Annotated in this window: 49 protein-coding genes, 3 tRNA genes and 3 pseudogenes (2 of these 55 cut by a window edge); 27 read left to right on the top strand and 28 right to left on the bottom strand. The window is 71.0% G+C overall.

All coding sequences use genetic code 11. The features are described 5' to 3' along the window. A protein-coding gene (gene bla, locus ACIP4X_RS03410; RefSeq protein ID WP_358729428.1) for a class A beta-lactamase crosses the window boundary here: on the bottom strand, nt 1-601 show its 5' portion. The gene continues 272 nt to the left of window position 1, outside the view; the window shows 601 of its 873 coding nt (coding positions 1-601); it begins with the start codon at nt 599-601; the stop codon falls past the left edge of the window. A gap of 201 nt (nt 602-802) precedes the next feature. Between bla and recO the strand changes: the two genes are divergently transcribed. After that, nucleotides 803-1,549 (top strand): DNA repair protein RecO, encoded by a 747-nt coding sequence (gene recO, locus ACIP4X_RS03405; RefSeq protein WP_358729429.1) that lies wholly within the window; start codon nt 803-805, stop codon nt 1,547-1,549. Between the two features lie 26 nt (nt 1,550-1,575). After that, complete coding sequence (locus tag ACIP4X_RS03400; RefSeq protein WP_358729430.1) at nt 1,576-2,409, top strand: isoprenyl transferase; 834 nt, start codon at nt 1,576-1,578, stop codon at nt 2,407-2,409. A gap of 134 nt (nt 2,410-2,543) precedes the next feature. Here the strand turns inward: ACIP4X_RS03400 and ACIP4X_RS03395 are convergent, their stop codons facing one another. From ACIP4X_RS03395 to ACIP4X_RS03380, 4 genes are read right to left on the bottom strand one after another with little or no spacing between them, the layout of a single operon-like run. Continuing rightward, the gene (locus ACIP4X_RS03395) at nt 2,544-2,954 is read right to left on the bottom strand and encodes a transcriptional repressor (RefSeq protein ID WP_358729431.1); all 411 of its coding nucleotides are present in this window, start codon (nt 2,952-2,954) and stop codon (nt 2,544-2,546) included. Between the two features lie 58 nt (nt 2,955-3,012). Next, nucleotides 3,013-3,915: a metal ABC transporter permease gene (locus ACIP4X_RS03390; protein ID WP_358729432.1), complete on the bottom strand. Its 903-nt coding sequence runs from the start codon at nt 3,913-3,915 to the stop codon at nt 3,013-3,015. Beyond that, a complete protein-coding gene (locus tag ACIP4X_RS03385; RefSeq protein ID WP_391453122.1) occupies nt 3,915-4,700 on the bottom strand; it encodes an ATP-binding cassette domain-containing protein in 786 nt (261 codons plus the stop codon). Before ACIP4X_RS03385 ends, ACIP4X_RS03390 begins: the two co-directional genes overlap by 1 nt. A 17-nt stretch (nt 4,701-4,717) precedes the next feature. Then, nucleotides 4,718-5,677 carry a metal ABC transporter substrate-binding protein gene (locus ACIP4X_RS03380; RefSeq protein ID WP_358729434.1) on the bottom strand — a complete coding sequence of 320 codons (960 nt, stop codon included), beginning with the start codon at nt 5,675-5,677 and terminating at the stop codon, nt 4,718-4,720. A 173-nt stretch (nt 5,678-5,850) separates the two neighbouring features. On the opposite strand from ACIP4X_RS03380, the gene ACIP4X_RS03375 reads away from it, so the two are divergent. Continuing rightward, nucleotides 5,851-7,233: a glycine--tRNA ligase gene (locus ACIP4X_RS03375; RefSeq protein ID WP_358729435.1), complete on the top strand. Its 1,383-nt coding sequence runs from the start codon at nt 5,851-5,853 to the stop codon at nt 7,231-7,233. An 81-nt stretch (nt 7,234-7,314) separates the two neighbouring features. On the opposite strand, the gene ACIP4X_RS03370 is transcribed toward ACIP4X_RS03375, so the two are convergent. Then, on the bottom strand, nt 7,315-8,376 hold the full coding sequence (locus tag ACIP4X_RS03370) for a glycosyl hydrolase family 18 protein (RefSeq protein WP_391453125.1): 1,062 nt from the start codon (nt 8,374-8,376) through the stop codon (nt 7,315-7,317). Nucleotides 8,377-8,600: 224 nt separating this feature from the next. Between ACIP4X_RS03370 and ACIP4X_RS03365 the strand changes: the two genes are divergently transcribed. Beyond that, nucleotides 8,601-9,617: an aldo/keto reductase gene (locus ACIP4X_RS03365; protein ID WP_358729437.1), complete on the top strand. Its 1,017-nt coding sequence runs from the start codon at nt 8,601-8,603 to the stop codon at nt 9,615-9,617. Between the two features lie 26 nt (nt 9,618-9,643). Further along, nucleotides 9,644-10,273: a TetR family transcriptional regulator gene (locus ACIP4X_RS03360; RefSeq protein ID WP_358729438.1), complete on the top strand. Its 630-nt coding sequence runs from the start codon at nt 9,644-9,646 to the stop codon at nt 10,271-10,273. Here the strand turns inward: ACIP4X_RS03360 and ACIP4X_RS03355 are convergent. Continuing rightward, on the bottom strand, nt 10,254-10,679 hold the full coding sequence (locus ACIP4X_RS03355) for a hypothetical protein (protein ID WP_358729439.1): 426 nt from the start codon (nt 10,677-10,679) through the stop codon (nt 10,254-10,256). The two genes, ACIP4X_RS03360 and ACIP4X_RS03355, sit on opposite strands and share 20 nt — an antisense overlap. Before the next feature lie 268 nt (nt 10,680-10,947). Next, nucleotides 10,948-12,393: an MFS transporter gene (locus tag ACIP4X_RS03350; RefSeq protein WP_358729440.1), complete on the bottom strand. Its 1,446-nt coding sequence runs from the start codon at nt 12,391-12,393 to the stop codon at nt 10,948-10,950. A 95-nt stretch (nt 12,394-12,488) separates the two neighbouring features. Here ACIP4X_RS03350 and dusB point away from each other — a divergent pair, with 95 nt between their 5' ends. Further along, a complete protein-coding gene (gene dusB, locus ACIP4X_RS03345) occupies nt 12,489-13,631 on the top strand; it encodes a tRNA dihydrouridine synthase DusB (RefSeq protein WP_391453129.1) in 1,143 nt (380 codons plus the stop codon). A 73-nt stretch (nt 13,632-13,704) separates the two neighbouring features. On the opposite strand, the gene ACIP4X_RS03340 is transcribed toward dusB, so the two are convergent. After that, complete coding sequence (locus ACIP4X_RS03340; RefSeq protein WP_401346387.1) at nt 13,705-15,885, bottom strand: CDP-alcohol phosphatidyltransferase; 2,181 nt, start codon at nt 15,883-15,885, stop codon at nt 13,705-13,707. Between the two features lie 527 nt (nt 15,886-16,412). Between ACIP4X_RS03340 and ppdK the strand changes: the two genes are divergently transcribed. Together ppdK and ACIP4X_RS03330 are read left to right on the top strand one after the other, a co-directional pair. Next, nucleotides 16,413-19,160, top strand: coding sequence for a pyruvate, phosphate dikinase (gene ppdK, locus ACIP4X_RS03335; RefSeq protein WP_358729443.1), 2,748 nt, complete (start codon nt 16,413-16,415; stop codon nt 19,158-19,160). Between the two features lie 207 nt (nt 19,161-19,367). After that, complete coding sequence (locus tag ACIP4X_RS03330; RefSeq protein WP_401346385.1) at nt 19,368-20,150, top strand: sulfite exporter TauE/SafE family protein; 783 nt, start codon at nt 19,368-19,370, stop codon at nt 20,148-20,150. 25 nt (nt 20,151-20,175) lie between these two features. Here ACIP4X_RS03330 and ACIP4X_RS03325 read toward each other — a convergent pair whose 3' ends face one another. Next, a complete protein-coding gene (locus tag ACIP4X_RS03325; protein WP_391453132.1) occupies nt 20,176-20,796 on the bottom strand; it encodes a class F sortase in 621 nt (206 codons plus the stop codon). Nucleotides 20,797-20,968: 172 nt separating this feature from the next. Further along, entirely contained in the window at nt 20,969-21,514 is a 546-nt protein-coding gene (locus ACIP4X_RS03320) for a hypothetical protein (protein WP_358729446.1), read from the bottom strand. Between the two features lie 344 nt (nt 21,515-21,858). Here ACIP4X_RS03320 and ACIP4X_RS03315 point away from each other — a divergent pair, with 344 nt between their 5' ends. From ACIP4X_RS03315 to ACIP4X_RS03305, 3 genes are read left to right on the top strand one after another with little or no spacing between them, the layout of a single operon-like run. Then, entirely contained in the window at nt 21,859-22,128 is a 270-nt protein-coding gene (locus tag ACIP4X_RS03315; RefSeq protein WP_358729447.1) for a type II toxin-antitoxin system prevent-host-death family antitoxin, read from the top strand. Beyond that, on the top strand, nt 22,118-22,591 hold the full coding sequence (locus tag ACIP4X_RS03310) for a PIN domain-containing protein (RefSeq protein ID WP_391453134.1): 474 nt from the start codon (nt 22,118-22,120) through the stop codon (nt 22,589-22,591). The genes ACIP4X_RS03315 and ACIP4X_RS03310 overlap by 11 nt, the downstream gene beginning before the upstream one ends. A gap of 28 nt (nt 22,592-22,619) precedes the next feature. Beyond that, the gene (locus ACIP4X_RS03305; RefSeq protein ID WP_401346380.1) at nt 22,620-23,153 is read left to right on the top strand and encodes a GNAT family N-acetyltransferase; all 534 of its coding nucleotides are present in this window, start codon (nt 22,620-22,622) and stop codon (nt 23,151-23,153) included. Nucleotides 23,154-23,180: 27 nt separating this feature from the next. On the opposite strand, the gene ACIP4X_RS03300 is transcribed toward ACIP4X_RS03305, so the two are convergent. The 3 genes from ACIP4X_RS03300 to ACIP4X_RS03290 all read right to left on the bottom strand — a co-directional run bounded on the left by ACIP4X_RS03300 (nt 23,181) and on the right by ACIP4X_RS03290 (nt 24,527). Further along, the gene (locus ACIP4X_RS03300) at nt 23,181-23,354 is read right to left on the bottom strand and encodes a hypothetical protein (protein WP_401346377.1); all 174 of its coding nucleotides are present in this window, start codon (nt 23,352-23,354) and stop codon (nt 23,181-23,183) included. 155 nt (nt 23,355-23,509) lie between these two features. Beyond that, a complete protein-coding gene (locus ACIP4X_RS03295) occupies nt 23,510-24,268 on the bottom strand; it encodes an SDR family oxidoreductase (protein ID WP_358729451.1) in 759 nt (252 codons plus the stop codon). A 25-nt stretch (nt 24,269-24,293) separates the two neighbouring features. Further along, nucleotides 24,294-24,527, bottom strand: a complete 234-nt coding sequence (locus ACIP4X_RS03290; RefSeq protein ID WP_391453140.1) for a hypothetical protein — start codon at nt 24,525-24,527, stop codon at nt 24,294-24,296. Nucleotides 24,528-24,747: 220 nt separating this feature from the next. Here ACIP4X_RS03290 and ACIP4X_RS03285 point away from each other — a divergent pair, with 220 nt between their 5' ends. Next, on the top strand, nt 24,748-25,164 hold the full coding sequence (locus ACIP4X_RS03285) for a hypothetical protein (protein ID WP_391453142.1): 417 nt from the start codon (nt 24,748-24,750) through the stop codon (nt 25,162-25,164). 84 nt (nt 25,165-25,248) lie between these two features. On the opposite strand, the gene ACIP4X_RS03280 is transcribed toward ACIP4X_RS03285, so the two are convergent. Next, entirely contained in the window at nt 25,249-25,452 is a 204-nt protein-coding gene (locus ACIP4X_RS03280) for a DUF397 domain-containing protein (protein WP_358729453.1), read from the bottom strand. A gap of 2 nt (nt 25,453-25,454) precedes the next feature. Continuing rightward, complete coding sequence (locus ACIP4X_RS03275; RefSeq protein ID WP_358729454.1) at nt 25,455-26,333, bottom strand: helix-turn-helix transcriptional regulator; 879 nt, start codon at nt 26,331-26,333, stop codon at nt 25,455-25,457. Between the two features lie 186 nt (nt 26,334-26,519). Between ACIP4X_RS03275 and ACIP4X_RS03270 the strand changes: the two genes are divergently transcribed. Both ACIP4X_RS03270 and ACIP4X_RS03265 read left to right on the top strand, forming a co-directional pair. After that, nucleotides 26,520-26,996: an ATP-binding protein gene (locus ACIP4X_RS03270; protein ID WP_391453145.1), complete on the top strand. Its 477-nt coding sequence runs from the start codon at nt 26,520-26,522 to the stop codon at nt 26,994-26,996. A gap of 171 nt (nt 26,997-27,167) precedes the next feature. Continuing rightward, nucleotides 27,168-27,389, top strand: coding sequence for a type II toxin-antitoxin system VapB family antitoxin (locus ACIP4X_RS03265; RefSeq protein WP_391453147.1), 222 nt, complete (start codon nt 27,168-27,170; stop codon nt 27,387-27,389). Nucleotides 27,390-27,467: 78 nt separating this feature from the next. Here ACIP4X_RS03265 and ACIP4X_RS03260 read toward each other — a convergent pair whose 3' ends face one another. After that, nucleotides 27,468-31,616, bottom strand: coding sequence for a trypsin-like peptidase domain-containing protein (locus tag ACIP4X_RS03260; protein WP_401346372.1), 4,149 nt, complete (start codon nt 31,614-31,616; stop codon nt 27,468-27,470). A gap of 71 nt (nt 31,617-31,687) precedes the next feature. Then, nucleotides 31,688-32,017 (bottom strand): CU044_2847 family protein, encoded by a 330-nt coding sequence (locus ACIP4X_RS03255; protein WP_358729458.1) that lies wholly within the window; start codon nt 32,015-32,017, stop codon nt 31,688-31,690. Between the two features lie 181 nt (nt 32,018-32,198). Between ACIP4X_RS03255 and ACIP4X_RS03250 the strand changes: the two are divergent. The 3 genes and pseudogenes from ACIP4X_RS03250 to ACIP4X_RS03240 form a co-directional block, all read left to right on the top strand. Next, nucleotides 32,199-32,321, top strand: a pseudogene (locus ACIP4X_RS03250) (VapC toxin family PIN domain ribonuclease); the annotation flags it as partial. A gap of 11 nt (nt 32,322-32,332) precedes the next feature. Next, nucleotides 32,333-33,277, top strand: coding sequence for an RNA polymerase sigma factor SigJ (sigJ, locus tag ACIP4X_RS03245; RefSeq protein WP_391453151.1), 945 nt, complete (start codon nt 32,333-32,335; stop codon nt 33,275-33,277). A 91-nt stretch (nt 33,278-33,368) separates the two neighbouring features. Further along, the gene (locus ACIP4X_RS03240; protein ID WP_401346369.1) at nt 33,369-34,568 is read left to right on the top strand and encodes an NAD(P)/FAD-dependent oxidoreductase; all 1,200 of its coding nucleotides are present in this window, start codon (nt 33,369-33,371) and stop codon (nt 34,566-34,568) included. 63 nt (nt 34,569-34,631) lie between these two features. Here ACIP4X_RS03240 and ACIP4X_RS03235 read toward each other — a convergent pair whose 3' ends face one another. Continuing rightward, nucleotides 34,632-36,275, bottom strand: a complete 1,644-nt coding sequence (locus ACIP4X_RS03235) for a M4 family metallopeptidase (RefSeq protein ID WP_401346366.1) — start codon at nt 36,273-36,275, stop codon at nt 34,632-34,634. Between the two features lie 128 nt (nt 36,276-36,403). Between ACIP4X_RS03235 and ACIP4X_RS03230 the strand changes: the two genes are divergently transcribed. Further along, nucleotides 36,404-36,856, top strand: a complete 453-nt coding sequence (locus tag ACIP4X_RS03230; RefSeq protein WP_358729462.1) for a gamma-glutamylcyclotransferase family protein — start codon at nt 36,404-36,406, stop codon at nt 36,854-36,856. Between the two features lie 119 nt (nt 36,857-36,975). On the opposite strand, the gene ACIP4X_RS03225 is transcribed toward ACIP4X_RS03230, so the two are convergent. After that, a complete protein-coding gene (locus tag ACIP4X_RS03225; protein WP_358729463.1) occupies nt 36,976-37,719 on the bottom strand; it encodes an ElyC/SanA/YdcF family protein in 744 nt (247 codons plus the stop codon). Nucleotides 37,720-38,002: 283 nt separating this feature from the next. On the opposite strand from ACIP4X_RS03225, the gene ACIP4X_RS03220 reads away from it, so the two are divergent. From ACIP4X_RS03220 to ACIP4X_RS03205, 4 genes and pseudogenes are all read left to right on the top strand, one after another. Then, nucleotides 38,003-39,388 carry a deoxyguanosinetriphosphate triphosphohydrolase gene (locus ACIP4X_RS03220; protein ID WP_391453159.1) on the top strand — a complete coding sequence of 462 codons (1,386 nt, stop codon included), beginning with the start codon at nt 38,003-38,005 and terminating at the stop codon, nt 39,386-39,388. Between the two features lie 194 nt (nt 39,389-39,582). Continuing rightward, the gene (locus ACIP4X_RS03215; RefSeq protein ID WP_358729465.1) at nt 39,583-40,848 is read left to right on the top strand and encodes an FAD-dependent oxidoreductase; all 1,266 of its coding nucleotides are present in this window, start codon (nt 39,583-39,585) and stop codon (nt 40,846-40,848) included. Between the two features lie 116 nt (nt 40,849-40,964). Further along, nucleotides 40,965-42,875: a DNA primase gene (dnaG, locus tag ACIP4X_RS03210; protein ID WP_358729466.1), complete on the top strand. Its 1,911-nt coding sequence runs from the start codon at nt 40,965-40,967 to the stop codon at nt 42,873-42,875. Nucleotides 42,876-43,036: 161 nt separating this feature from the next. After that, nucleotides 43,037-44,193 (top strand): annotated as a pseudogene (locus ACIP4X_RS03205) (RNA polymerase sigma factor). A 236-nt stretch (nt 44,194-44,429) separates the two neighbouring features. Here ACIP4X_RS03205 and ACIP4X_RS03200 read toward each other — a convergent pair. The 4 genes from ACIP4X_RS03200 to ACIP4X_RS03185 all read right to left on the bottom strand — a co-directional run bounded on the left by ACIP4X_RS03200 (nt 44,430) and on the right by ACIP4X_RS03185 (nt 50,220). Beyond that, nucleotides 44,430-46,358 carry an ABC transporter ATP-binding protein gene (locus ACIP4X_RS03200; protein ID WP_358729467.1) on the bottom strand — a complete coding sequence of 643 codons (1,929 nt, stop codon included), beginning with the start codon at nt 46,356-46,358 and terminating at the stop codon, nt 44,430-44,432. Next, a complete protein-coding gene (locus tag ACIP4X_RS03195) occupies nt 46,358-48,091 on the bottom strand; it encodes an ABC transporter ATP-binding protein (protein ID WP_358729468.1) in 1,734 nt (577 codons plus the stop codon). Before ACIP4X_RS03195 ends, ACIP4X_RS03200 begins: the two co-directional genes overlap by 1 nt. Before the next feature lie 278 nt (nt 48,092-48,369). Then, on the bottom strand, nt 48,370-49,824 hold the full coding sequence (locus ACIP4X_RS03190) for an FGGY family carbohydrate kinase (RefSeq protein WP_358729469.1): 1,455 nt from the start codon (nt 49,822-49,824) through the stop codon (nt 48,370-48,372). Between the two features lie 93 nt (nt 49,825-49,917). Next, nucleotides 49,918-50,220, bottom strand: coding sequence for a YtxH domain-containing protein (locus ACIP4X_RS03185; protein ID WP_391453165.1), 303 nt, complete (start codon nt 50,218-50,220; stop codon nt 49,918-49,920). A 146-nt stretch (nt 50,221-50,366) separates the two neighbouring features. Between ACIP4X_RS03185 and ACIP4X_RS03180 the strand changes: the two genes are divergently transcribed. The 3 genes from ACIP4X_RS03180 (at nt 50,367) to ACIP4X_RS03170 (ending at nt 50,782) form a co-directional block, all read left to right on the top strand. Then, a tRNA-Asn gene (locus tag ACIP4X_RS03180) sits at nt 50,367-50,439 on the top strand. A gap of 5 nt (nt 50,440-50,444) precedes the next feature. Further along, nucleotides 50,445-50,517: transfer RNA gene (locus tag ACIP4X_RS03175), tRNA-Asn, on the top strand. Nucleotides 50,518-50,705: 188 nt separating this feature from the next. Next, nucleotides 50,706-50,782 (top strand) — tRNA-Ile (locus ACIP4X_RS03170). A gap of 160 nt (nt 50,783-50,942) precedes the next feature. On the opposite strand, the gene ACIP4X_RS03165 is transcribed toward ACIP4X_RS03170, so the two are convergent. Continuing rightward, nucleotides 50,943-51,104 carry a hypothetical protein gene (locus ACIP4X_RS03165; protein ID WP_199836493.1) on the bottom strand — a complete coding sequence of 54 codons (162 nt, stop codon included), beginning with the start codon at nt 51,102-51,104 and terminating at the stop codon, nt 50,943-50,945. 83 nt (nt 51,105-51,187) lie between these two features. Beyond that, on the bottom strand, nt 51,188-51,973 hold the full coding sequence (locus ACIP4X_RS03160; RefSeq protein ID WP_358729471.1) for an ANTAR domain-containing protein: 786 nt from the start codon (nt 51,971-51,973) through the stop codon (nt 51,188-51,190). Nucleotides 51,974-52,371: 398 nt separating this feature from the next. On the opposite strand from ACIP4X_RS03160, the gene ACIP4X_RS03155 reads away from it, so the two are divergent. Further along, entirely contained in the window at nt 52,372-53,304 is a 933-nt protein-coding gene (locus ACIP4X_RS03155) for an anti-sigma factor RsbA family regulatory protein (protein ID WP_358729472.1), read from the top strand. Between the two features lie 189 nt (nt 53,305-53,493). Here the strand turns inward: ACIP4X_RS03155 and ACIP4X_RS03150 are convergent, their stop codons facing one another. Together ACIP4X_RS03150 and ACIP4X_RS03145 are read right to left on the bottom strand one after the other, a co-directional pair. Beyond that, nucleotides 53,494-54,534, bottom strand: a complete 1,041-nt coding sequence (locus ACIP4X_RS03150) for a rod shape-determining protein (protein ID WP_358729473.1) — start codon at nt 54,532-54,534, stop codon at nt 53,494-53,496. Between the two features lie 235 nt (nt 54,535-54,769). Further along, a pseudogene (locus ACIP4X_RS03145) lies at nt 54,770-55,283 on the bottom strand (acyl-CoA synthetase); the annotation flags it as partial. Between the two features lie 173 nt (nt 55,284-55,456). Here ACIP4X_RS03145 and ACIP4X_RS03140 point away from each other — a divergent pair. Further along, nucleotides 55,457-55,926: the 5' portion of a hypothetical protein gene (locus ACIP4X_RS03140; protein WP_358729667.1), read on the top strand. The gene runs 403 nt beyond the window's last position; the window shows 470 of its 873 coding nt (coding positions 1-470); its start codon is at nt 55,457-55,459; its stop codon lies off the right edge, out of view.

Below are 55,926 nucleotides of genomic sequence, written 5' to 3'. Positions count from 1 at the left end.
TCAGCGCGTCCCCGAGGACGAGACGGGCGTAGGTGCGGCCGATCGCGCCCGGGCTCGTGGTGTCCGTGAGCCGCCCCGGCTCGGCGGTGTTCAGGTCCGGCTCCCAGCGGTCCAGGCGGGTCACCGGGTCGCCGAGCGTGCGGGCGAAACGCGTGACGGCCGTGGGGCCGCCGAGCTCCCGCAGAAGCAGGTTGCCCGCGGTGTTGTCGCTGAAGCGGATGGCGGCGTCGGCGAGTTCGGCGACGGTCATGCCCGTGGCCAGGTGCGCACGGGTCCGGTCGGAGCCCTCCGGCACCAGGTCGGCCTCGGTGTAGTGGACGCGCCGTGAGAGGACCTCGCCGTGGCGGTCCAGGTCCCGCAGGACCGCGGCCGCCGCCAGGGTCTTGAACACCGAGCACATCGGGAAGCGCTCCTCGGCCCGGTACCGGACGCTCCGGCCGGTGTCGGGGCGGTGGGCGAACACGCCCAGCCGGGCGCCGTGCTCCTGCTCCAGGGCGCGCAGACGCGCGGTGGTGCCGCCGTCCGGCAGGGCGTGCGCGGGCGCGGCCGTGGCGGCCGCCGTCGCCGCGGCGACGGCGGAGGCGGCGGCGGTGGTCAGCAAGGCACGTCGTGTCGGGTGGAACTCTCCCGGGGTTCGGATGGTGTTCTCCTCCGGTCGGCGCGGACGGACGGTCGGTGCGGGCAGAACGATCTCCACACTGACCGACGCCGCGGGGGAAACCGCGGTTGCGCCGCGCCGGGAGCCCGGACCGGGGAGCGGGCGCGGCCACGACCGCGTTCGCCGTGAGCGAGAATGGACCCCATGAGTCTGTTCCGCGACGACGGTGTCGTGCTGCGCACCCAGAAGCTGGGTGAGGCGGACCGCATCATCACGCTGCTCACCCGCGGACACGGGCGGGTCCGCGCCGTGGCGCGGGGGGTACGGCGGACGAAGTCGAAGTTCGGGGCCAGGCTGGAGCCGTTCTCGCACGTGGACGTGCAGTTCTTCGCCCGAGGCAGCGAACTGGTGGGCCGGGGGCTGCCGCTGTGCACGCAGAGCGAGACCATCGCCGCCTACGGCGGCGGGATCGTGACCGACTACGCCCGCTACACCGCCGGGACGGCCATGCTGGAGACCGCCGAGCGGTTCACCGACCACGAGGGCGAGCCGTCCGTCCAGCAGTACCTGCTGCTGGTGGGTGCCCTGCGCACCCTCGCCCGCGGCGAGCACGCCCCGCACCTCGTGCTGGACGCCTTCCTGCTGCGCTCGCTGGCCGTCAACGGCTACGCGCCCAGCTTCGGCGACTGCGCCCGGTGCGGGATGCCCGGTCCGAACCGGTTCTTCTCGGTGGCCTCCGGCGGCTCGGTCTGCGCCGACTGCCGGGTGCCCGGCAGCGTCGTACCCTCGCCCCGGACGCTCGCGCTGCTCGGCGCGCTGCTCACGGGGGACTGGGCGACCGCGGACGCGTGCGAGCCGCGGTACGTCAGGGAGGGCAGCGGGCTGGTCTCCGCCTACCTGCACTGGCATCTGGAGCGCGGGCTGCGCTCACTTCGGTACGTGGAAAAGTAGTCCGAGACAAGGGAGACGAGAAGCACATGGCCGTACGCGGGATCCTGGGGCGCCGGCGCCCGGAGTACAGGGCGCCCGAGCCGCATCCGTCCGGCGCCCGCGCGCCGAAGCTCCCCGGCGAGCTGGTCCCCGAGCATGTCGCGATCGTCATGGACGGGAACGGACGCTGGGCCAAGGAGCGCGGGCTGCCCCGCACCGAGGGCCACAAGGTCGGCGCCGAGCGGGTGCTGGACGTGTTGCAGGGCGGGATCGAGATCGGCGTCGGGAGCATCTCCCTCTACGCCTTCTCCACCGAGAACTGGAAGCGCTCGCCCGAAGAGGTGCGCTTCCTCATGAACTTCAACCGCGACTTCATCCGCAAGAGCCGCGACCAGCTCGACGAACTCGGCATCCGGGTCCGCTGGGTGGGCCGTATGCCCAAGCTGTGGAAGTCGGTCGCCCAGGAGCTCCAGATCGCCCAGGAGCAGACCAAGGACAACGACCGGCTCACGCTGTACTTCTGCATGAACTACGGCGGCCGGGCCGAACTCGCGGACGCGGCCAAGGCGCTCGCGGAGGACGTCAGGGCGGGCCGGCTCGACCCGGCCAAGGTCACCGAGAAGACCATCCAGAAGTACCTGTACTATCCGGACATGCCGGACGTCGACCTGTTCCTGCGCCCGAGCGGCGAGCAGCGCACGTCCAACTACCTGCTCTGGCAGAGCGCGTACGCGGAGATGGTCTTCCAGGACGTGCTGTGGCCCGACTTCGACCGCCGCGACCTGTGGCGGGCCTGCATCGAGTTCGCCTCCCGCGACCGCCGCTTCGGCGGCGCCATCCCGAACGAGGCCCTCCTCGCCATGCAGGGCGAGGGCGAGTAGATCAGCCTGTCTGGGGGTGCCCCCTGCTCGTAGAGCTCGGGGGAGCCTGAGGGCGAGGCCGTAAGGCCGAAAGCGGGGGTCTGGGGGCAGCGGCCCTCAGGACCGGTCACCCCAGACCACCCGCACACACGGGCTCACCCCGCGGAGCAGTCCGCGCAGGTGCCGAAGATCTCGACCGTGTGGGCGACGTTGACGTAGCCGTGCTCCGCGGCGATCGTCTCCGCCCACTTCTCCACCATCGGCCCCTCCACCTCGACCGCCTTGCCGCAGACGCGGCAGACGAGATGGTGGTGGTGCTCGCCGGTGGAGCAGCGGCGGTAGACCGACTCGCCGTCGGAGGTGCGCAGGACGTCGACCTCGCCCGCGTCGGCGAGGGACTGAAGGGTGCGGTAGACCGTCGTCAGGCCCACCGAGTCGCCCCTGTGCTTGAGCATGTCGTGGAGTTCCTGCGCGCTGCGGAACTCGTCGACCTCGTCGAGGGCCGCCGCGACAGCGGCACGCTGCCGGGTGGCGCGGCCCTTCACGGGCGGTCCAGCGGTGGTCACCGGTCGGCCTCCTCACGTCTCGCCTGCGGGCCATTGTGCCAGCCCGGACAGTGCGCGGTCAGGCACCGGCCCCGTCGCCGGCGGCCCGGGTGGCCGGAATCGCGCACTCCGCCGGGTCCCCGGCGGGCCGCGCCGCGGCGAGGGCCCGCGCGCGTCGCCGGGCCAGCGGCGTGGCCAGCGCGGTGAGCGCGATGAACACCGCGATGGTGAGCAGCACGATCGTCGCGCCGGGCGGCACGTCCTGGTAGTACGACGTGACCGTGCCGCCGATCGTCACGCTCACCCCGATGGCGACGGCGATCGCGAAGGTCGCGGCGAAGCTGCGGCTGAGCTGCTGGGCGGCGGCCACCGGGACCACCATCAGCGCGCTGACCAGAAGCAGCCCGACCACGCGCATCGCGACCGTCACGGTCACCGCCGCCGTGACCGCCGTGAGCAGGTTCAGGGCGCGCACCGGCAGCCCGGTCACCCGGGCGAACTCCTCGTCCTGGCTGACCGCGAACAACTGGCGGCGCAGGCCCAGGGTGACCAGTACGACGAAGGCGGCCAGCAGGCAGATCGCGGTGACGTCGGACTGCGAGACCGTGGAGAGCGAGCCGAACAGGTACGACATGAGGTTCGCGTTGGAGCCGCCGGGGGCGAGGTTGATGAACATGACGCCGCCCGCCATGCCGCCGTAGAAGAGCATCGCGAGGGCGATGTCGCCGCGGGTGCGGCCGTACCAGCGGATCAGTTCCATGAGGACCGCGCCCAGGACGGAGACGGCCGTGGCCATCCACACCGGGGAGGTGGACAGCAGGAAGCCCAGGCCGACGCCGGTCATGGCCACATGCCCGATGCCGTCGCCCATGAGGGCCTGGCGGCGCTGGACGAGGTAGATGCCGACGGCGGGCGCGGTGATGCCGACCAGGACGGCGGCGAGCAGGGCCCGCTGCATGAAGGCGTAGTTCAACAGGTCCATCAGCTCAGCAGTCCCGTGCGGATCGGATCGGCGCCCGAGGCGTCGTGGGGGTGTACGTGGTCGTGGCCGGGCAGGGCGTGCTGGCCGACCGCCTTCGGGGGCGGCCCGTCGTGCAGCACACAGCCGTCGCGCAGCACCACCGCCCGGTCGATCAGGGGCTCCAGGGGGCCCAGCTCGTGCAGGACGAGCAGCACCGTCACCCCGGCGGCCACCTGCTCGCGGAGCGTGCTCGCCAGCACCTCCTGGCTGGCCAGGTCGACGCCCGCCATCGGCTCGTCCATGATCAGCAGCTTGGGTTCGGCGGCGAGGGCGCGGGCGATCAGCACGCGCTGGTGCTGACCGCCGGAGAGGGCGTCCACCGAGTCCTTCGCGCGGTCCGCCATGCCGACCAGCTCCAGGGCCCGCCGTACGGCCGCGTGGTCGGCCTTGCGGAAGATCCCGAAGCGGGTGCGGGAGAGCCGGCCCGAGGAGACGACCTCGGTGACCGTCGCCGGGACGCCGCCCGCGGCGGTCGTGCGCTGCGGTACGTAGCCGACGCGCGCCCAGTCGCGGAAGCGGCGGTGCGGGGTGCCGAACAGCTCGATCTCACCGGCGCTCACCGGCACCTGGCCGATGACACTGCGCACGGCCGTCGACTTGCCGGAGCCGTTGGCGCCGAGCAGCGCGACGACCTCGCCGCGGCGCACGGCGAGGTCGATGCCCCGCAGGACGGGGCGCGAGCCCAGGTCGGCGCGGACTCCGCGCAGGGATATGACGGGTTCCGCGGTGTCGCTGCTGACGTCCATGACGCCCTCCGTCGTGCTCACTTGGCGCCCAGAGCCTGTCGCAGCGCCTTGAGGTTGGCTTCCATGACCTGGAAGTAGTCGGTGCCGCGGGACTTGTCGGTGATGCCCTCCAGCGGGTCGAGGACGTCCGTCCTCAGCTGCGCGTCCTTGGCGAGGGTCTTCGCCGTCTTGTCGCTGACCAGCGTCTCGTAGAAGACGGTCGTGACGCCGTCGGCCTTCGCCGTCTCCTGGAGGTCCTTCACCCGGGCCGCGCTGGGCTCGGACTCCGGGTCGAGGCCGTTGATGGCCTCCTGGGTCAGGCCGTAGCGCTCGGCGAGGTAGCCGAAGGCGGCGTGGGTGGTGATGAAGACCTTGTTCCTGGTGTCCTTCAGGCCGGTCTCGTACTTGGTGTTGAGCTCGCCGAGCTGTTCGACCAGGGCGGCGGTGTTCTTGCGGTAGTCGGCCGCGTGGTCCGGGTCGCCCTTCTCGAAGGCCTTGCCGACGCCCTCGGCGATCTGCGCGTAGCGCACCGGGTCGAGCCAGACGTGCGGGTCCTTGCCGCCGTGCTCCTCGTCGTGGTGGGCGTCGTGCTCGTCGGCGTGGCCGCCGACGTCGGTGCCGTGCTCCTCCAGCGTGGTCAGGGACGCGGCGTCGACCTTCGTCGCGATCCCGGACTGGGCGACGGCCTCGTCGACGTTGGGCTGGAGGCCCTTGAGGTAGAGCACCGCGTCGGACTTCTCGAGCTGCACGGTCTGCTGGGCGCTGATCTCCAGGTCGTGCGGTTCCTGGCCCGGCCGGGTGAGACTGGTGACGTGGACGTGGCTCCCGCCGATCCGCTCGGCGAGGAAGGCCATCGGGTAGAAGGACGCGACGACGTCGTACTTTCCGCTGCCGGTGCCGCTCGCGTCGGCGGAGGAACAGGCGGAGAGTCCTCCGAGGCCGAGCGCGGTGACCGTCAGGACCGTGGAGCCGGATATGAGGCGTCGTCGTACGTTCATGAGTGTCATTTTCAACTGAAATGGAAACGGTTGTCAACAAGCGTCGTGGCGGGCCCGAAAAGGGCCGTTACCCGGCACCGATTTGGTCGAGGGGGAGCCACCGCCGGTACCCTGAAGCATTCGCTCGTGAAGCGTCTCGCTTCGTCGCCCGTCGTCGTAATGAAGAGAGCACCGTGGCCGCCGACAAGATCGACACCATCGTCAGCCTGAGCAAGCGCCGTGGCTTTGTATTCCCCTGCAGTGAGATCTACGGCGGCCAGCGTGCCGCCTGGGACTACGGGCCCCTGGGTGTCGAGCTCAAGGAGAACCTCAAGCGCCAGTGGTGGCGCTACATGGTGACGTCCCGCGAGGACGTGGTCGGCATCGACTCGTCCGTGATCCTGGCGCCCGAGGTCTGGGTCGCCTCCGGTCACGTCGCCACCTTCACGGACCCGCTGACGGAGTGCACCTCCTGCCACAAGCGGTTCCGCGCCGACCACCTGGAAGAGGCCTACGAGGAGAAGAAGGGCCGCGCCCCGGAGAACGGCCTCGCGGACGTCAACTGCCCCAACTGCGGCAACAAGGGCCAGTTCACCGAGCCCAAGCAGTTCTCGGGCCTGCTCTCCACCCACCTCGGCCCCACCCAGGACTCCGGCTCCGTCGCCTACCTGCGCCCCGAGACCGCCCAGGGCATCTTCACCAACTTCGCCCAGGTGCAGACCACCTCGCGCCGCAAGCCGCCGTTCGGCATCGCCCAGATGGGCAAGTCGTTCCGCAACGAGATCACGCCGGGCAACTTCATCTTCCGCACCCGTGAGTTCGAGCAGATGGAGATGGAGTTCTTCGTCAAGCCGGGCGAGGACGAGACGTGGCAGGAATACTGGATGGAGCAGCGCTGGAACTGGTACACGGGCCTCGGCCTGCGTGAGGAGAACATGCGCTGGTACGAGCACCCGAAGGAGAAGCTCTCCCACTACTCCAAGCGCACCGCCGACATCGAGTACCGCTTCCAGTTCGGCGGCAGCGAGTGGGGCGAGCTGGAGGGTGTCGCCAACCGCACCGACTACGACCTCTCCTCCCACGCCAAGTCCTCCGGCCAGGACCTGTCGTACTTCGACCAGGAGGCCGGCGAGCGCTGGACGCCGTACGTCATCGAGCCGGCGGCCGGTGTCGGCCGGGCGATGCTCGCCTTCCTGCTCGACGCCTACGTCGAGGACGAGGCGCCCAACGCCAAGGGCAAGATGGAGAAGCGCACGGTGCTGCGTCTGGACCACCGTCTGGCCCCGGTGAAGGTCGCGGTGCTGCCCCTGTCGCGCAACCCGGAGCTGTCGCCCAAGGCCAAGGGCCTGGCCCAGGCCCTGCGGCAGAACTGGAACATCGAGTTCGACGACGCCGGCGCCATCGGCCGCCGCTACCGCCGCCAGGACGAGATCGGCACGCCGTACTGCGTCACCGTCGACTTCGACACCCTCGAGGACAACGCGGTGACCGTCCGCGAGCGCGACACCATGAAGCAGGAGCGCGTCTCCCTCGACCAGATCGAGGGCTACCTGGCCGGCCGCCTCGTCGGCTGCTGACCCGGTAACCCCCGGCAGTACCTCAGAGCGCCGGACGGCCGCCGAGATCTCTCTCGGCGGCCGTCCGGCGCTCGCCGTTCCTCAACGGCCTTGCAGGGCCTTCACGTTGTCGCCGAAGGTCCAGTTCTTCGACCCGTCCCAGTTGATCGACCAGGTCATCAGGCCCTTCAGACTCGTGCCGTAGTGGCGCCAGGCCTCGGAGACCAGCGAGGGTGCCATGTGACCGCCGCCCGCGCCGGGCTGGGCGGGCAGGCCCGGGACCTGCTTGTCATAGGGGACCTTGACCGTCGTGCCCTGGATCACCAGGCCCTTGGCGAGGCAGTCGGTCTGGGCGGTGAAGCCGGCCACGGTGCCCGCCTGGTAGGAGTCGCCGGAGCAGCCGTACATGCTGCCGTTGTAGTACTGCATGTTCAGCCACCACAGGCGGCCGTTGTCGGCGTACTTCTTGATGATCGGCAGGTACGCGCCCCAGATCGAGCCGTAGGCGACGCTGCCGCCGGTGACGTAGGCGGTCTCCGGGGCCATCGTCAGGCCGAAGTTCGACGGCATCTGCGCGAGCACTCCGTCGATGATCCGGACCAGGTTGGCCTGGGACGTGGAGAGCTGGTTGATGTTTCCGCTGCCCGTCAGGCCCGTCTCGATGTCGATGTCGATGCCGTCGAAGTTGTACTTCTTCAGGATGGGCACGATCGTCGCGACGAACCGGTCGGCCACGGTGGACGAGTTGAGGTCGACACCGGCCGTCGCGCCGCCGATGGACAGCAGGATCGTCTGCCCGGACGCCTTGGCCGCGCACATCTCCGCCGGCGTCGCCACCTTCACGCCCGTGTCCATGCCGTCCTGCCACAGGGCCGTTCCGTCGGAGCGGATGACCGGGAAGGCCGCGTTGATCACGTTGTAGCCGTGCGCGGGGATGCGCGAGTCGGTGATCGGCGTCCAGCCGAAGGGCGGATGGACGCCGTTGGCGGAGCCGTCCCAGTTCTCCCAGTAGCCCTGGAGCTCCTTGCCCGCGGGCCTGGACTTCACGGCGCAGGTGTCGGCGGTGGGGGCGGCCGAGGCGGTGGGGGCCAGGGCGACGGAGAGCTGGGTGAGGCAGGCGGCGGCGAGGGCGGCGGCGAGCAGACGCAGTCTGCGGCGGATCATACGGAGCCTCCCGGTGGGGGTGCGGTGAGGTGTCGTAGGCATGACAGTGCTCGTGGTCCAGACCTCTCGTCAATAGGTCTGGACCAAATTGCCAGGCCGGTGGCCGCGCGCCGCCCGAGGGGTTTGGCGTGACAGCTGACAGATATTGAAATCTGTCAGCTGTCATGCCAAGCTGATCGTGGGTACCCGTTCAATCCGCCCTCCGAGCACCTCAAGGAGCCCTCATGGACACCCGCCACCTCGGAACCACCGGCCCCCAGGTCTCCGCCCTCGGCCTCGGCTGTATGGGCATGTCCGCGCTGTACGGCGAGGCGGACCGGACCGAGTCCGTCGCCACCGTGCACGCCGCCCTCGAAGCGGGCGTGACCCTGCTCGACACCGGCGACTTCTACGCCATGGGCCACAACGAGATGCTGGTCGGCGAGGCCCTGCGCACCGCTCCCGCGGCCCGTCGCGAACAGGCCCTGCTCAGCGTGAAGTTCGGCGCCCTGCGCGACCCGGACGGCAACTGGTCCGGCTACGACGGCCGGCCCGCCGCCGTGAAGAACTTCGCCGCCTACTCCCTCCAGCGCCTCGGCGTCGACCACATCGACATCTACCGGATCGCCCGGGTCGACCCGGACGTGCCGATCGAGGAGACGGTCGGCGCCATCGCGGAACTCGTCGAGAAGGGACACGTCCGGCACATCGGCCTCAGCGAGGTCGGCGCCGACACGATCCGTCGGGCCGCCGCCACCGCGCCGATCTCGGACCTCCAGATCGAGTACTCGCTCGTCTCCCGCGGCATCGAGGACCGGATCCTGCCCACCACCCGCGAACTCGGCATCGCCGTCACGGCCTACGGGGTGCTCTCGCGCGGTCTGATCTCCGGGCACTTCGGCCGCGACCGCAAGCTCGCCGCGAACGACTTCCGGGCCCACTCGCCCCGCTTCCAGGGCGAGAACCTCCAGCACAACCTGGACCTCGTCGAGGCCCTGCGCAAGGTCGCCGAGGGCAAGGGCGTCACGGTCGCGCAGACCGCCATCGCCTGGGTGCTCTCGCGGGGCCCGCGGCACGGCACGGTCATCGTCCCGCTGATCGGCGCCCGCACCCGGGAGCGGCTGGCGGAGGCACTGGGCGCGACGGCCGTCACGCTGGACGAGGCCGACCTGGCGGCCATCGAGCAGGCCGTCCCGGCGGACGCCGTCGTGGGCGAGCGCTACCCCGAGGCGCAGATGGCCCACCTGGACAGCGAACGCTGACCCGGGCGACGGGTACGGTCTAGGGCATGCCACCCACCACCGAGACCCTGACCGCCGAGCGCATCCTGGAGGCCACCGAGGAGGTGCTGCGCCGCCACGGCCCGGCCAAGGCCACCGTGGTGGACGTGGCCCGCGCGCTCGGTGTCAGCCACGGCAGCGTCTACCGGCACTTCCGTACGAAGGCCGCGCTGCGCGAGGCGGTGACCAAGCGGTGGCTGGACCGCACGTCCGAGGCCCTCGCCGGCATCGCCGCCGACCAGCGGGACCCGGAGGACCGGCTGCGCGACTGGCTGCGGGAACTGTTCGCGGCCAAGCGCCGCAAGGCGGGCGACGACCCCGAGCTGTTCGCCACGTACTCGGTGCTCACCGGGGAGAACGGCGCGGCGGTCGGCGAGCACATCGACGACCTGACCGCCCAGCTCACCCGGATCGTCCGGGACGGCGTCACCGCCGGCGTCTTCACGGCCGCCGACCCGGCCGTCGCGGCCCGGGCCCTGTTCCATGCCACCGGCCGCTTCCACGACCCGGGTCATGCCCGGGAGTGGAAACGGCCGGCGATCGAGGAGGAGTTCGAGGCGGTGCTCGAACTGGTGCTGGGCGGACTACGAGCCCGTCAGCACCCTGTCACCTCCCGGGTCAGGTCACGTCCACGGTGACCGTCGCGGAGCGCGTGTTGCCGTGCACCACACGCAGTTGCTGCTTGCCCTTGGCCGCGAGCTTCGTGGACACCGTGTAGGTGTCGCCCTTCTTGACCACGGTGGTCGCGCGCAGCGTGGTCCACCTGCCGTTGCTCAGGTGCTGGACGGTCAGCCTGCTGCCGGCCGCCAGGTGCGCGGTGCGACCGGAGAGCGTGATGCTCTCCCCGGCCCTGACCGAGCGGTGGCTGGCCCTGACCGTGATCGACTCGGCCGCCCGGGTGGGCATGGCGGTGTGCGTCCGGGTGGGCATCGGGCTCGGACGGGGCGCTGCGAAGGCCCCGACGGAGCCGGCCGACACCAGCGCGGCGGACAGAGCGCCCACGGCGACTCCACGGACACAGCGGCTGCGCAGTGTGAGATGCATGGTGGTCTCCCGTTGATGGTTCCCCCCTGCGTCGCGCATGACCCGAAGGGCTCATCGCGCTCATCCAGATTTGCCGTGGATCGCCGGCGCGGCGACTCGGGAGGAGTAACGGGGAGCTGTGAGTGAGCGGTACTTTGATGAGAAGCCGCAGCTCAGCGGCCATGATCTCGCTTACCTCTTTCTTACCAAGCGCCCCGGCGGCGCCCCGCCCCGAACCGGCGGTCACCGACGGGAACCACTCGTAAGCGATCCGCGAGCGGCTCCGGACTCAGGCGCCGATGCCCGCGGCCTGCCGCACCTCGTGCTCCTGGAGCCGCTCGGCCGTGCGTTCGGCGGTCCCCCTGGCCCACCGGCCGCTGGTGACCGCGCCCAGCGCCAGCACCGCGGCACCGCACACCACCAGCACCCACCATCCGTACCGGGCCGCCGGAACGAACGCGTCCCGGTAGGACGAGGAGCCGACCCCGGCGGCCAGCAGCGCGCCGACCACCGCGACCCCGAGGGTCTGTCCGAGCTGGCGGCTGGTGGAGGCGACCGCGGCGGCGACCCCGGCCTGGGCGCGCGGCATCCCGGAGACGGCCGTGTTGGTGATCGGCGCGTTGACGAAGCCGAAGCCGACACCGAACAGGACGTACCCGATGACGAGCGTGAGGTCGGAGGTCTCCGCCTCGAACGCGGCGAACAGCACCGCGCTCACCGTCATGGCCGTTCCGGCGATCAGCAGGGGCAGTCGCGGCCCCCGGGTGCCGATCAGCCGCCCGGACAGCGGCGCGCACAGGAAGGTCGGCGCCGCCATCGGCAGCATCCACAGGCCGGCGTGCAGGGCGTCGAGGCCGCGCACGTTCTGGAGGTAGAGCGTGGACAGGAACAGGAAGCCGCCGAGCGCCGCGAACGCGCTGATCGCGACGACGGTGGCCCCGCTGAACGGCGCCGAACGGAAGAAGCGCAGGTCGATGAGGGGTTCGGCGCGGCGCGGCTCGTACCACAGGAGGCCGAGCAGGGCGGCGAGCGCGACGACGGCGAAGGGCAGGATCGTGGCGAGGCCGGAGACCGGGGCCTCGATGATCGCGTACGTCAGGGCGCCGAACAGGGCGATGACCAGGATCTGGCCGACCGGGTCGGCCCTGCGGGCCCTCGGCGCGCGGGACTCGGGAACGAAACGCGCGGTGAGCAGCAGGGCGGCCAGGGCCACCGGCAGGTTGATCCAGAAGATCGAGCGCCAGCCCACCGACTCCACCAGCAGGCCGCCGACGAGCGGGCCGGCGGCCATGGATATGCCGACCACCGCGCCCCAGGCCCCGATCGCGCGGGCGCGCTCGCGCGGGTCGGTGAAGGTGTTGGTGATGATCGACATGGCGACCGGGTTGAGCATCGAGCCGCCGACCGCCTGCAGCATGCGGAACACGACCAGCAGTTCCAGGTCGGGCGCGAGGGAGCACAGCAGCGAGCCGATGCCGAAGACGACCAGCCCCGCCATGAAGACGCGTCTGCGGCCGATCCGGTCGGCCGTGGAACCGGCGAGCATCAGCAGCGAGGCGAGCACCAGCGTGTACGCGTCGATCGTCCACTGGAGACCGGAGGTGCTCGCGTGCAGCTCGCGCTGCATCGAGGGCAGGGCGACGTTCAGGACGGTGTTGTCCAGGCTGACGATCAGCAGGCTCATGCAGCAGATCGCGAGGACAAGGTGCCGTCGTCGATGGCTGAGCTCGGGCATGCGTTCCATGGTACGGGATTTCAATAGTGCGGTTAACTAATGACTGCTACATGATCTGTGCCGATACGGGAGAGCCGATACGCGACAATGGGGGAATGCCCATGCCCGAGTCCCCCCTCCAGATCGGCCCGCACACCGTCCGGCCGCCCGTGGTGCTGGCCCCCATGGCCGGTATCACCAACGCGCCCTTCCGCACCCTGTGCCGGGAGTTCAGCCAGGGCAAGGGCCTGTACGTCAGCGAGATGATCACGACCCGGGCGCTGGTCGAGCGCAACGAGAAGACCATGCAGCTCATCAGGTTCGACGCGAGCGAGCGCCCGCGCTCGATCCAGCTGTACGGCGTGGACCCGGCCACGGTCGGCAAGGCCGTCCGCATGATCGCGGAGGAGGACCTCGCCGACCACATCGACCTCAACTTCGGCTGCCCGGTCCCCAAGGTGACCCGCAAGGGCGGCGGCTCGGCCCTCCCCTACAAGCGCAACCTGCTGCGCGGGATCCTGCGCGAGGCGGTCGGCGGGGCCGGTGACCTGCCGGTCACGATGAAGATGCGCAAGGGCATCGACGACGACCACATCACCTACCTCGACGCCGGAAGGATCGCGGTCGAGGAGGGCGTGACGGCGATCGCGCTGCACGGCCGCACGGCCGCCCAGCACTACGGCGGCACGGCGGACTGGGACGCCATCGCGCGCCTGAAGGAGCACGTGCCGGAGATCCCGGTGCTCGGCAACGGCGACATCTGGTCGGCCGAGGACGCGCTGCGGATGGTGCGGGAGACCGGCTGCGACGGTGTGGTCGTGGGCCGCGGCTGCCTGGGCAGGCCGTGGCTGTTCGCCGACCTGGTGGCGGCGTTCGAGGGGCGGGTCCAGGACCTGGCCCGCCCGTCCCTGCGCGAAGTCGCCGACGTCATGGTCCGGCACGCCACCCTGCTCGGCGAGTGGATCGGCGACGAGTCGCGCGGTGTGATCGACTTCCGCAAGCACGTCGCCTGGTACCTGAAGGGCTTCGCGGTCGGCTCCGAGATGCGCAAGCGGCTGGCGGTCACCTCCTCGCTGGAGGCACTGCGCGCCGGCCTCGACGAACTGGACCTCGACCAGCCCTGGCCGGCGGGCGCCGACGGGCCCCGTGGCCGCACCTCCGGCAACAACCGGGTGGTCCTGCCGGACGGCTGGCTGAAGGACCCCTACGACTGCGCGGGCGTCGGCGAGGACGCCGAACTGGACACCTCGGGCGGCTGAGCGGGAACGTTCGACCGTTGTGCCGACGGCGGGCCGGGCCGGGATCCGGCCCGGCCCGCCGTCGGTCCGGCGGTCAGCGCTTCGACGGGTGCGGTGTGGAGCCGTACGCCGTCAGGAAGTGATCGCGGAAGTCGCTCATCTTCCACACCGGGGCGTCGTGGTCGGGGCGCAGGCCCTCCGTCCAGCCCCAGTCGGCGATCTTGTCCAGGACCTTCGGGTCCCTGGCGACGATCGAGCAGGGCACGTCGCGGCTGGCGTGGTCGCCGCTGACCCGGGCGTTGGGCTGGTGGTCGCCGAGGACGACGAGCACGGTGTCGTCCTTGCCGTAGCGCTCCAGCCACTGGGTCAGGGCGGTCACGGAGTACTCGACCGACTTGCCGTACTCCTCGCTGGAGCGGGTGGAGCTGGTGAGGACGTCGGCCGGCCTGTTGCCGGCCGCCTCGATGGGCTTGAACACCGAGCCGTCGCCGAGCTGGTCCCAGCCGACCATCTTCGGTATGGGCGCCCAGGGCTGGTGGCTGGAGGTCAGGATGACGAACGAGGTCAGCGGCTTGTCGCGCTTCTTGCCGTGCTCCAGACGCTGGAAGGCCTCCAGCGCGTACTGGTCGGGCATCGTCGACCAGCTGAACTTGGGCCCCGCGTAGCCCATCCGGAAGGCGTTGTAGACCTTGTCCAGGCCGTACCACTTCGACTCGGGCCAGCCCTTCTGCACGCCCGGCATGATGCCGACCGTGTCCCAGGCGCCGGTCTTCTTGAAGGCCTCGGTCAGGGTGAGGTGGTCGCCGGAGGTCACCGTGCGGTAGCGGTTCTGGTTGTCGACCCACAGGCCCGACATGAACGTGGAGTGGCCGAGCCAGCTGCCGCCTCCGTACGTCGCCGACGTCAGCCAGCCGCTCCTGGCGTGGAAGCCCGCGTCGGCGAGGGCCCGCGTGCTGGTATCGAGGGTCTTGGTGACGCCCGGCGCGGGGATCGGGTCCTCGATCGCGCTGCGGCCGTAGCTCTCGATGAACGTGAAGATCATGTCCTTGCCGCGCAGGTCCGGCACGAGCTCGTCGGCCGGGGTCTGGCCGAACCGGTCGGCCTCCGCCGTCCTCGAGAAGTCCCGCTCGTCGCGGATCGTGGAGCGCAGTGCCTGCTCGTGGTACTTGACCATGACGACCGTGTGCTGGGAGGCCACCGGGATGCCGGAGATCTGTATGTCCAGGGCCATGCACGTCATCCACACCACGCTGGCCATCAGCAGCCCGCGCGTCGAGCGGGCCTTGTCGCGGCCCAGGTAGTCGCCGACGCGGACGACCGCGAGGACCATCACGGCGAGCACCGCCAGCACGAGGAGGACCACGCCGACGGCGGCGAGCAGCGCGACCGTCCCGCCGAGGGTGTCCGCCAGGTACGACTGCGCGTCGTCCAGCAGTTCCCAGTCGAGGACCACGTTGAAGCTGCGGCCCAGGTACTGGTTGAACTCGATGTCCATCACGTTCAGCAGGGTCAGCACGCCGAGCGCCAGCCCGCCGAGCACGGCCGCGGCCAGCCGCGGCCTGCGCGGCAGCACGAGCAGCACGGCGCCCAGGAGCAGAGCCTCCACGGGCAGCCGCGTGAACGCCGCGGCCTGGAACTGCGCCTCCTTGTTCGGCAGCAGAAGCGCGGCGACGACGAGGAGGAGCGCGAGCAGGGTCACCCCGTGGGACACCCGGCCCGCGGCCACGGGATGCGCCCCCTTCCAACGACGCCAGCCCCGGCGAAGCTGCCAGGGCCGGATCGCCGGGGTCTCGGCGGGCTTGGCGGTGGGTTGGGTGGCCGCGTCGGTTTCGGCGGCGGGTTCGGTGGCCTGGGCGGGTTTGGCGGCGGCCTCGTCGGTGTTGTCGGGCTCTGCGGCCTCGCCGGTGGCCTCGGCGCCCTCGGCGGTGGGCTCGGCGGTGGGCTCGTCAGTGTCGTCGGGCCTGGCAGCGGTGTCGGCGGGTTCGGCGGCCTGAGCGGTCTGGGCGGTCTCGGCGGGCTCGCCGGTCTGGTCGCCCTTGGCGGGCTCGGTGGAGTCCTCGGCAGGCTCGGCGGTGTCCTCGGTGTCCTCGTCGGTCTCGGCGGTGGATTCGGCGGCGGCCTCGCCGGAAGCTTCGGTGTCGGAGGCGGGGGCCCCGCCGTCGGCGGCTTTCGCCTCCTCGGTCTCGGATGCCGCGCCCGGCTCCGCCGGGTCAGTTGGTGTGCCCGAGTCCGATGGTGCACCCGATGACTGGCGTGTATCCGTGTGCTGAGGCACCCGAAGGTCCTTCCGTGCGCGGCGTCGCTGAGGAGGCGGGCCACGCGGGGGCCCACCGCACTCCCGTACGGCCAGGCCCTCATCCGTGTTCACGGGCGCCGGGCAAACACCCGGCAAACGGCTCCCGGCCAACGGGGCCGGAAGTCGTCCGCATGGTGATATTCGAGCGCTTGTGGCAGCGTGATTCTCGCCACCCTTGATAAGGGTTGCGCTCAGATGAGCGGATCTTGAGCGGCTGCACTTCTCCAATGGGTGGCACTCAGTGCCACCCATTGATCGTTCATCGATCGAAAACAGGCGAGACGAGAGCCGCTCATCTGAGCGGCCAGGTCAAGTCTACGAGCGTTGATTCGTTCAAGAAGTGAAAACATCTGCACCCGACGGCTTGCCAAGCCTTGACTTTCGATCCGCTGGCGGACGACTGGTTACGGGCGCATGACCCACAAGTGGACGTACCCATCGGCCTTTGATCTGGGTATGTTCCTCGCCGTCAGGGCAGCCACCGCGTCCTCGAGGAGTCGAGACCCGTGTCGGAAAACAAAGATCTCCAGGTAGCCGATCGCGGCAACAGTGTTGACGGCGTGAAGTTCGTCTACGACTTCACCGAGGGCAACAAGGACCTCAAGGACCTGCTCGGCGGCAAGGGCGCGAACCTGGCCGAGATGACGAACCTGGGCCTTCCGGTCCCTCCGGGCTTCACGATCACCACCGAGGCATGCAAGGTCTACCTCGACAGCGGCGAGGAGCCCGCGGCACTCCGTGACGAGGTGAGCGCGCACCTCGACGCGCTCGAGCAGAAGACGGGCAAGAAGCTCGGCCAGCCCGACGACCCCCTGCTGGTCTCCGTCCGCTCCGGCGCGAAGTTCTCCATGCCCGGCATGATGGACACCGTCCTGAACATCGGCCTCTCCGACAAGTCCGTGCAGGGCCTGGCCAAGCAGGCCGGCGACGACCGGTTCGCCTGGGACTCCTACCGTCGCCTGATCCAGATGTTCGGCAAGACCGTCCTCGGCGTCGAGGGCGACCTCTTCGAGGACGCCCTCGACAAGGCCAAGGAGTCCAAGAAGGTCACCGTCGACACCGAGCTCGAGGCCGCCGACCTGAAGAAGCTGGTCACCACCTTCAAGAAGATCGTCAAGAAGGAGGCCGGCCGCGACTTCCCGCAGGACCCGCGCGAGCAGATGGACCTCGCCATCAAGGCGGTCTTCGACTCCTGGAACGGCGAGCGCGCCAAGCTCTACCGCCGTCAGGAGCGCATCCCGCACGACCTCGGCACGGCCGTCAACATCTGCTCCATGGTGTTCGGCAACCTCGGCCCCGACTCCGGCACCGGCGTCGCCTTCACCCGCGACCCGGCCACGGGGCAGCAGGGCGTCTACGGCGACTACCTGCAGAACGCGCAGGGCGAGGACGTGGTCGCGGGCATCCGCAACACCGTCCCGCTGGCGGAGCTGGAGCGGATCGACAAGAAGTCGTACGACCGGCTGATGCAGATCATGGAGACGCTGGAGAACCACTACAAGGATCTCTGCGACATCGAGTTCACCATCGAGCGCGGCCAGCTCTGGATGCTGCAGACCCGCGTCGGCAAGCGCACCGCCGGTGCCGCGTTCCGCATCGCCACCCAGCTCGTCGACCAGGGCCTGATCGACGAGGCCGAGGCCCTGAAGCGGGTCAACGGAGCCCAGCTCGCGCAGCTGATGTTCCCTCGCTTCGACGAGGAGGCCAAGGTCGAGCAGGTCGCCCGCGGCATCGCCGCCTCCCCGGGCGCGGCGGTCGGCAAGGCGGTCTTCGACTCGTACACCGCCGTCAAGTGGTCCCGCTCGGGCGAGAAGGTCATCCTGGTCCGCCGGGAGACCAACCCCGACGACCTGGACGGCATGATCGCGGCCGAGGGCATTCTGACCTCCCGCGGCGGCAAGACCTCCCACGCCGCCGTCGTCGCCCGGGGCATGGGCAAGACGTGCGTCTGCGGCGCGGAGGACCTGGAGGTCGACACCAAGCGCCGCCGGATGACGGTCCCCGGCGGGCACGTCGTCGAGGAGGGCGACGTGATCTCCATCGACGGCTCCACCGGCAAGGTGTACCTGGGCGAGGTCCCGGTCGTCCCGTCCCCGGTCGTCGAGTACTTCGAGGGCCGGATGCACCCGGGCGCCGACGACGCGGACGAACTCGTCGAGGCGGTCCACCGGATGATGGCCTTCGCCGACCGCAAGCGCCGCCTGCGGGTGCGCGCCAACGCCGACAACGCCGAGGACGCGCTGCGCGCCCGCCGCTTCGGCGCCCAGGGCATCGGCCTGTGCCGCACCGAGCACATGTTCCTCGGCGACCGCCGCGAGCTGGTGGAGCGGCTGATCCTCGCGGACACCCAGGCCGAACGCGAGGAGTCCCTCAAGCAGCTCCTGCCGCTCCAGAAGAAGGACTTCGTGGAGCTGTTCGAGGCCATGGACGGCCTGCCGGTCACGGTCCGCCTGCTCGACCCGCCACTGCACGAGTTCCTGCCCGACATCACCGAGCTCTCGGTGCGCGTGGCCCTCGCCGAGTCCCGGCAGGAGCCGCACGAGAACGAGCTGCGCCTGCTCCAGGCCGTGCACCGCCTGCACGAGCAGAACCCGATGCTCGGCCTGCGCGGCGTACGCCTCGGACTGGTCGTCCCCGGCCTGTTCACCATGCAGGTCCGTGCCATCGCCGAGGCGGTCGCCGAGCGCAAGGCAGCCAAGGGAGACCCACGCGCCGAGATCATGATCCCGCTGGTGGGCACCGTCCAGGAGCTGGAGATCGTCCGCGAGGAGGCCGACCAGGTCATCGCCGAGGTCGAGGCGGCGACCGGCACGCGGCTCAAGCTGGCGATCGGCACGATGATCGAGCTGCCGCGGGCCGCGCTGACCGCGGGCCAGATCGCCGAGGCGGCCCAGTTCTTCTCCTTCGGCACGAACGACCTGACCCAGACGGTGTGGGGCTTCAGCCGCGACGACGTCGAGGCGTCGTTCTTCACCGCCTACCTGGAGAAGGGCATCTTCGGGGTGTCGCCGTTCGAGACGATCGACAGGGACGGCGTGGGCTCCCTGGTGAGGTCCGCGGTCCAGGCCGGCCGGGCCACCCGCCCCGACCTCAAGCTCGGCGTGTGCGGCGAGCACGGCGGCGACCCCGAGTCCGTCCACTTCTTCCACGAGGTGGGCCTGGACTACGTCTCCTGCTCCCCCTTCCGCATCCCGGTGGCACGCCTGGAGGCCGGCCGGGCCTCGGTCGAGGCGGAGGGCAGCGACCACCGGTAACAGACCCCGGAGTCCGCGTCGTGGTCCCCGACCCTCATGACCGATTGCGACGTGGACTCCGGTCCACGAAAGGAGAGGGGCGGCGTCCCGTGCGGGGACGCCGCCCCTCTGCGACGTCGGAGCACCCGGCGGCGCACACGGGCCTCGGACCTCAAAAGTCCCTCAGATACGTGGACTGCCCACACATCCCTGCCTAGGGTCGCGATCATGCCCGACATATCGCTGACCGTGGTCGTCCTCCTGTGCCTCGCCGCCTTCGCGGCCGGGTGGATCGACGCCGTGGTCGGCGGGGGCGGCCTCCTGTTGCTGCCGGCGCTGCTGCTGGGACTGCCCGGCGGCACCCCGGCCGCCGCCGCGCTCGGCACCAACAAGGCGGTCGCCATCGTCGGCACGACCGGCGCGGCCGTCACCTACGTCCGCCGGGCACCCGTGGACGTCCGTACCGCTGTCCGTATCGGGCTGGCCGCGCTCGCCGGGTCGTCCGCCGGGGCGTTCTTCGCGGCCGGGATGAGCACCGAGGTGCTCAAACCGGTGATCATGGTGGTGCTGCTCGGCGTGGGAACCTTCGTGATCCTGCGCCCCTCCTTCGGTACCGCCCCGGCGCCCGGTCCGGCCACCCGCCGCCGGATCCTCGCGGCGATCGGCCTCGCGGGCCTCGGCATCGGCTTCTACGACGGACTCATCGGCCCCGGCACCGGCACGTTCCTCGTCCTGGCCCTGACCGCCGTGCTCCACCTGGACCTGGTGACCGCCTCCGCCACCGCGAAGATCGTCAACTGCTGCACCAACGCGGGAGCCCTGGCCACCTTCGCCTGGCAGGGTGTGATCCTTTGGCAACTGGCGGCGGTGCTGGCCGTGTTCAACCTGGGGGGTGGCGCGCTCGGCGCCCGTACCGCGTTGAAGAAGGGCAGCGGCTTCGTCCGGATCGTGCTGCTGACGGTGGTGTTCGCCCTGGTGGCGAACATGGCCTATCGGCAGTGGGTGGCGTAGACCGCTTGCCCGGACCGCGCCGGAATCAGCGGCGGCTGCCGGTCAGATGGGCGAAGACGACCACGTTGCCCTGGTAGCCCGTGCTCCTCGAATAGCCGCCTCCGCAGGTGATGACGCGCAACTCCGGGCGTTTGGCGACGCCGTAGACCTTCTCGTCGGGGAAGGCCTTGGCCTCGTAGACCTCGATGGCGTCCACGGTGAAGACGGCGACCCCGCCGTCGCGGCGGTCCACCTCGATGGCGCTGCCCTTCTTCAGGGCACCGAGGTTGTAGAAGACGGCGGGTCCCTGGGCGTTGTCGACATGGCCGGCGACGATCGCGGTGCCCCGCTCGCCGGGTGTGGTGCCCGCCTCGTACCAGCCGGCCAGGTTCTTGTTACCTGCGGGAGGGACGTCGAGGCTGCCGGACTTCGTCAGACCGAGGCCGGTCAGCGGGGCGTCGATCCGGATGGACGGGATGCGGATGCGCACGGGCGGGGACGGCGGCAGCGCGGGGGCGGAGCGCCCTTCCTCACCGGGGTCGAACACGCCCTGGGCCGCACCGGGCTGGGGCGGGGCGTGCGTCTCGGCGCCGCTGTGCAGCAGCCACACGCCGGAGCAGAAGGCGACCACGGTGACGGTCGCTATCGCGGTGTTGCCTATGCGCATGGGGACGACCTTTCCAGGAACCCCGCGGGCTTCCTTCCGGCCCCCTCCAGGCCCCTTCCGGGACCCCTCCCGGACTCGGTGCCCCGCACCCCCCTCCGGGGCGCGAGGGGCGTCGCACCCGGAGGGGGGAGGGGACGTGCGGTACCTGCGGACGGACAGCGGAGGGTGTCCGTCAGATCCCGTCGCCTCTCGCCCGGCGATGCAGGAGCCAGGTACCGCCCGCGGCGGCGACGGCGAGAGCCGCCACACCGGCCGCGGTCCGCACGGGGTCGCGGCCCAGCCCGCCGCCGACCCCCGTCTTCACACTCCCCCGGGGCTCCACCTGCCCCTGCGCGGCCATCAGCGTGACGATCAGGTCGCCCTTGACCTCCCGGTCGCCGTCGGCGCACTGCGCGACGATCTCGTACGTCCCCGGCTGCGCGCTGTCCGGTACCCGGAACCGCCCCACCGCCTCGCCCTCGCGCGAGCCGGGCGCCAGCGTGAAGGGCCCCGCGCCGACCGCGCTGGCGTCGCCCGCCGCCGACGCCTTCTTGCCGCATCCCCTGGTGTTCACCGTGACCTGACCGCCCGGTTCGACCGAGTACGGGGACACCTCCAGGCTGCCGCCGGAGGCGCCGTACACGGGCGCGGCCAGACCTCCCACGGCGGACGAGGCGACCACGGCGAGCACGGCCCCGGCCACGGCCCTGGCCGGCGGACGGGCGGCGGTACGTCGCATCGGTGCTCCTCCGGGCTCGCTCCACGGCGGCACGACCCGCGACACCTTGCAGGTGCCGGCCTCGGTCGTGCCCTTGCCCTTCCGAGGTAAAGCGCCCACGCCCGCCGCCGCTCCCTGAGGGCGCGTCAGAAATACGGTGAACGGGTGCCGAAGCACCCGCCCCGCACGGGCCCCGGGGCGGGGATTTGACCAGGTCAAGCCCAACCTGCCGACGTCACGTCGAGGACCACCCGGAAGGGCGCGCGGCACGGGGGTGACGGATGACCGACGCGCGAGGGCCGGGAAGGCGGCGTGTGCGTGCCACGGTGTGGCACCTGATAGCACACGGGCGATATCATGAACCCATGACGGCACAGCCCGAGATCACTCAGCGCGACCTGCGCACGAAGTCCAAAGAAATCATGGATGCCGTCCAGGGTGGTCAGTCCTTCACCGTCACCCGGGACGGGCACCGCATCGGAGAACTGATCCCGCTGCGGCGCCGCCGACGTTTCGTTCCGCGGGGCGAGTTCGCCGCCATGTCCCGGAGCGCCCCCGACATCTCCCTGGATGCCTTCCGCGTCGACCAGGACGCCACCGTCGAGCAGGAGCCGCACGATCCCTATGCCCGGTGAGCGCCGTCCTGTCGAGCACGAGCAGGGAATCCTCGACACCGACATCATGATCCTGCGCAGGTGGATCGACCCGCGGGAGCTGCCCGCCGAGATGGCCATCACGGCCATCACCCTGGCCGAACTCTCCGCGGGCCCCCACCAGGTGCGCGGCAACGCCGAACAGGACGACTACGACGAGCACGCCGAGCGCGCCCGGCGAACGGATGTCCTCCAGCGCGCCGAGAACGAGTTCGATCCCATTCCCTTCGACGTGGAGGCGGCCCGCGTCTACGGCCGGGTCTGCGCGGCCGTCGTCGGTTCGGGCCGCAGGCCCCGGCGCCGCATCGCCGACCTGATGATCGCCTCGATCGCCATCGCCGAGAACCTGCCCCTCTTCACCACCAACCCGGATGACTTCAAGGGCCTGGCCGACCTGCTCACCGTCGTGCCCGTCACCCGTCCCGTGGTGCTTCACGACCGGTAGGCGGCAGACTTCGACGGTGCGTGATCACGTGGAAGCATCGACAGGGTTGTGGCTGCGCCGCTGGTCGGCCGGGGACGTGCGGGCGGTTCTGACCGCGTTCGCGGACCCTCTGATGCGCGGACAGGCCAGTGAGCCGGTGACATCGGCGGACGCGGTGGAGCGTTGGCTCGCGGGGCAGAGCGAGCGGTGGCGGGACGGTTCGGCCTTCGCGTTCGCCGTCGTCGACAGGCGGGACACCGTGCTGGGCAATGTGGCGGTGGGCGCGGTCAACCGGCGTCACGCGACCGGATGGGTCTCCTACTGGACCGTCCCGGCCGCCAGGGGCCGCGGTGTCGCCTCCCGGGCCTGCCGGTCCCTGGCCCGCTGGGCCTTCGACGACGCCGGACTCTTCCGCCTGGAACTCGGCCACCGGGTCAACAACCCGGCCTCCTGCGCGGTCGCCACGGCGGCCGGCTTCGCGGCGGAGGGGGTGGAGCGGCAGAAACTGGAGTACGACGGCGCCCGCTTCGACGTCGAACGCCACGCGCGCCTTGCCACGGACGTGGACCCCGACGGCATGTAGCGTCCTGGTGCGCTCTCCGCCGCGCCGCTAGTCGTCGTCCGGCTCCGTCGGCAGGGTGGGGCCGGGGTCCTCGTTCGGCAGCATGACCAGGCGTACGGCCATCTGGCGGGAGCCGGGGGGCCGGTCGCCCGGCTCCGTCACGTACTTGTGCACCAACGTCCGGTACTCCTCGACGAACGCCTCCGTCTGCTCCTTCGTCATCCACAGGCCGGAGCGGTAGATCTGGTTCCAGCCCGCCGAAGTGTCGTAACCGGCGTACGCCTTGACGACCAGGTTCAGGTCCTGCGTCGTCGCGTTCCAGCCCGTCGTGGCGGACTTCCTCGCCGGGGAAGGAGGCCGCCGAGGCCTACGAACCGTCAGGCCGAGGATCCGCTGTCGACGACCAGGTCGGCGCCCACCACCGCGCCGGCCGCGGGCGAGGCGAGATAGAGCACCGCGGCCGCCACTTCTTCGGCTTCCGCGACCCGGCCGAGCGGGTTCTCTGTCTTCACTCGCTCGGCACGGTCGGCCTCGCTCTCGCCGGGCCGCAGCGACATGGGAGCAGCCGAGGTGCCGGGGCTGACGGCGTTGATGCGGATGCCCTGGTGGATGTGGTCGAGAGCGGCGGCGCGGGTCAGCGCGGAGACCGCTGCCTTTGAGGTGATGTACGCGGCAGCGTTCGGGATCCGCCGGTGTGCGCCCAGGTTGGAGGAGATATTGACGATGGCGCCGCCACCGTTTCCCTTCATGTGCGCGATCTCGTGCTTCATGGCCAGCCAGACGCCGGTGACGTTGGTTCGCAGCACCGCGTCCCAGTCCTCCTCGCTCACCTCACCGGCGGCTACCGCGCCGCGGAGTACCCCGGCGTTGTTGACCGCGATGTCCAGTCCGCCGAAGCGGGCAACGCTCTCGCGCACCAGGTTTCGGAGTTGGCCGGAGTCGGTGACATCTGCGGGGACGGCGGTGGCCGTGCCGCCGGTGGCCTCGATGAGGCCGACCGTCTCGTCCAGGGAGGCCGCGGTGCGTCCCGCGGCGACCACGGATGCGCCCTCGGCGGCGAAGGCGAGCGCTATCGCGCGGCCGAGGCCGGAGCCTGCGCCGGTGACAAGGACGGTCTTGCCGGTGAAGCGGTTCATTCCAGTGGCTCCCTTGAGTGATGGATTACTCGGCGCGGTGGTTCAGAAGGGCCGCAACGGCGAGAGCGGCTCCTGCTGCGGCCAGGGACGAGGCATCGTTGCCGAGCGTGAGCAGGATCGCGAACAGGACGGTCGGGCCGAATTCCATCGCGGTGTTCAGCACGCCGCCCGCGAGCCCGGTCCCCTGCTGCGGCACGCCTTCGGTGGCGAGCACGGCGGCTCCCGCGAAGGAGGCCGCCGCGCCGGCCGACAGCAGCACGAGGCCCGGCAGCAGTCCGTACCCGTAGGAGATGTGTGCGTTGATCCCGGTGAGCGCGAGGAGGGCGAGCCCGGCCGCACCGGTGCCGAGCCCGAACGCTGTGACGGTTCGGGCCCCGTACCGGCCGATGAGCGGTCCCGCCGCCCGGCCCGAGGCGATCAGCGCAACAGCGAACTGCGGCGGGTCGACTCCGACAGTGGGGCAGTGGCAGCCGGGAGCGGTGAACGAGCTGCGACCCGGTGTCTACGTCTTCAATGACGCCACCCAACTGGCCATCGGCACTTGTGGGGTGGAGGATCTGGCGCTGGTCGCCGCGGCGACGGTGATCAGTGTTCCCGCCCCTGACCGTTTTGTGTTGGACGTCGGTAGCAAGGTCCTCGGCTCCGACCGGTCGTCCTGGGTGACGGGCCACGGATACCTGCCCCAGTTCCCGCAGGGAACCATCGCCGGGTTGTGGGAGCATCACGCCGTTGTCCGGCTTCCGGACGGTGTGCGGGGACCACGCCTTGGGTCGGTCGTCGCCGTCGTCCCCAACCACATCTGCACGCCGGTGAACCTCGCCGATGAGCTACTGGTCGTCCAAGACCGGAAGGTGATCGACCGTTGGCAGGTAACGGCACGAGGCGCCAATACCTGAGCGTTGGTTCAGGCCGAAAGCCTGCGGTGGCAGATCAGTGTGGCTGCCATCCCGGCGAAGGCGAGGAAGTGTTCGGCGGGGTCGTCAGTCGCCTGGTCGGTCACAGGGCAGGCCTCCCCGCACGGTCCGCGCGAAGGCCGTCCAGGCGGTCGGGGTGATGTGGAGGGCGGGGCCGGTGCGGTGCTTGGAGTCTCGTATGGCGATGGTGGTGGGGATGTTGGTCGCCACTTCGACGCACTCGCGTTCGGGGTTGCTGTAACTGGACTTGCGGTACTGGAAGTCGGGCACGGTCAGAAGTCCTTGTGGAGTCGGTGGAGAAGCAGGGCGGAGTCGTGCTCGCTGAGGGAGCGCTCGGCGAGGGCTTCGAACAGTTCGTCGTGGGCCGCGGTCCTGTCACCGCCCTCGATCCACAGTCGCGTGAAGGGGATTTCCAGGTAGACCACGTCCATGGCTCCGGGTTCGGCGAACGAGATGACGTTGAACGCGCTGCTCAGTCCCACGTGCGGGCCCGCGCTGAAGGGATAGACCAGCAATGTGATGTTCGGCTGCTCCGCCATCTTCGCAAGGTGTTCCAACTGACCGCGAGCTGTATTCGCGCCGCCGGGGATGTTCCGGAGGGCGGCCTCGTAGATCACTGTCTGGAGGACGAGAGGCCGGTCGTCCGTCAGGCGCCGTTGCCGGGCGAGACGGGCCGCGACGAACTCCTTGTCCTCCGCAGGGCTGGCGGTCGGCCCGTCCGCCCTCAACGCGCTTACGTACTCCGGGGTCTGGAGAAGTCCCGGTACGAAGGCCGGCTGCCATGCCTTGATCGCGGTGGCGGCGTACTCGAGCGACACGTATTCCTGCATGTCGCCCAGGGTCGTGTAAGCGTTCCACCAGCCCTTGGCCTTGCGGCGCTCACGGTCGATCCTGGCCAACTCCATTAGGCCGCCCACTGCTTGTGGGTCGCGCACCCCGTACAACTCGCACAGCGCGCGGACGTCCGGGTCACGCATGGGGACCCAGCCGCGCTCCATCTTGGTGATCTTCGTGATGGACGAACTGAGCACCTTGGCCGCGTCCGTCTGGGTCAGCCCGGCGTCGGTTCGCAGTTTGAGAAGTTCTCCGCCCAGGCGCCGCCCCAGCACCGACGAGGTGCTGTTGCCCGACATCGGCTGACTGACGGTCACGTTCCGCTCCTCCTCGACCACGGTGCGCGGCAAGTCTCCCGCGCCCGTGTTCCGCCTTGCAACCACGTCCGGGCGAATTTTTCCAGGACTAACTTGTTTTGTACCGCCGCCGCCCCTACGTTCGGCGACGAACCGATCACGCAGCGCCGCCGTTTCGGATGCCGGTGCTGCCCGCCCCGCCCGGAGGTGAGCGACTTGGTCGCCCCCTGCAACCCGCTCCAGTACGACCGGCTCGACTGCACGCCGCTGCCGAGGAGCGTCACCGTCGCCCGGCGCCGGGCCCATCGGCTCGTGGCGGAGTGGGGTCATCCCGAACTCGCGGACGACGTCTCCCTCCTGGTCTCTGAACTCGGCGGTAACGCCGTCCTGCACGGATGCCTGCGGGACAGGCTCTTCCGCGTCGAACTGACCCTCACCGAACAGGCCGTACGTGTCTGCGTCTCCGACCCGAGGGGCGAGGTGCTTCCGGCGCCGCGAGCCGCTTCGCCGGCCGACATGTTCGGGCGCGGGCTGCTCATCGTCGGGCAGGTCGCCGACCGGTGGGGCGTGGAGCGGCTCTCCGTCGGGAAGTCCGTGTGGTGCGAACTGGACGTCACTCACCGCGCCGCTCGCCCCGACGGGCCGACGGCGCCCGACCTGCGTGGTGGAAGTTCCGTTCCGTGAGCCACCAGGCGGCTGATCGTCCCGGTCGCGGCCTGGACGTTCGAGCCTGTGGCGCGGTCGACGGCGCGGCCTGTCGCGAGACGTACGCCTACCCGCACGCTGGAGCCGCCGTGTGATCGTCGCCATCGCCGACAATCTACGTACATCACCAATATTTGAGGGAGGTGCCGCATGTCTGTGACCCAGATCGACATCGATGACGACGCCCTGGCACGTGCCATGGCTCTGTCCAACGTCAGGACTGCGAAGGAGGCGGTCAACCTCGCCTTGCGCTTCTACGCCGAGCAGCAGGATCGTGCGGCGTGCATCAGCCGTCACTTCGAGCGTGCGTGTGAGTGGGGTGTCGTCGAGGACGCCGAGCGCCTGCACCGGGCGGAGAAGCGCAGTCAGTGATTCACCTGCTTGGTCCCTACGGCCCACGTCCAGGGGGGAGGCGAGTCGCAGGTGCGAACTGCCCTGAGGCCTGTCCGTTCAATCCCCGCAGAGCCGGTCCGTGTTCGCTCCCTCGGGCAGTAGCCCGTGCTCGGCTTTGGTGAGCGGTCGGTGCACGGCGTGGCACAGCGTGGCGCGCCACTGGTCGGGGTCGAGAGAGAGTGGCAGCGATCCGACATCGGTGAAGGCTTGCGCCGTAGTGCCATGGAGATACCACCTCGAGTAGGGAACAGCGAGGTCGGCGATCTCCACGGTTGCGCCCCAGCGCCATACCCGCAGCCTCTCGCCACCGTTGGAGACCACATAGCCGTCGGGGGTGAACCCGAGGAGACCGAAGTCGTCGCCGACCGGGACCGGGGCTGCCAGGAGGTGGAAGTCCGGCAGTCGGCGGAACTCGATGCGCGAAGCGTTCTGGGACTTTACGTTGCTCATCGTGGCAAGGGTGTCGCCTGTTGTGTCGAACACCATCGTCGGCCAGGCACTGATCGCGTCCGGATCGGCTTGGAACGTGCCGAGAGAGCGTCGCTCGTCGAGATCCCACAGGCGTGTCACACCGTTCCGCCCACGCACGAGTGCCTGCGCCGGATGCCCGGGGCGAGGCAGCACGGGGACGGTCTGCGCGGCCAGCCGGGTCAGCTCAGCGCCGCGGTCCAGCGAGAGCGGTCGCCCCAGTGGGCGGCCAGTGGCCGGATCCCAGCGCGTCAGTTCTCCGGCGTAGAGCGCCAGCAGGCTTCCGTCATCGGCAGCGGCCAACGTTCCCTCGAAACTGCCCCGTACACCTGGTGGTACGGGCAGCGTGATCGTGCGTTCGGATGTGAAACGAGTAGTGGAATAGACAGTCAGGGAGTTCCCCATGCGGGTAACCAGACGACGGCCGTCAGAGGTGAACGTCATCTGTTCCGTCTGGCATGCCGCCAACAGGTCCCTCTGCACGCGAGCCGGAGGTGTGGAGACTGTGCCTTTGGAGGTGTCGAGCAACTTGAACGTTCCATTCAGCTCGTCGGCCAGCACCCGGAATCGTCCGCCACCACCGAGGAGCGCTCTCGACGTGAACGTCGGCACCGGATAGCGGACGGGCCGCGCCGGCCGGGGCACGGTGAACCGCAGTAGCTCCTTGCTCTTCAAGACGTGGACCGACAGGCTGCCGTCCTCGCGCGGATTCACGACATAACTGGCCCCTTTGAGGACATCGTGCGTCGGGGTGTTGCCCCAGGAGACCAAACCGGTCCGCAGATCGACCACCTTGACGGTCGACAGATCCGCGGAACTCGAAGCGCTGACCTCTTCGACGAGGGCGTAGCGGCCGGTGGCGTCCAGCAACTGACTTCCACAGTTGGTGCTCGCGAACGTACGCAGGGGAGCGCCGTCGCTCGTGGAACGGATGCGCAGCCGCTGGTTGGAGTTGCAGTCGACCAGGACCTGCCCGTGCAGCCCGACAGCTTCGGGTGCGTCGACGCCGAACGACCGGATCTCGGCACCGGTACGCAGGTCGACCCGCACGTAACTGTTGGCCTCCTTTCCTTCGCGGAAGATCAATACGCTGTCGGGCTGCGCGCCGAAATCCACCTCGTAGTAGGAACTGTGGCTCAGGGTGTGGCCTGAGACCCGGTGTCCGTCGGCGGTGTCCCACAGACCCAGTTGGTCGCGCTCGACCGTCCCGCCGCGGTTCTGTCCACCGAACAGGGCGGCCAGTCGGGAGCCGTCCGGGGAGAAGGCGATGTCACGGAGGTTCTTTTCCTGGTTCCAGCCGGCGGGAACAGGCAGTCGGAGCGGACTGTCGGGGCGTTTCACGTCCCACACCGTGAGACCCAGAAGGTCGTCCAGCAGAGCTACCCGCCGGCCGTCGGGACTGACCTTTACCAGCGGCTCGTGCTCGGTGATCGACCGAGTCCGCGTGAACGCGCGGATCTTCACGTGCCCTTGCAGATCGGTGAGGAGGGATGCCACCCCACGCTGGTCGACGATCACAGCCGACCTGCCGTCCGGTGTAGCGGTGAGCAAGAGCGCGTGGTCGATGCCGAGTTCGTCGATCGCATCCACGCCGTGCAGTCGCGTGTACAGCTTGAAAAGCGCGCCGTACGCCTCAGGCTGGGTCTTGTCGGTGTGCCACGCGGACAACGCGAGCAGGGCCGCGGTGCCCGGAGCGGCATCGGCCTGGCGTTGGGCATCCTGACCGAGCAGCCGGGCGGCTTGGGCGTGAAGCTGTCGCGTGACCTCCTGGGTCCGGGTGTATGTGAGGCCGGCCAGGGTCGCGGCAACCAGGGCAAGTGTCGCGATACCGGTGGTGACGAGGCGTCCACGCCGTGTCCGGCGGTTGCGCAGTGCCAGGCTGGCTTCGATGTACGCATGCTCGTCAGAAGTGATGTCCTGCGGTCGCTGCTTGCTCCACTGCAATGCCTCGGTCAGCACGGGGTCCTGCAGCAGGGCGCCGCTACCGTGGTCGAACTGCTCCCACTGACGCCGGTTCTGCCGCAGCCGTTCTTGCCAGTCTCGGAACCCCCGGTCAGCGACCAGCCACTCCCGCAGCCGGCCCCAGCTGTCGACGAGCGCGTTGTGTGCCAGGTCCGCGATCTCCGTGCCGTCCACGGCCCGGGTCGTCACCAGCAGTTTGCGGTCGGCCAGCCGTGGCACCAGACGTCGCTGGTCTTCGTCGAGCTCGTCGACGCGTACCGCCCGACGCGTGAATCCCCCTTCCTCCTCCGGCCGTGCGAGCTGGACGAACAGGCGTCGTGCGGGCTCGCGCTCCGAGGGGCGCAGGTCCCGGCCGTACACCTCCTCCGCGTAGTAGGCGACGGCGCCCACGACCCCGTCGAAGCCGTCGTACGCCTCGTGGGTGAGCACCCCGCCGCGGCGCCGGTCCCACAACCGGGTAAGAGCGAACTCCACCATCGGGAGCCGGCCGGGGCCTTCGCCGGCGTCGTCCAGAATCCTTTCCACGAGACCGGGCTCGTGGACGATCCCTGGAGTGACCGCCAATGGTGCGGTGATCGCTGTCCGCAGTTGCTCCCGTCCCATCGGCGCAAGGAAGATGACGCCCTCGTCCAGCGAGTGCTGGTTGTGTTGAGTGAGCATGCGGTCGAGCGACCCGGAGCGTACGGTGAGCAGCGCCCGTACCGGCGTGGACGGCGACGGATCGATCGCCAGCGCGGAGATCAGGCCCAGCAGTTCTCTGGCCGCTTCATGGTCTGCGGTGACGATCTCTTCGAACTGGTCGGCGAAGAGCAGGAGACCACGCGGATGCCGCTGGGCGAGTCTTGCGGTGACCTCGGCGTAGCGCCCCTCCGCCAGGTGCCGAGTCAGGTCCCGGTTGCGGAGTTCACCCTTCAGTACCGGCGTCAGCGCGCCCGCCACCATTTGTTCCGGGCTCAGCCCGGGGATCGGGCGGAAGTCCGCCATCCCCCAGCCTGCTCGGCTCAACCGCGGCAGCAGCCCAGCTCGCACAAGGGAGGACTTGCCACTGCCCGACGGCCCGGCCAGAACGCTGACGGGCTGCCGGGCGGTCAGTCTCTCCAGACGGCCGATGGCTTCGTCCTGGCCGCAGAAGACCTCTTCGTCCTGTGCGGTGAAGGAGTTCAGACCCCGGTAGGGCGAGGACGGCAGGGCGTGCTCGGCCAGTTCGGGCCAGGCCCGCAGAATCGCGGACGTGGGAAGAAGGTAGCTGGTGTTCACGCCGCTGCCGAGGCCCGCTGCCACCGCCATCCCGACGACCCCGCCGAGATCGGTGTCCCAGACGGGGCAACCACTGAAGCCGCGCTCCACAGCCGGTCCCGTTTCACTCTGCATCTGCACCCAGCCGGCACCCTGGAGGGCTCGCAGCCTGCCGGCGACCCACACGCCGTGGTCGCTTCCCGACGGGAAGCCGAACACACGCACCGCGTGATCCCACAGCTCGTGGGCCTCCACCAGCCAGGGCACCGCCGTTCGGGACGGTGGCGCCTCCAACCGGAGGAGCGCGAGGTCTCCAGTGTCGTCGGCGAGCACCGGCCGCCAGCCCACCACAGTGGCGGACCCGGCGCCCGGGACACCTCTTGGTGGTGGCTCCGGCAGCGTTGAGCCCAGAAGAGGGAAGTCGAGTTCCACCCGGCCCGGCGGTGGATCGGACGAACGGGGGTCGGTTCCCAGAGCCTGTGCCACCACATGGGCACAGGTGCACACCAGATCAGGGGCGACGAGGAATCCCCCACCCATTACGGGGCCATCCGTGTGCCGGATCCGGACTACGGCGCCGAACAGGGCGGACACCCCGGCGGCTACGCCAGTCACCGCTCGGACGGGCGGTTCCATTCCACCACGACGGAGAAGTTCGCCTCAGCGGCGGTACGGGCCACCACCACGCCGGCGTCGGCGGAGAACTTGATCCCGAACTCCAGCTTGATGCTGTCCGGGGGAGCAACACCGCCTCGCAAATGGTCGACGATCGCCTGCATCCCGGGTCGTATCGGCGCCAAGGCGTCCTGGAGGGTGCGGCTCACGGCATCGGCGGCGTCCTGCGCACGTCCAGCGCGAGTCCAGCCGTTCTCGTCGCGCATATCGACCTCGATGCGGAGATCCTCCCCGCTGTCGAGCGGAACACTGACGACTTGCGGCATCGCTTCTCCACCCCCGGCATCGTGGTGCTGCGCCGTCGATCGTAATCATCAGCGAACAGGGAGGACAGAACATTGCTCCTGGCTCACTCAATTCCGGCCACGCCCACGTCGCCGGACGGCCATGGCGAACCGTGCCTGGGGCGAGTCGTCGTTCTCGCGTACGTTCGAGGGGCCGGGCCGCATGCTGTCCGCCGCCACCGCCGCCCACCACGGGCTGACGGTCCTCCACGACGATGCCGACTACCGTGCCATCGCCCGGCACGCACCCGACCTGACCGAGCACAACGTCCACGACATCGCCTAAGATCCGGGGCCATGGCCCTGACCGTGAGTGATGTGGACCGGTTCGAGGCGTTCAGGCCGCGTCTGGAGGCCCTCGCCTACCGCCTGCTCGGCTCCGCGAGTGAGGCGGAGGACGCCGTGCAGGACACGTTCCTTCGCTGGCAGGCCGCCGACGTCGGCGGCATCGACGTTCCCGAGGCGTGGCTGACGAAGGTGCTCACCAACCTGTGCCTCAACCAGCTCACCTCGGCCCGCGCGCGGCGCGAGACCTACGTGGGCCAGTGGCTCCCGGAGCCGCTGCTGGCCGGCGACCCCATGCTCGGCCCGGCCGAAACCGCCGAGCAGCGCGAATCGGTTTCGTACGCGGTTCTGACCTTGCTGGAGCGCCTCACCCCGGGCGAGCGGGCGGTGTACGTGCTGAGGGAGGCCTTCGGCTACCCGCACCGGGAGATCGCCCGGATCCTCGACATCACCGAGGCCGCCAGCCAGCAGATCCTGCACCGTGCCAAGAAGCACGTCGCGGACGGCAGGTCCCGCACCGAGATCGACGAGGCCGCCGCCCGGAGGATCGTCGGCGAGTTCCTCGCGGCCGCCACCAGCGGCCGGACCGAGCCGCTCGTGCGGCTGCTCACCGAGGACGCCGTCTCGATCGGCGACGGTGGCGGCAAGGTCCCGGCCCGCGCCAAGGCGTTCGAAGGTGCCCTCGCGGTCGCGAAGTTCATGCGGGGCCTGTTCAAACCCGGTAAGGCCAAGCGCGCCCTGGTCGGCGGTTCACCCGAGGTCTACGCCACGACCGCCAACGGCGGTCCGGCCGTCGTGGCGGTCCTCGACGGCCGGGTCGTCGGCGTGATGTGCCTGGAGGTCACCGCCGAGGGCATCGCCGCGTTCCGCAACCAGGCCAACCCCGACAAGCTCGGACGCGCGACCCGGTGGTGGGCGGCCACCGGCCACGGTGAACCCCTGTTCAACGCCTTCTGAATTGATGTGAGGTGCTTCACATCGCGTTCCTGTCAGGAAACGGCGGGCCGCCCGGTTCAAGTGGCGACCCCGATCGGACAGGAGCAACGACATGCAGCACCGCATCATCGTTCTCGGAGCCGGATACACCGGAGCCATCACGGCCGGCCGTCTCGCCAGGCGGCTGCACCGCGACGACGTCTCCATCACCCTCGTCAACGCCGAGCCCGACTTCGTCGAGCGCGTGCGGATGCACCAGCTCGCGGTCGGCCGGCGCCTGAGGCCCCGGCCCTTCAGCGAGATGTTCGCGGGCACCGGCGTCGAGTTGAGGCTCGCGAGGGTCGCCGGCGTCGACGTCGACCGCAGGACCGTCGCCGTCGTCGAAGCGGACGGTGCTGCCGGGGAGCTGGAGTACGACACCCTCGTGTACGCCCTCGGCAGCGGCTGGAACGACCAGGGCGTCCCCGGCACCACCGAGCACGCCCACGAGATCGCCGGTCGCCCCGGAGCGCTCCGGCTGCGCGAGCGCCTGGCGGGCCTGGAGCCCGGACAGCCCGTGGTCGTGGTCGGCGGCGGCCTCACCGGCGTGGAGGCCGCGACCGAGATCGCCGGGGCCCGCCCGGACCTCGACGTCGCCCTCGCCGCCCGCGGCGGCCTCGGTGACTGGCTCTCGCCCGGAGGCCGCCGGCACCTGCGAAAGGTCTTCGGCAAGCTCCGCATCACCGTGCACGAGGACACCGCCGTGACCGGGGTCGAGGCCGACCGCGTCGCCACGGCCGACGGCGGGTACCTGCCGTCGGCGATCACCGTGTGGACCGCGGGCTTCGCCGTTCACCCGGTCGCGAAGGCCACCACCCTGGAGGTCACCGGTACGGGCCAAATCGTGGTGGACGGGACGATGCGCTCGGTCTCGCATCCGGACGTGTACGCCGTCGGCGACGCGGCCATGGCGACGGGTCCCGGCGACAAGCCGCTGCGGATGTCGTGCGCCTCGGGCATCCCCACCGCGTGGCAGGCGGCCGACGCCATCGCGGCCCGCCTGACCGGCGGGAAGCTCCCCAACGTGCCGCTCCGGTACTTCAACCAGTGCGTCTCGCTGGGCCGAGGGCACGGCCTGATCCAGTACGTCACCGCCGACGACCGTGCCGTCCGGGCGGTCCTGACGGGACGGCTCGCCGCCGTCTACAAGGAACTGATCTGCAAGGGCGCGGCCTGGGCCGTCGCCAACCCGATGGCGGGGCTGCCGTCCAGGCGCCGCCGCGCCGTACCGGAGCCGGCCCGGGCGGGCTCGGTGTTCAGGGCGTCGGCCTGACCCCGCGCAGTGGAGCGGGCGCCCTCGTACCGAGGACGCCCGCTTTGGTGCCGGTGATTTCGCTCAGCTCACGTTGACCGCGGTCCAGGCCGCCGCCACCGCGTTGTACTCCGTGCTGCCGGCGCCGTAGAGGTCCTTGGCGGCGTTCAGGGTCGCCGTCCTCGCGCCGGCGTACTTCGTGGAGGACGTCATGTAGACCGTCAGGGCCCGGTACCAGATCTGGCCGAGCTTGTCGCGGCCGATGCCCGTCACCGAGGAGTTGTCGCAGGTGGGGGAGTCGTAGGCGACGCCGTTCACGGTCCTGGCGCCGCTGCCCTCGGCGAGCAGGTAGGCGAAGTGGTTGGCGACGCCCGAGGAGTAGTGGACGTCGAGGTTGCCCACCGAACTGCTCCAGCAGTCGGCCGAACTGCCGTCCTTGGAGGGCTTGTCCATGTAGCGCAGGGCCGACTTGCCGAAGCCGGAGCGGACGATCTTCTCGCCGATCAGGTAGTCACCGGGGTCGGCGGGATTGTTCGCGTACCACTCCACCAGCGTGCCCAGGATGTCGGAGGTGGCCTCGTTCAGGCCGCCGGACTCGCCCGAGTACGTCAGTGCCGCCGTCTTCGACGTCACGCCGTGGCTCATCTCGTGGCCGGCCACGTCGAGGGCGACCAGCGGGCCGAACGTGGTGCCGTCACCGTCGCCGTACGTCATGCAGAAGCAACTGTCGTCCCAGAAGGCGTTGTTGTAGTTGCTGCCGTAGTGGACGCGGTTGTACGAGCCCTTGCCGTCGCCCGCGATGCCGTTGCGGCCGTGGACGTATCTGTAGTAGTCCCAGGTCTCGTTGGTGCCGTACTGCGCGTCGACCGCCGCCGACGCGCGGTCCGCGGTGGTGCCCGTGCCCCAGTGGTTGTCGGCGTCCGTGAACAGCGTGGCGGGGGCGCGCTGGAAGCAGATGCCGAAGATGCACAGGTCGGTCTTGTTCTCCGCGTCGCCCGTGTACGTGTTGCCCCGCGTCGGGTCCTTGAGCTGGTACGTCGAGCCCGACAGCGTGGTCTCCAGCGGCACCGTTCCGCTGTAGAGCGACTGCCCGTCGCCCGCCGCCGTCTCGATGCTGTCCCAGGCGTCGATCTGCGCGCCCGTGCGGGCGTCGGTGAGGACCGTACGGGCCACCGGGTTGCCGAGCGAGTCCAGCCCGACCGCGTTGGTGCGCCAGGCCAGGCGCGGGGTGCCGTGCAGGGCGTCGACGATCAACTCGGGCTTGGCCTTGACCCGTTGCAGCTTCGTGCCCAGGTTCCGCGCGCGCAGCGCGTTCACCGCGAGGTCGGCCGCCTTCGGGGCGGTGAGCTCGGGCGTGGTGCTCGGCAGGGACACCGTGCCCTTCGAGGCCCGATCGGCGCCGCGGTAGTCGCCGTCCGGAGTAAGGTGGACGATGAAGTCACCACCCAGTACGGGCAGTTGGTGGTACATGCGGTCGTAACGGACGTGCTGTGCGCCGTCCTTGTCGACGATCACGTCCCGGACGGTGGTGGCCTCGGCGGAGGTGAGGCCCAGGGCTGTGGAGTGGTGGGCGAGCGCCGACTCGGCGTGGTGGATCGCGGTGGTTCGGGTGGGTCTGCCCTCCGCGTGTGCGGCGGGGGAGAGGGCGGCGGCCAGCAGGGTGGCGGTGGTGGCGGCCACACCGGCCGTGGCAAGGCGGGAACCTCGGATGTGCCGTGTCCGACTCATCGGTCTCCTTGAGCGCGGGCGCCCTGGGGGCGCGCGGGGGTGCGCTGGCGTTGCTGAGATTTAAGTGCTCATGACATGTCATGTCCATAGCGCCTCGGGTGGGGGTGAGGGGAGAGAGAATCGTTTCCGTGACGACTTCGACCGCTCCGACGCCGCCGTCCGCACCGCTCCCGTTCTTCGTCTACGGCACCCTGCGCCCGGGCGAGGGCAACCACGGCCTGCTCCTGCGCGGCCGCACCCGCTCCGAGGAGCCCGCCCGGCTGTCCGGCGCGGTGCTCTACGAGGGACCCGGCTACCCGTACGCCGTGGAGGAGCCGGGCGGGCTGGTGCGGGGAGACCTGGTCGCCGCACGGCCGGAGGAGTACGGCGAGGTGCTCACCGCGCTGGACCGGCTGGAGGAGTACGTGGCCGGCGACCCGCACAGCCTCTACGAGCGCGTCGAGCGCGATGTGGTCCGCGAGAGCGACGGAGCGGTCGTGCGCGCCTGGGTCTACGTCGCCGGACCGTCCGTCACCCGATGGCTGCGCGCCGAGGGCGTGCGCATCGCGGGCGGCGACTGGCACACACGGAACCCGGTCTGACGGGCGGTGAGGCGAGCGGCTGCCCGCCTTGTGACGGGCCGGTCCGGGGCGGGCTGACACCCGCTCGGCCCGGCCGGGGAGGGCCGTCGCGGGCGAGGGTCAGGAGACCTCAGCGGGGCTCAGCGGGTGTCGACGGGGGTCGCCGGACGGCGCTCGGCGTCGGCCAGTGCCCGGGCCACACCGTGCTCCGTGCGGCCCAGGAACTTCGGGTCCGGCTGGAACACCGCCTCCAGGGCCGCCTTGCCCGACGCGAACACCTCGCGGGTGCCGCCGTAGTACCAGGTGGCGTCGTGCTTGGCGTCGACGCCGACACCGTAGGAGTCGATGCCCGCCGCGTCGCACAGGGCGACCGCGCGCCGGACGTGGAAACCCTGGGTGACCAGGACCGCCCGGTCCACGCCGAAGATCTTCTTCGCGCGGACGCAGGAGCTCCAGGTGTCGAAGCCGGCGTAGTCGCTCACGATCCGGATGCCGGGCACGCCCCGCTTGGTCAGGTAGGCGCGCATCGCGTCCGGTTCGTCGTAGTCCTCGCGGCTGTTGTCGCCGGTCACCAGGATCACCTTGACGCGGCCCTCGTGGTACAGCTTCGCCGCCGCGTCCAGCCGGTGCGCGAGGTACGGCGACGGCCCCCCTTCCCACAGGCCCGCGCCGAAGACGACGGCGACGTCGGTGCGCGGCGCGTCGGCCGTGGTGCGCAGCCGGTCTCCGGCCGTGACGTGGATCCAGGTCGCCGGGAGCAGTGCCAGTACGCACCCGGCCATCACCACCTGCGTCAGCAGCCGCCGTCCGGCGCGGGTGCGTGGCAGGCGCGGACGGGTCCACGGCACTCGGCGCGGCGAGCGCGGCTCATGCGTCAGGCGCATCGTTCGATTCCCTCCCCAGGTGCCTCCACGGCCCCCGAACAGCAAGGACGCACCCCACCACGCCCCGGTTCACTCCCCGGCCCCCATTCTCACGCCGACGATCACGAACCGGAGCCCGGGGGGTCCGACACGCGCCCGCCCCGGCCTGCCCACTGCGGTGTGGGAAGGGGGTTTGATCCGGTGTGGTTCGGTGGGGAGTCGTGGTCGTCGCCCGCCGTCGGCGGATGCGCGTGCTGTGGAGGGTGACATCCCCGATGTCCTTGGGTGCGCTTACTGTCGAAGGATGGAAGGGATCGCATCCGAGGCAGCGCGGTCGCGTGGGCACGCCCACCGGTCGTCCGGGAACCATGTGCCGCCGGCCGGTTACGAGGCGTCGGCCGTCGAGCGGTGGGCCGCCGAGCCGGACAAGCGGCCGGGGCGTACGGCCTTCCAGCGCGACCGCGCGCGCGTGCTGCACTCCGCCGCCCTCAGACGGCTGGCCGGCAAGACCCAGGTGGTCACGCCGGGCACGTTCCCCCAAGTTCTCGGCTTCGCTCGAACAGGGGGGACCCCCATCCAGGCCTGGGACGCCAGTCCCCGTACCCGGCTCACCCACTCGCTCGAATGCGCCCAGGTCGGCCGCGAACTGGGCGCGGCCCTCGGCTGCGACCCCGACCTGGTGGAGGCGGCCTGCCTCTCCCACGACCTGGGCCACCCGCCCTTCGGGCACAACGGCGAACAGGCGCTGAACGAGTTCGCGCGGGACTGCGGCGGCTTCGAGGGCAACGCCCAGTCCCTGCGCCTGCTCACCCGCATCGAACCCAAGCGGTTCGTCGCCGACGCCGAGACGGACGAACTCGTCAGCGTCGGCCTCAACCTCACCCGAGCCGCCCTCGACGCGGCCACCAAGTACCCCTGGCCGCGCGGCGAGCACCCCACCGACCCGGCCTCGCCCAAGTTCGGCGTCTACGAGGACGACCGGCCGGTCTTCGACTGGGTGCGCAAGGACGCGCCCGGCACCCGCACCTGCTTCGAGGCCCAGGTCATGGACTGGGCGGACGACGTGGCGTACTCGGTGCACGACGTGGAGGACGGACTGCACGCCGGCCACATCGACCCCGGCTGCCTGCACGCCGAACCCGAGCGGCAGGCGGTCTTCGCGGTCGCCGTCGGCCGCTACGTCCCCGCCGACACCGACCCGGAGGAACTCGCCGAGGCCCTCGACCGGCTCCTGGAGCAGGAGTGGTGGCCGCACGGCTACGACGGCTCGGCCGTCGCCCAGGCCCGCCTGAAGGACGCCACCAGCCAGCTCATCGGCCGCTTCTGCCTGGCCGCCGAGGGCGCCACCCGGGAGAGCTACGGAAGCGGGCGCCTCAAGCGGTACGGCGCCGAGCTCGTCGTCCCCAGGACCACCCGAATGGAGTGCGCGGTCCTCAAGGCCGTCGCCGACCGTTACGTCATGCAGCGCGCCGAGCAGGAGCGGCTGCGCGCCGACCAGCGGATCGTGGTCGCCGAGCTGGCCGAGGCGCTGACCGCCCGCGCCCCCCACGGCCTGGACCCCCAGTTCCGTGCCCTGTTCGACCAGGCCGCCGACGACCGCGCCCGCAAGCGCGTGCTCGTCGACCAGATCGCCTCCCTCACCGACGCCTCGGCCCGTTCGCTTCACGCGCGCCTGAGAGGACCCGCATGACAGGGGGAGCGCACGGATGGCATTGACAGCGCGTTTACGGACAGCCGTGGTACCGGTGGGACGCGAGTGAACCCAGGGACCCCGACCGGCTCCCCAGGTGACCCTCCGTGGCCTGATCGGGCCACTCCCTCTTCCCGCACCACGCTCCGTGCGGGACGCTCCCATGTGGCGGCACCCTTACGAGGAGGCATCAAGTGGTCGACGCGGATCAGACATTCGTCATCGTCGGAGGAGGGCTGGCCGGCGCGAAGGCGGCCGAGACCCTGCGCGCGGAGGGCTTCAGCGGCCGCGTGATCCTCGTGTGCGACGAGCGCGACCACCCCTACGAGCGGCCGCCGCTGTCCAAGGGCTACCTGCTCGGCAAGGAGGAGCGCGACAGCGTCTTCGTGCACGAGCCCGCCTGGTACGCGCGGAACGACATCGAGCTGCACCTCGGCCAGACCGTCGTCGCGATCGACCGCGCCGCGAAGACCGTCCACTACGGGGACGACGGCACCCACGTGCGCTACGACAAGCTGCTGCTGGCCACCGGCGCCGAGCCGCGCCGCCTGGACATCCCCGGCACCGACCTCGCCGGCGTCCACCACCTGCGCCGCCTCGCCCACGCCGAGCGCCTGAAGCACGTGCTGACCCACCTCGGCCGGGACAACGGCCACCTCGTCATCGCGGGTGGCGGCTGGATCGGCCTGGAGGTCGCGGCGGCGGCCCGCGAGTACGGCGCGGAGGTCACCGTCGTCCAGACGGCCGCCACCCCGCTGCACAGCGCGCTCGGCCCCGAGCTCGGCCAGCTCTTCGCCGATCTGCACCGCGAGCACGGCGTCCGCTTCCACTTCGGCGCCCGGCTGACCGAGATCGTCGGGCAGGACGGCATGGTGCTCGCCGTGCGGACCGACGACGGCGAGGAGCACCCCTGCCACGACGTGCTCGCGGCGATCGGCGCCGCGCCGCGTGTCGCGCTGGCGGAGTCGGCGGGCCTGGAGCTGGCCGACCGCGCCCACGGCGGCGGCATCAAGGTCGACGAGCGGCTGCGCACGTCCGACCCGGACATCTACGCGGCCGGCGACGTGGCCGCCTTCCCGCACGGGGTGTTCGACACCCGGCTGCGGGTGGAGCACTGGGCCAACGCGCTGAACGGCGGCCCGGCCGCGGCCCGCGCGATGCTCGGCCAGGAGGTCCTCTACGACCGCGTGCCCTACTTCTTCACCGACCAGTACGACCTCGGCATGGAGTACAGCGGCTGGGCGCCCCCCGGCTCCTACGACGAGGTGGTGATCCGCGGGGACGCCGGAAAGCGTGAGTTCATCGCGTTCTGGGTGAAGGAGGGCCGCGTCCTGGCCGGGATGAACGTCAACGTGTGGGACGTCACGGACCCGATCCAGCACCTGATCCGCACGAGGGCGCGGGTGGACACGGAGGCGCTCGCGGACCCGCACGTGCCGCTGGAGAGCCTGACCTCATAGGGGGTGACCCTCGCCGGACCACCGTGCCGCAATTCCCCGGGGGGCGACCCCCGGACCCCGCCGGGGGTGGGGCGGCTCGCCTCTGGACCGGCGGCGGACCACCGTAGACTTCTGGCGTGGCAGGACGGATCAACGACGAGGACGTGAAGGCGGTACGGGACGCGGTCCCGATCGACGCCGTGGTGTCCGAGTATCTCCAGCTGCGGAACGCGGGCGGGGGCAACCTCAAGGGCCTGTGCCCGTTCCACGACGAGAAGTCGCCGTCCTTCCAGGTCAGCCCGAGCAAGGGACTCTTCCACTGCTTCGGCTGCCAGGAGGGCGGCGACACTCTCACGTTCGTGATGAAGATCGACCACCTCTCCTTCTCGGAGGCGGTCGAGCGGCTGGCCGCCCAGGCCGGCATCACCCTGCGCTACGAGGAGGGCGGATACAACCCCGCCCACCAGCGCGGCGAGCGCATCCGCCTGGTGGAGGCGCACAAGCTGGCCGCCGACTGGTACGCCGAACAGCTCGCGCACTCCGCCGAGGCCGAGACCGGCCGGGTCTTCCTCGCCGAACGCGGCTTCGACCAGGGCGCAGCCCTCCATTTCGGCGTCGGCTACAGCCCCCAGGGCTGGGACCACCTCGCCCGCTTTCTGCGCGGCAAGGGCTTCACCGACAAGGAGCTGATCCTCTCCGGGCTCGCCCAGGAGGGCCGCCGCGGTCCCATCGACCGCTTCCGGGGCCGGCTGATGTGGCCGATCCGCGACATCGGCGGCGACGTGGTCGGCTTCGGCGCGCGCAAGCTGTACGAGGCGGACAACGGACCGAAGTACCTCAACACCCCCGACACCGCGATCTACAAGAAGTCCCAGGTGCTCTACGGGATCGACCTGGCGAAGAAGGAGATCGCGAAGACCTCCCGGGCGGTGGTGGTCGAGGGCTACACCGACGTCATGGCCTGCCACCTGGCCGGCGTGCCGATCGCCATCGCCACCTGCGGCACGGCGTTCGGCGGCGACCACATCAAGATCCTGCGCCGGCTGCTGATGGACAACGGATCGGCGCGGGTGATCTTCACCTTCGACGGTGACGCGGCCGGACAGAAGGCGGCCCTGCGGGCCTTCGAGGACGACCAGAAGTTCGCCGCCGAGACCTACATCGCCATCGCCCCGGACGGCATGGACCCCTGCGACCTGCGCCTGGCCAAGGGCGACGAGGCGGTCGCCGACCTGGTCGAACCGCGCACCCCGCTCTTCGAGTTCGCGCTGCGCCAGATCGTGGCCCGCTACGACCTCGACACCCCGGCCGGCCGCGCCTCCGCCCTGGACGAGGCCGCGCCGGTCGTGGCCCGGATCAAGAACAGCGGCGCCCAGCACGAGGTCGCGGTGCAGCTCGCCGGACTGCTCGGCATCCTCGACACCCAGTTCGTGGTCAAGCGGGTGGCCCAGCTGGCCCGCTGGGCACGCGAACGCGGCGGCCGCGGCCCCGCCCCCGACCAGCGGCAGCGGGGCCCGCAGCAGCAGTACGCGCCGACGAGTCCCGCGCCCCGCGGCCCGGCGCTCAATCTGCGCAACCCGGTCTTCGCCACCGAACGCGAACTGCTCAAACTCGCCCTGCAACGCCCGGAGCTGGTCTCCCCGGCCTTCGACGCCTACGGCGTGGACGAGTTCACCGCCCCGCCGTACGCCGCCGTACGCCAGGCGGTCCTGGACGCGGGCGGCGCCGAGAACGGCGTCGGCGACCCGCAGGAGTACCTGGCCCGGGTCCGCGAGGCCGCCCCGGACGACGCGGTCCGCGCGATGGTCACCGAGCTGGCGGTGGAGGCGATCCTGCTCCGCCGGGCGGTCGACGAGGCCTACGCGGGCGCCCAGCTGGTGACGGTCCGCCGCCGCGCGGTCGAACGCCACATCCGCGACCTCCAGAGCACGGTCGCCCGCCTGGGCACCGGCGGCGACCCCGCCCAGCTCGCCTCGACCCAGAACGAGCTGTGGGTCCTCCAGCAGTACGACCAGGCTCTGCGCGAACGCGGCGTGGCAGCGCTGTGAGCGCGCGCCGGTCCGCCGGGCGGTCTGCGTAACCGGCCGGTCACGCACCGGACTCAAAAAGTCTTCGCACGCCCCTCGTGGCGGTGATGTGTCGTACCCCACACTGGGTCCGGTTGCCTGAGTCCTCGGAGCGCGGCCGCTCCGCCCCTCACGGGTGACGCATCCCCGCGGCTGTGCTTCTCGCGTACGGGACGGACGGTGGCGAGGCGCCGCCGACTCCGCCCCTCTCGTACCGCTGCCGCACGCCTCAGCAGCGATCATCCTGGAGGTCGCCCCCGTGCAGACCCAGACCCTCACCCAGACCGACATACCCGCCGGACCGGGCGGTGCCGGACCGGTCCCGGAGGCGGACGCGGAGGCCGCGCCCGAGCTTCCCGAACCGGTTCCCGTCCGCACCGAGAGCGGCGGCCCCTCCTCCGACCTGTTCCGCCAGTACCTGCGGGAGATCGGCCGGATCCCGCTGCTCACCGCCGCCGAGGAGGTCGAGCTGGCCCGGCGCGTGGAGGCCGGCCTGTTCGCGGAGGAGAAGCTGACCACCAGCCCGGACCTGGACAGCCGGCTCGCCCTGGACCTGGACCGGATCGTCGTGCTGGGCCGGATGGCCAAGCGCCGCCTCATCGAGGCCAACCTGCGGCTCGTGGTGTCCGTGGCGAAGCGGTACGTCGGCCGGGGGCTCACCATGCTCGACCTCGTGCAGGAGGGCAACCTCGGGCTCATCCGGGCCGTGGAGAAGTTCGACTACGCCCGCGGCTACAAGTTCTCCACCTACGCCACCTGGTGGATCCGCCAGGCCATGTCCCGCGCCCTGGCCGACCAGGCCCGCACCATCCGCGTGCCCGTGCACGTCGTCGAACTCATCAACCGGGTCGTCCGGGTGCAGCGGCGGATGCTCCAGGAGCGGGGCTACGAGCCGGCCCACGAGGAGGTCGCAGCCCTCCTCGACCTGCCGCCCGAGCGGGTGAGCGAGGTCCTGCGGCTCGCCCAGGAGCCGGTCTCCCTGCACGCCCCGGTCGGCGAGGAGGACGAGGTCGCCCTCGGTGACCTGATCGAGGACGGCGACGCCGCCTCGCCCGTGGAGTCGGCGGCGTTCCTGCTGCTGCGCGAGCACCTGGAGGCCGTGCTGTCCACGCTGGGGGAGCGCGAGCGCAAGGTCGTGCAGTTGCGGTACGGGCTCGTCGACGGGCGCCCGCGCACGCTGGAGGAGATAGGGCGCCTCTTCGGCGTGACCCGGGAGCGGATCCGCCAGATCGAGTCCAAGACCCTCAACAAGCTGCGCGACCACGCCTTCGCCGACCAGCTCCGCGGCTACCTTGACTAACCTGGGGCCTGTCCGGCGGATCCTGCCGCGGACGCGGGGGCCGGCACGCCCGTCTGCGGCGTTGTCGTCGGTTGCCGACGCTCCGCGTCGACGCCCTCCTCCGCCTTGCAGCCGGACGCACCGGCCCCCGCTCACCCGAGTCGATCAGAGACCGTGGGTTTTCTGCGACCTGATCCGCCGGACAGGCCCCAGGCCGCTCCCCTCGGCGAGCGGCCCCCGGTACGACGCGTCGCCGGTCAGTCGACCTCGGCGACCGCCTGCGCGAACTGCGCCTTGTAGAGGCGGGCGTACGCCCCCTCGGCCGCCAGCAGCTCGTCGTGGGCGCCCTGTTCGACGATGGAACCGTTCTCCATGACGAGGATCGTGTCCGCGTCCCGGATCGTGGAGAGCCGGTGCGCGATGACGAACGACGTCCTGCCGTGCTGGAGTTTGGCCATCGCCTTCTGGATCAGCACCTCGGTACGGGTGTCGACCGAGCTGGTCGCCTCGTCCAGGACGAGGATCACCGGGTCGGACAGGAACGCCCGCGCGATGGTGATGAGCTGCTTCTCACCGGCGCTCACCCCGGAGCCCTCGTCGTCGATCACGGTGTCGTAGCCGTCGGGCAGCGTCCGCACGAACCGGTCCGCGTGCGCGGCCCGCGCCGCCTCCTCGATCTCGCCGCGGGTGACCTCGCGGGAGGCGCCGTAGGCGATGTTCTCCGCGATGGTGCCGCCGAACAGCCAGGTGTCCTGGAGCACCATGCCGATCCCGGACCGCAGTTCGTCCCGCGACATCTTCCCGATGTCGATGCCGTCGAGCGTGATGCGCCCGCCGGTGACGTCGTAGAACCGCATGAGCAGGTTGACCAACGTGGTCTTGCCCGCGCCGGTCGGGCCGACGATCGCGACCTTGTGACCCGGCTCCACCGTCAGCGACAGGTCCTCGATGAGCGGCTTCTCGGGGTCGTAGCGGAACGACACGTGCTCCAGCGCGACCCGTCCGCGCAGCTCCTCCGGCCGTACGCCCGGCACCGGGTCCGCCGTCTGCTCCTCGGCGTCCAGCAGTTCGAAGACACGCTCGGCCGACGCGACGCCGGACTGCACCAGGTTGGCCATCGAGGCCACCTGGGTCAGCGGCATCGAGAACTGCCGCGAGTACTGGATGAAGGCCTGCACGTCACCGATGGACAGCGTGCCCGAGGCGACCCGGAGACCGCCGACGACGGCCACCAGCACGTAGTTGATGTTCGACACGAACATCATCAGCGGCTGCATGACACCGCTGTTGAACTGCGCCTTGAACCCGGCCTCGTACAGCGCGTCGTTCTGCTCGGCGAACTGCTTCGCCGACTCCTCCTGCCGCCCGAACACCTTCACCAGGGTGTGCCCGGTGTACATCTCCTCGATGTGCGCGTTGAGCCGGCCCGTCGAGCGCCACTGCTGCACGAAGTGCGGCTGCGACCGCTTGCCCACGCGTGTGGCGACGACGAACGACAGCGGCACGGTCACCAGCGCGACCAGCGCGAGGATCCAGGAGACGTAGAACATCATGACGAGCACGCCGATGATGGTCAGCAACGAGTTGATGAGCTGGCCCATCGACTGGTTGAGCGTCTGACCGATGTTGTCGATGTCGTTGGTGGCGCGGGAGAGCACCTCGCCGCGCTGGCGCTTGTCGAAGTACGACAGCGGCAGCCGCGACAGCTTCGTCTGCACGTCCTCGCGCATCCGGAACACGGTGCGGTTCACCGACCGGTTCACCAGCCGCGTCGCCACGCCCATCAGCAGGCCGGCCACCAGGAACGTGCTCAGCGCGAGCAGCAGCACCTCGCCGACGGCACCGAAGTCGATGCCCTTGCCGGGGGTGAAGTCGGTGCTCCTCAGCATGTCGGCGATCGCGCCCTGGCCGCGCTCCCGCATGGAGGCGAGCACCTCGCCCTTGGTCGCCCCGGCCGGCATCTGCCGGCCGACGATCCCCGCGAAGACCAGGTCGGTGGCCTTGCCGAGGATCTTCGGCCCGATCACGCTGAGCGTGACGCTCACGACCACGCACAGCACCAGGGCGGCGACGGTGGCCCGTTCGGGCTTGAACTGGGCGATGAGCCGTTTGCCCGACTCCTTGAAGTTCAGCGAGCGGTTGTCGGGCCCGGACCCGCCCATCATGCGCCCCATCGGCCCGGCCATCAGGCTGCCTCCGCTTCCGTGAGCTGGGAGAGCACGATCTCCCGGTAGGTCTCGTTGTCCGCCATCAGCTCGTGGTGGCGGCCGGTGCCGACGACCCGTCCCTCGTCCAGGACGACGATCCGGTCGGCATCGCGGATGGTGGCCACGCGCTGGGCGACGATGACGACGGTCGCCTCGGCGGTCTCGCGCCCCAGCGCCGCCCGCAGGGCCGCGTCGGTGGCGTAGTCGAGGGCCGAGAAGGAGTCGTCGAAGAGGTAGATCTCCGGGCGCTGCACCAGGGTGCGGGCGATGGCCAGACGCTGGCGCTGGCCGCCGGAGACGTTCGTGCCGCCCTGGGAGATCGGCGCGTCCAGGCCGCCCTCGAGACCGCCGACGAAGTCCTTGGCCTGCGCCACCTTCAGCGCGTGCCACAGCTCCTCGTCGGTGGCGTCCGGGTTGCCGTAGCGCAGGTTGGTCGCGACGGTGCCGGCGAACAGGTACGGCTTCTGCGGGACCAGGCCGACCGTCCTGGCGAGCAGCTCCGGACCCACGGTGCGTACGTCCACGCCGTCGACGAGGACCTCTCCGTCGGTCGCGTCGAACAGCCGGGGCACCAGTCCGAGCAGGGTGGACTTGCCGCTGCCGGTCGAGCCGATGACGGCGGTCACCTCGCCGGGGCGGGCGACCAGGTCGACGGCCCGCAGGACGGGCTCCTCGGCCCCCGGATAGCGGAAGCCCGCGCCGCGGATCTCCAGATGGCCGTGGCGGCGCAGCTCGGTCACGGGCGCGACGGGCGGGACGACGCTGGACTCGGTGTCCAGAACCTCCTGGATGCGCTCGGCGCACACCTCGGCGCGCGGCACCATCATGAACATGAAGGTCGCCATCATCACGGACATCACGATCTGCATCAGATAGGCGAGGAACGCGGTCAGGTCGCCGATCTGCATCCCGCCGCTGTCGATGCGGTGGGCGCCGAACCACACCACGGCGATGGACGACACGTTCACCACCGTCATCACCATCGGGAACATCAGCGCGAGCAGCCGGCCGGTGGCCAGCGACATCTCCGTCAGGTCGGCGTTGGCCCCGCGGAAGCGGTCCTTCTCGTACTCGTCGCGGACGAAGGCGCGGATCACGCGGTTGCCGGTGATCTGCTCGCGCAGCACCCGGTTCACCACGTCCAGGCGCTTCTGCATGGACCGGAACAGCGGACGCAGCCTGCGCACGATCAGGGTCACGCAGATGCCGAGCACGGGGACGACGGCGACCAGCACCGCGGACAGCGGCACGTCCAGGCCGAGGGCCAGGACGACACCGCCCACACACATGATGGGCGCCGACACCATCAGGGTGAACGTCATCAGGACCAGCATCTGGACCTGCTGCACGTCGTTCGTCGTCCGGGTGATGAGGGAGGGCGCCCCGAAGTTGCCGACCTCGCGGGCCGAGAAGGACTGCACACGGTCGAAGACGGCCGCCCGTACGTCCCGGCCGAGCGCCGAGGCGGTGCGGGCGCCGAAGTAGACGGCACCGATGTTGCACACGACCTGTGCAAGGGAGATGCCGATCATCACGGCGCCGAAGGTCAGGATGTAACCGGTGTCACCCTTCACCACACCGTTGTCGATGATGTGGGCGTTCAGCGTGGGCAGGTAGAGCGTGGCGCAGGTCTGCAGGAACTGCAGCAGCACCAGGAGGGCTATGGGTTTCTTGTAGGGCCTCAGATGGGTCCGCAGGAGTCGTATGAGCACGCTGGGTCTCTCGCAGTCGGCGGTGGGGGCGGTCGGTGTCCCCTGGCACCTATCGTCGAACACTCCACCCGCGTTACCTCAACCGATTAATCCGCCCGTGGGTCAATGGCCGAGTCCTGGTCGGCCCTTGACCCCGCGTCCCGCGATCCGTCGCACGAGTGAACCGTTATGTCCCAAACGTCCCCGTGTGGATGGTTATTGCGACCCCCACGGCCAGTCCTTATGTCTGATAAGTCCTAAAAACTCTGCGGGGTCAAAAGGGGCCGCGGGGCAGGGTGTCACCCCGCGAAGGCCCCCGGGTGAACCTGCTCACGTACCGACACGTACTGCTGGCGCACCGCCTGGCCCACCGCCAGATCCTCGCCGGGCTCCAGGACCTGGGCCACCGCGCCCTGCCAGGCCGGCGGGGTGCGTGGATCGAGGGTGCCCTGCGAGGCGCCGAGCGCCCAGGCGGCCTGCCGGGCGGCGCCGAGCGCGGCGTAGTCGGCCGGCTGCGGCACGACGACCTGCGCGCCGAACACCGCCGGAGCGACGGCCTGTACGGCGGGCAGCTCGGCGGCGGGACCGAGCAGGAAGACCCGGCGCACCTCCACGCCCCGCCCGCGCAGCACGTCGAGCGCGTCCGCGAGCCCGCACAGCATGCCCTCGAACGCGGCCCGCGCCACATGCTCCGGCTTCATCGACTCCCGCCGGAGCCCGGCGAGCATCCCGGCCGTGTGCGGCAGGCTGGGCGTCCGCTCGCCCTCCAGATAGGGCAGCAGCACGAGTCCGTGCGAGCCCGGCGTCGACTTCATCGCCAGGTCCGACAGGCCCTCCAGGTCGGGCATGCCCAGCAGTTCGGCGGTGCCGCGCAGCGCCCGCACCGCGTTCAGCGTGGTCACGACCGGCAGGTGCATGCCGGTGGCGTCGGCCAGCGAGGTGATCATCCCTGTCGGGTCGACGAGCGCCTCGGGGTGAACGGCCATCACCGAACCGGAGGCGCCGAGGGAGACGACCGCGTCGCCCAGACCCAGCCCGAGGCCGAAGGCGGCGGCCATGGTCTCCCCGGTCCCCGCCGAGATCAGCAGCCCCTCGGGGGTGGTGCCGGCCGCCTCGGCGGGACCGATCACCTCGGGCAGCGCGGCCTGCCGGCCGAGCGCCAGCTCGACCAGGTCGGGCCGGTAGGTGCCGGTGGCGGCCGACCAGTAGCCGGTGCCGGAGGCGCCGCCGCGGTCGGTGGTGCTCCGCATCGGCCGTCCCAGCAACTGCCACACCAGCCAGTCGTGCGCCTGGAGCAGGAGCGCGGTGCGGCCGGCCGCCTCGGGCTCGTTCTTCGCGAACCAGCGCAGCTTGGTCACCGGCAGCGGGGCCTGTGGCACGCAGCCGACCGACTGCGCCCAGATCTCGCGGCCGCCGAGCGCGTCGATCAGGTCGGCCGCCGCGACCTGCGCCCGCCGGTCGCCGCCGACCATCGCGGGCCGCACCGTCGCGCCCTGGGCGTCGATCGGGACCAGCGCGTTCTGCTGCGCGGAGACGCCGATCGCCTGCACGCCCTCCAGGAGCCCGCCGCCCGCCGCCTCCCCCAGGGACAGCAGCCAGGCCTGCGGATCGACGTCGGCGGAACGTCCGCCGCCCTCCGGCGTCTCCACCGGATGCTGCGCGTATCCCTGCCTGAGTACGGACCCCGTGTCCGCGTCGCATACGACGATACGAGTGAAATCGGGCGAACTGTCCAACCCGGCGACTATCCCCATGGCTAAAATTCTGCCGTACCGCCGCCCTTGCTCGGGCCGCGGCCGCCCCGGCACCGCAGGGGACGCGCGCGCGGTGCCGCCGGGGCGGTCCGGTCACGTGTTGCTGGTGCCCCAGTCGTCCTCGCGGCTGCCGTTGGAGTGGGCGCGCAGCGAGCGCACCCGCTGGGCGACCGACTCGGGAATGCGGTCGCCGACCTTCTCGCTGACCGTGTGATAGGCCCGGTCCGCGAACTGCCGGCCCTGCTGCGCCGCGGTCTCGGCGGTGTTGCGCACGGCGGGGTTCTGGGCGATCCGGCCCGCGGACTTCTTCAGCTGCTCGTAGCGTTCACGTCCGGCCCTCGTGCCCAGCACGTAACCCACGGCGATCCCTGCGATGAACGTGAGCCGGTAACGCATGGCGGCCACCCTTCCCTTGCCTAGAGGTCACAGCCGGGGAGAACCGATTGGCGGAGCACCCCCCTGCTTGCGCTAATGTATGTGTCGCAGCGAGCGCGCGCCCCCTGGCGAATACCCGGGTAGGTGCGTTCGATGCAACGAGGCATTCCTCCGTAGCTCAATTGGCAGAGCAGCCGGCTGTTAACCGGCAGGTTACTGGTTCGAGTCCAGTCGGGGGAGCTCGGTCCTCCGTAGCTCAATTGGCAGAGCAGCCGGCTGTTAACCGGCAGGTTACTGGTTCGAGTCCAGTCGGGGGAGCAGCTGAACGAGGACCCTCCGGGGTCCTTTTTCATGTCCGGTTTCATGCCCCTGGGGAACCGCCGCGGCGTCGGTGAAGTCCTCAAGGTCGTGAACGGCCGCGGAAGACGACCATCCGAAGCAGGAGATCGTATGAGCGGCTATGCTGCGGCAGACGGCGCGCACACTTGTACGCGACGCGCCGCAACGGGGCGGTAGCTCAGCCGGTTAGAGCAGCGGACTCATAATCCGTCGGCCGTGGGTTCGAGTCCCACCCGCCCCACCAGGCGCTACCCGCGCAGAATCGATGTGACCAGCGGTTACGCCGGTCATTCCCAGCCAGTCTGTGGCCCCCGGAAGTGGATCCGGGGGCCTTCGGCGCGTGTTGGCCCGTTTTGCACTCGGCCGGAGCAACGGCCGCCGCGGACGGGCTACTGACGGGCCGCTCAGGAACGGTCGTCGGCGGGGTCGGCGGTCTCCGGCAGATCGTCGCGGTCGCCCTCGGCCTGGGAAGGGGTCGGGTACGGCGTGTCCGGCGGTCCTGCGGCGCGCTGCGTGCCCTCGTCGTCGCGTTCGCCCTCGGCCTGGGAAGGGGTGTGCTCTCTCATGGTGGTGACTCCTGCGGAGGGGTGACTCCTGCGGACGGGGCTGGTGACTCGTCCACGTTCCGGGTACCCCGGTGGCCGGTCCGTCACCGTTCCTGCGGGGTGTCGGGATCGACTTCGCGCGGCGGGGTGTCCGGGCCGTCCTCGCACGGCGGGGTGTCGGTGTCCGGGCCGGGGCCGGTGTGCCGGGCGAGCGCGGCGCGCAGGGCCGTGCGGATCTCCTGGGGCGGCGCGGGGCCGTCGTCACGGGCGCCGGCGATGATCGCGGCGGCCACCGCGTGCAGCTTGGTGTTGGAGCGCTGGGAGGCATCCCTGAGGATGTCCCAGGCATGCTCCGCGGTGCACGCGTGGGTGGCCATCAGGACGCCGCGGGCCTGGTCGATCACCGGGCGGGACGACAAGGCCCGGCGGAGCTGATCGACCTCCGTCTGAAGCTGGAGCAGCCGTTCCGTCCGTTCCAGGGCCACCGCCGAGGTGCCCTCGGGCGCCTCCGGATCCGCGCCGACCGGCGGCCGCGGCGCGTCCGCGCTGTCCAGGCCGGTCAGCTCCAGGACGCGGCGCGGCTGCCCCGTCCAGCCGGACGCGGTCACCCGGACCGGCGGGCGCCGGCCGCGGTCGTCGAGGGTGTCCAGGAGTTCCAGTCCGGCGGTGTCCATGAACGTCACCCCGGACATGTCCAGGTCGACCCGGCCGATGTCCGGCGGCAGCTCGGCCAGCGCCTGGACCAGGGCCTCCGCGCAGCCGTGGACCAGCTCCCCGCGCGCGGTGAGCGACGCCCGGGCGGCCACCGGGTCCGTGCGGACGTCGACGGTGAGCGTGCCGTTCGGGGTGCTCCGCCGACGTACGTGGGTTCGTGGTGCCGTTGCGGCCATCTCCCGCCTCGTCCGTTCTCGTCCGTCCTCGTCCGTCCTCGCGCGTCCTCGCGACGTCGCGTTCCCCGTCCCCGCCGGGACGCATGCCGCGGCGCTCGGGAGCCACGGATCCCCGGCGGTGCTGCCCTCCGCCTGCCCGCTCCCCGTGGGACTACACACGCCCGGGAACGGGCCTTCCCGGGCGCACGGGCCCGTGTGCCCGGGCGGACGGGAGCGGCCCGCTCCACCGGAGCCGGACCGAGTCACGAGCCGCGCCCACGGATCCACTGGCCTTGCCGGGAGAGCAGTGGGTACGCGTTAAGGCGTAGGTGCCGGACGGGCGGAGGACAGCGGGTCTCGCGTCCGACGGCAACGGTGATGTTCTGGCCCGCACTGCCGGGGACGGAGGTGTCGACGTCATGACCGCGACCGCGGAACCCTTCGGCCACCCCGCCTTGTTCTATCGGGACGAGCGGGAGTACCTCAGGGGCACCGTGCCCTTCGTGCGCGAGGGGCTTGAAGCCGGCGAGCCGGTCGCGGTGGCCGTGCCCGGTGACAACCTCCGGCTGATCGAGGACGGCCTCGGCGCCGACGCCGGGTCGGTACGGCTGCTCGACATGCGCGAGGTCGGGCGCAACCCCGGCCGGATCATCCCGGCGGTGCTGCGTGCCTTCGCCGACGGCCGGCCGCCCGGACGCCGGGTGCGGATCATCGGCGAGCCGGTCTGGGCGGGCCGTACGTCCGTCGAGTACGCGGCCTGCGCCCAGCACGAGGCGCTGATCAACCCGGCCTTCCGGGGCCGCGAGGTCACCATCCTGTGCCCGTACGACGCCGCCCGGCTCGACGGACGGGCCCTCGCCGACGCGCACGCCACCCACCCCGTGGTCATTCCCCCCGGTGCCGCCGGGCAGCGGGAGAGCGACGCCTACGCCCCCGAGCGGGTCGTCGCCCGGTACAACGAGCCCCTGCCGCCGGTGCCGGACGCGTTGTCTTTCTTCTTCACGGCGGGCACGCTGTCGCAGGTCCGGCACGTCGCCGTCGCCGAGGGCGCGCGGCTGGGGCCCGCGGCCACCCGGCTCGAGGACCTGGCCCTGGTCGTGGCCGAGCTGACGACCAACAGCGTGGTGCACGGGGGCGGTTCGGGCGAGCTGCGGGTGTGGGAGCAAGACGGGTGCGTGCTGTGCGAGGTGCGGGACAAGGGCCGCCTCGACGATCCGCTGGCCGGCCGCCGGCCAGCCCCCCGCGAGCAGCGCGGCGGCCGTGGGCTGCTGCTGGTCAACCTCGTCGCCGACCTGGTCCGCGTCCACACGGACGACGAGGGCACCACCGTCCGCTGCTGGTTCACCAACTGACCGCACGGGCTCTCAACGCGTCGGCTTCCCAAACTGGTTGACCGGCCCTGCGGCGTTCCAGGCGATCAACGCGCTTGTGCCCCGGCCGGATCGCCGCCACCGGGTCCCGGCGCCTCGGGCGGGCGACGCGGTGGCCGGCCGGGCGGGTCGATGGCGGCCGGACGCCGCTGACCCGGACGGCCAACGCGGTTACGCGCCCAGCGGGTTGAGGACCATCGGCTCGATCTCGCCCTCCAGCATCGCGCCCAGGCCCTGGATCGCGCACATGTCGGGGCGTTCGGCGATGTGGACCGGCATGCCGGTCGCCTCGCGCAGCATCTGGTCCAGGCCCGGCAGCAGCGCGGAGCCGCCGACCATCATGATCCCGCGGTCGGCGAGGTCGGCCACCAGATCCGGCGGGCACACGCGCAGCACCTTGTAGATGCCGTCGAGGACGGCGGTCAGCGGCGTCCGGATGGCCTCCCGTACGGCGGCGGTGTCGATCCGCACGGACCGGGCCAGCCCGGTGGCCACGTCCCGCCCGTGGATCTCGGTGGACGCCGGGCCCTGCGGCGTGAGCCCGTTGCCGGACAGCGCGATCTGGAGCGGCCGGAGCGACTGGCTGGGCAGCGTCAACGCGTGGGCCAGGCGCAGGTGTTGCACGATGGCCTGGTCGACGGCCTCCCCGCCGACGGGAATGCGCTCGGCGGCGACGATCGAGCCGAGCGAGAGGACGGCCACCTGGGTGGCCGCGGCCCCGCACACCATGATCATGGTGGCCTCGGCCCGCTCCACGGGCAGCCCGCAGCCGACGGCGGCGGCGATGAGCGTGTCGACGAGTTCCACCCGGCGCGCGCCGAGCCCGACGAGCGTCTCGATCGTGGCCCGCTGGGCGAGCGGATCGGCGTCGTGCGGAGTGCAGGCGGCGGCCCTCAGCCGGGCCGCCTTGCGGCGCAGGGTGCGGCGCATCCCGTCGCCGAGCAGGTGCCGCAGCATGCGCTGCGCCATCTCGATGTCGACGACCGTGCCGCCGGAGACCGGGCGGACGACCCGGATGTACGCGGGGGTACGGCCCGTCATCCTCTCCGCGAACTCCCCGACCGCGATCAGGGCCCCGTTACGGGTGTTCACGGCCGCGACGGAGGGCTGATCGACGACGAGCCCCGGGCCCTTGACGTAGACACGGGTCCGGGCCGCTCCCAGGTCGACGGCGAAGTGGCAGCGGCGCAACTGCTCCAGAGTGGCGGACATGGCGGTGCCTCCTGAGAGCGCGGACCGTGACGGCCACCGGGCGGAGGCCTCTCTGGCATCGTGCTCGGGCGGCGTGGCGGGCGCCTGTTCAAGGGGGCCGGGCGGGTCGCCGCTGGACGGGTGCATTCCGGCGCGCCGCGCGTAAGAAGCGGCGCACCAGGACATTTGACCGGCCCCCGCCGCGGGTTGGGCCCACGACGGGTCCGCGGGAGACCGGGCCTTCGCAGGCCGCCGTTCACCCCCGGGGCAGCGCCCGCTTCATGATCTTCCCCATGTCGTTGAGGGGCAGCGCGTCGAGGAACCGGACGACGCGGGGCCGCTTGTGCGGGGCCGGTCGCCGGGCCACGTGACCGGCCAACTCCTCGGCGTCCGGCGGGCACTGCGGATCGGCCGCCGGCCTCGCGTACCCCCGGGTGCTCCAGGAGCGCGTTCTCGACGTCGCCCGCGCCGATCTTGTAACCGCCGCTCTTGATCAGGTCGGTGGCCTTGCGGCCGACGACGCGGACCTGGCCGTCGGGGTCGCGCACCGCCATGTCGCCGGTGCGGAAGAAGCCGTCGGCGGTGAACGTGGCGGCCGTCGCGTCGGGCCGGTTGAGGTACTCGGTGAACAGGTTCGGCCCCCGCACCTGGAACTCGCCGACCGTCTCCCCGTCGTACGCCGCGATCTCCGTACCGTCCTCCTCCACGAGCCGCAGCTCGACGCCCGGCAGCGGGACGCCGACCGTCCCGGCACGGGACTCGCCGGAGGACACGTGGGGGACTCCTTGCGACGCTCGTACGAGTCGGCCGGGGCCGGTGACGGGGGTTCCTGCGCCAGGGGCGACCGTACGCGCCGAAGCGGGCGGTTGTTAGCCTGCGGGGCCCGTCACTGTTCGCAGCCCTGTACGGGGATCCACGAGGATCCACCAGGATGGAGGCAGCTGTGCCCCGCATCGCGCTCGTCACCTGCCGGCCCGCGCCCGGTATCAGCGCCGACCGGGACCTTCCGGTGCTGGTGGAGGCGCTGGAGCAGGCCGGGGCCGACGCCCGGGCCGTGGCGTGGGACGACCCCGGGGCCGACTGGGCCGGGTTCGATCTCGCCGTGATCCGGTCGACCTGGGACTACAGCTGGCGGGTGGCGGAGTTCACGGAGTGGGCCGAGCGGTGCGCCAAGGCCACACGGCTGGCCAATCCCGTCGAGGTCGTGCGGTGGAACGTCGACAAGCGCTACCTCGGGCAGCTCGGGGCGGCCGGGGTACCCGTCGTGCCGACCCGGTACCTGGCTCCCGGAGACCCGGCCGACCTGCCCGGCGACCACGACTACGTGATCAAGCCCGCGTCCGGGGCCGGCGCGAGGTTCGCCGCCCGGTACACGCCCGACGAGCGCGACACCGCCGTACGGCAGCTCGCGCG

This window comes from Streptomyces sp. NPDC088817 (assembly GCF_044750345.1).
GTDB lineage: Bacteria > Actinomycetota > Actinomycetes > Streptomycetales > Streptomycetaceae > Streptomyces.
The sequence above is the reverse complement of the archived record's forward strand: the minus strand, read 5'-3'. Positions and strand labels throughout refer to the sequence as shown.

Bases quoted from the DNA above. Each gene is read 5' to 3' on its own strand.
- recO (WP_358729429.1), top strand. From the start codon at position 803: ATGAGTCTGTTCCGCGACGACGGTGTCGTGCTGCGCACCCAGAAGCTG.
- ACIP4X_RS03400 (WP_358729430.1), top strand. From the start codon at position 1,576: ATGGCCGTACGCGGGATCCTGGGGCGCCGGCGCCCGGAGTACAGGGCG.
- ACIP4X_RS03390 (WP_358729432.1), bottom strand. From the start codon at position 3,915: ATGGACCTGTTGAACTACGCCTTCATGCAGCGGGCCCTGCTCGCCGCC.
- ACIP4X_RS03385 (WP_391453122.1), bottom strand. From the start codon at position 4,700: ATGGACGTCAGCAGCGACACCGCGGAACCCGTCATATCCCTGCGCGGA.
- ACIP4X_RS03380 (WP_358729434.1), bottom strand. From the start codon at position 5,677: ATGAACGTACGACGACGCCTCATATCCGGCTCCACGGTCCTGACGGTC.
- ACIP4X_RS03370 (WP_391453125.1), bottom strand. From the start codon at position 8,376: ATGATCCGCCGCAGACTGCGTCTGCTCGCCGCCGCCCTCGCCGCCGCC.
- ACIP4X_RS03365 (WP_358729437.1), top strand. From the start codon at position 8,601: ATGGACACCCGCCACCTCGGAACCACCGGCCCCCAGGTCTCCGCCCTC.
- ACIP4X_RS03360 (WP_358729438.1), top strand. From the start codon at position 9,644: ATGCCACCCACCACCGAGACCCTGACCGCCGAGCGCATCCTGGAGGCC.
- ACIP4X_RS03355 (WP_358729439.1), bottom strand. From the start codon at position 10,679: ATGCATCTCACACTGCGCAGCCGCTGTGTCCGTGGAGTCGCCGTGGGC.
- ACIP4X_RS03350 (WP_358729440.1), bottom strand. From the start codon at position 12,393: ATGCCCGAGCTCAGCCATCGACGACGGCACCTTGTCCTCGCGATCTGC.
- dusB (WP_391453129.1), top strand. From the start codon at position 12,489: ATGCCCATGCCCGAGTCCCCCCTCCAGATCGGCCCGCACACCGTCCGG.
- ACIP4X_RS03330 (WP_401346385.1), top strand. From the start codon at position 19,368: ATGCCCGACATATCGCTGACCGTGGTCGTCCTCCTGTGCCTCGCCGCC.
- ACIP4X_RS03325 (WP_391453132.1), bottom strand. From the start codon at position 20,796: ATGCGCATAGGCAACACCGCGATAGCGACCGTCACCGTGGTCGCCTTC.
- ACIP4X_RS03320 (WP_358729446.1), bottom strand. From the start codon at position 21,514: ATGCGACGTACCGCCGCCCGTCCGCCGGCCAGGGCCGTGGCCGGGGCC.
- ACIP4X_RS03315 (WP_358729447.1), top strand. From the start codon at position 21,859: ATGACGGCACAGCCCGAGATCACTCAGCGCGACCTGCGCACGAAGTCC.
- ACIP4X_RS03310 (WP_391453134.1), top strand. From the start codon at position 22,118: ATGCCCGGTGAGCGCCGTCCTGTCGAGCACGAGCAGGGAATCCTCGAC.
- ACIP4X_RS03300 (WP_401346377.1), bottom strand. From the start codon at position 23,354: ATGACGAAGGAGCAGACGGAGGCGTTCGTCGAGGAGTACCGGACGTTG.
- ACIP4X_RS03295 (WP_358729451.1), bottom strand. From the start codon at position 24,268: ATGAACCGCTTCACCGGCAAGACCGTCCTTGTCACCGGCGCAGGCTCC.
- ACIP4X_RS03265 (WP_391453147.1), top strand. From the start codon at position 27,168: ATGTCTGTGACCCAGATCGACATCGATGACGACGCCCTGGCACGTGCC.
- ACIP4X_RS03260 (WP_401346372.1), bottom strand. From the start codon at position 31,616: ATGGGTGGGGGATTCCTCGTCGCCCCTGATCTGGTGTGCACCTGTGCC.
- ACIP4X_RS03255 (WP_358729458.1), bottom strand. From the start codon at position 32,017: ATGCCGCAAGTCGTCAGTGTTCCGCTCGACAGCGGGGAGGATCTCCGC.
- sigJ (WP_391453151.1), top strand. From the start codon at position 32,333: ATGGCCCTGACCGTGAGTGATGTGGACCGGTTCGAGGCGTTCAGGCCG.
- ACIP4X_RS03240 (WP_401346369.1), top strand. From the start codon at position 33,369: ATGCAGCACCGCATCATCGTTCTCGGAGCCGGATACACCGGAGCCATC.
- ACIP4X_RS03235 (WP_401346366.1), bottom strand. From the start codon at position 36,275: ATGAGTCGGACACGGCACATCCGAGGTTCCCGCCTTGCCACGGCCGGT.
- ACIP4X_RS03225 (WP_358729463.1), bottom strand. From the start codon at position 37,719: ATGCGCCTGACGCATGAGCCGCGCTCGCCGCGCCGAGTGCCGTGGACC.
- ACIP4X_RS03220 (WP_391453159.1), top strand. From the start codon at position 38,003: ATGGAAGGGATCGCATCCGAGGCAGCGCGGTCGCGTGGGCACGCCCAC.
- ACIP4X_RS03200 (WP_358729467.1), bottom strand. From the start codon at position 46,358: ATGGCCGGGCCGATGGGGCGCATGATGGGCGGGTCCGGGCCCGACAAC.
- ACIP4X_RS03190 (WP_358729469.1), bottom strand. From the start codon at position 49,824: ATGGGGATAGTCGCCGGGTTGGACAGTTCGCCCGATTTCACTCGTATC.
- ACIP4X_RS03185 (WP_391453165.1), bottom strand. From the start codon at position 50,220: ATGCGTTACCGGCTCACGTTCATCGCAGGGATCGCCGTGGGTTACGTG.
- ACIP4X_RS03165 (WP_199836493.1), bottom strand. From the start codon at position 51,104: ATGAGAGAGCACACCCCTTCCCAGGCCGAGGGCGAACGCGACGACGAG.
- ACIP4X_RS03160 (WP_358729471.1), bottom strand. From the start codon at position 51,973: ATGGCCGCAACGGCACCACGAACCCACGTACGTCGGCGGAGCACCCCG.
- ACIP4X_RS03155 (WP_358729472.1), top strand. From the start codon at position 52,372: ATGACCGCGACCGCGGAACCCTTCGGCCACCCCGCCTTGTTCTATCGG.
- ACIP4X_RS03150 (WP_358729473.1), bottom strand. From the start codon at position 54,534: ATGTCCGCCACTCTGGAGCAGTTGCGCCGCTGCCACTTCGCCGTCGAC.